Consider the following 56,988-nt stretch of genomic DNA (forward strand, 5'->3'; position numbering starts at 1 on the left):
TTAGACTTTAGACATTGAACCTGAAACTTACAGATGAATGTCGTACGCCTTTAGTTTATTGTACAGCGTCTTGCGGTCAATATTTAGTACCTCCGCTGCTTTGGTTTTGTTATAGCCGGTTTTCTCCAGCACCTTCAGAATAGCAGCCCGCTCGGCGCTTTCCGATACAGATTTCAGATTACCACCCTGCGTAGGCTGCTGCATGACGGGCATAGACCCTGGTCGCACTGAATCCATCACAAACCCGGCGGTGTCGTCAGACGTGATGTAAGTAGGTGAGGTGATTTCGTGGGGTAGTACATCAACCTGCACGTAATCGCCTTGAGTAAGTAGTACAGCCCGTTTCACCACGTTTTGCAGTTCGCGGAGGTTACCGTACCAGTAGTATTCTTTAAACTTGTCGCGTACCTCCTCATCAAAACCCAGCACGTCTTTCTCTAGTTGCCGGTTGGCCAGTTCTAGAAAGTGGTCGGCGAAAAGCATGATATCAGCTTTGCGCTCGCGCAGGGGAGGCAGGTCAACAGTAAACTCGTTGAGGCGGTGAAAAATGTCTTCCCGGAAGCGGCCCTGCCGCACAGCCTCGCGCAGGTCTTCGTTGGTAGCACAGAGAATACGAACGTCAACGCTGATGTCTGTGTTGCCACCTACCCGTTTGATCTTACGTTCCTGCAATACCCGCAGCAGCTTGATCTGATTTTCGTAAGACAGGTTTCCGATCTCATCCAGAAATAACGTACCCCCGTTGGCATATTCGAAGCTACCCATCTTGTCGGACATAGCTCCGGTGAAAGCTCCTTTCACGTGACCAAAAAGTTCGCTGCCTGCCAACTCCTTCGACAGTGCTCCACAGTCGATGGCCACGAATGGCTTTTCGGCGCGTTTGCTGCTGAGGTGGATGGCGTTGGCCACAAACTCTTTGCCGGTGCCGGTTTCGCCCGTAATAATCACCGACATGTTGGTGGGGGCAATTAACTCAACATGCTTTTGGAGCTGTTCGGCGGCGCGGCTTTTCCCAAAAATAAATCGTTTGCCATCGGGTGCCAATGAAGGCCGGGCGGCTTTGCCTACTTTGGTATGGCCCGCCGACGAGTCCGTTGCGGTGACCGCAGGCAGGACAGTAGCATTTTTTTTGTCGAGTGCCCCCCTAATTGTGTACAGGATCTCGTCGGGCAGCAGGGGCTTGGTGACATAGTCGAAGGCACCATATTTCAGGGCCTGCACGGCAATGCGCACATCCGAATAGCCCGTAATGATAATAACGGCAGTGGCGGGACTGAGCACCTTAATGCGGCGCAACATATCCAGACCATCAGTGTCGGGTAATTTGAAATCACAGATAACCAGATCGTACGTTTCGCGGCGTAACAATGTAAGGCCGTCTTCGCCCCGCTGGGCCGAGGCTGTCTTATACTTTTGCTTACCCAAAAAACGCTCTAACAACACACAGATGTCGTTATTATCGTCAATAATCAATATTTTTTCCATAAGCAGAATGCCCATCTCAGGGACACTCGTTAAGGCGGTCAGTTGATGAATGGTGGGAACAAGCCGTTGGTATAACAGCCTGTAGTTGGCAACCCTAACTAGCAACAACAACCAGCCCGAGTCTGGTTTCGTATGTACCGGCAAACGGCGGCAAACCAGCCCTGCGGGCGTTGCCCGGCTAAATCTGAATTGATTCCAGCGCCTGCTCTACCGTTTTGCGGGTAAATGGCTTGCCCATAAAGTAGTCGGCACCCTGATCTGTAGCCCGTTTGCGTTCGGCAGCCCCATCAAAAGCACTGATCATGACCACTTTAGCCTTTTCCGGCGAACTGTCTTCGCGCTTAATCAACGGTAGCAAATCGAAGCCTAGGCCATCGGGCAGGTTAAGATCCAGAAATACGGCATCGAAATGTTGCCGACTCAGGCACTGGCGACCATCTTCCAAAAAATGAGCACAGGTAGGCTGATAACCTAACCGGCGCAGTAACCCAGATAATAATAGGCAAATATCAGCTTCGTCATCTACGATGAGTACGTGCTTCGTAGTCATATTCTTCTTAGTGTTCGGCACAAACGCGTGTCCGATTGCCGAACTAGGTACAATTACTCCAGTCATATTATGCGTTCGTTACGTTTTTCATTCACGCTGTCATATTATCTCTATAAAATATAATGCCTAACTTCTTGATTAGGTCTAACTTAAGCACTTATAACGCCTAAATGCCCCATTAAGAAGCAGTTATACCCAATCCTGACGAATGCTGAGCCAGCACATTTCATATAGCCTTTGTAGAGTGTGGGGAATTATGTAGAGCTATTTACAGTCCTGATTTCCCAATTTGGGGAAAATTTTCCCCAACCGCCTTCAGCTAATGTACCTCCGCTTTTTTTGGCACGAGCAAAAAAAAGGGCCTAAAGGCCTCATTTACACCCCAAATGGCACATTCGCCCTATAGTCAGGTGATACAGGTCATGCATCTGGCACAGAATTTTCTAAAGGGATATCAGAACACGAGACACTGATGTTCTGATTTACTCAACACAAAATAACGTTATGGGAAATTTGCTATACACTATTGCTGTGATCTTGGTGATCATCTGGGCGCTGGGCTTCTTAGGATTCAACAGCTTTGGAATGGGAAGTTTGATTCACGCACTACTCGTTATAGCAATCATAGCGGTCGTGTTCAGGCTGATTAGCGGACGTGGCGTTTGAGGCAAAAGCCAATCACGTAGTTCGCTAGTCGAATAGCCGACCAGGCAGATGAGCCAATTTTATTGCCCAAAGCCTGCAAAACATAGTCACTTCACGAAGTGGTACGTTTAGGTTTAGGTGGTTTCATTTTAGGTTAAGTACAAGTTACGGTGGGTACGGAATCCCTGCGCCAATTTGAGCGCAGGGATTTTTATTTGTAGTCATTGGTCATTCGCTTCGCTGTCATTCGTCGTATTCAGCTAAGAATGACGAATGACAGCGAAGCGAATGACCAATGACTATAAAGACAACATCTCTTTGAACCGGATCGCTTGGCGGCGGCTGATTTCTACTTTGTCATTACTGCCGCGCAGCGTGACCAGCAGGCCACCGCTAAACCAGGGTTCGATCTTCTCGATCCACTGCAAATTGATGATATGCTTGCGGTTGGCGCGGAAATACGTGGCCGGGTCGAGGCGGTCTTCCAATGCATTCAACGATTTGAGTACCAGGGGCTTCTGGTCGTCGAAATAGAGCCGGACGTAGTTACCCATCGACTCGAACAGGCGCACTTTGCCCAGCTTCACAAACCAGCATTTTTCGCCGTCTTTCACAAACACCTGGTCATTTTCGCCCAGCAGTTTCGAGCCGTCTTTAGGCACGTGGGGGCCTTCCGGAGCCTGACCGTGGTTGAGTTCTTCCTCTACCCGATGAATGGCCTCCGTAAGCCGCGCTAAGTCAACGGGCTTGAGGAGGTAGTCGAGGGCATTGAACTCGAATGCCTTAATAGCATATTCGTCGTAGGCGGTGGTGAAGACCACTTCCGGTGCCTTGCCTTCAATAGCCTGGAGCAGCTCGAAGCCATTTTTGCCAGGCATCTGAATATCCAGAAATAGCAGGTCGGGCTGGAGGTTTTCGATCATGGGCAGGGCCTCGTCGGCATTGGCGGCTTCGCCAACGATCTGCACCTTGGGCATGTTCTCCAGCAACCGCCGGAGTTCGTTGCGGGCCAGCCGCTCGTCGTCAATGATGATGGTTCGCATGGGGGTAAGCACAGGGCTGAGAGCATAGAGCCGAGAGTTTAGAGCCTGTCTCTCAGTTCTACGCCCTCACCTCCGCGCCCTTTAGTTTAAAAACAGTATCCGATTGTTGGGGAATATGGACGTCGGCGAGGACCACGCCGGGGGACTCCTGATGAATGGAAAAGTGGGCATCGGGGCCGTAGAGCAAGTCGAGGCGCTGATTGGTGTTTTTCAGCCCAAACCCACCCGACGCTTCTTTGTCGCCCAGCGTGCCGGTGTTCCGAATCAGGATGCGCAGTTCGTCGCGGCCCTGGGCGGTGGTTTCTACGTGGGCGTGTAGTTCTACAAAACCCCCGCTTACTTCTTTAGACACCCCGTGCTTAATGGCATTCTCGACCAGCGTTTGCAGCATCATGGGGGGCACCTGCCAGTACATAGCCCGCGCATCGACGTCGATCAGGCTTTGCAGGCGGTCTTCATAGCGCACTTTTTCCAGCGCCAGGTAGTCGTCTACGGTTTTGATCTCTTCGCGCAGGTCAACAGTTTTGCGGCGGTCGGCCAGGAGCGAGTTGCGGAGGATATTTGAGAGCTGGGTGATGCCCTGCTGCGCCTTTAGAGGATTTTCGTACACCAGCGCCCGGATGCTGTTGAGGGCGTTGAACATAAAATGCGGGTTCAACTGCGACCGAAGCACCTTAGCTTCCGTTTCGCGGATAGAGGTTTTGAGCAGAATTTTCTCGATCTCGGCGTCGCGGGTGCGCTCTACGTAATGGTAGGCCGTGTAGCTCAGAATCCAGGCCAGCATGGTCTTTACCCAGCTCGCCATGTTGGCCATAAACGCCGACAGATCGTGCAGTTGCGGGTTCACGATTAACTCCTGATCGAAGGGGAAATTGATGAGCGTCATGATGAGGGCCAGCACCAGCACCGACACCAGCACGCGGGGGGCCAGTTGGAAGAACGGCAGCCGCACCCAGTTCCACCGCTGAATCATGATCCGGTATACGTTGGTGAGGCTAATGCCCAGCACGATGTTGGCAATGGAGAGGTAAAACATGTTTACCTCAAAGCCCTCGTCGATCCAATAGATCACAAACTCCGTCAGGATGAGGAGCGTCCAGCCCACAATTTGGCAGAACCAATATATACGTTGTTTCGACATGCAGGCAACAGACACAGTGGGCCAAAGCCCAATGACGAAGCTACACAAACCGACGCGGCAATGCCTGCGTGTTTATACCAACCCCCTTTTCCGGGCTGATGAGGGGGTTTATAACCGTGATAAGTGGTAGGGGCGGCTAGTGGTAGCTGCTCACGGCCAGCAAATGCGACGTATCGTTGACTACGTCGAGCGTGAACTGCGTGGTGTCTTCGTCGTAGGTGAGCTTGTAGAGGCAGAGGTTACTGTGCTCGAAGGTATCCATCCGGGCCAGGGGTTTGCCCAGCAGCCACGACAGCAAAATGCGCATGGCCCGGCCGTGCATGGCAATCAGCACCGGCGATTCGCCCGTTTGGGCCAGGATATGAGCCATGGCAGGTCGCTGACGCGCTACCACCTGCTCAGGACTTTCGCCCTGTTCGGGGGGCATAGCCGTATTGCCCGCCGACCAGTTCTCAATTAGCGTACGGTAGTATTCGTCATCGAGGGTGTTGGGAATTTTGCCTTCCATAACGCCCCAGCTAATCTCATTCAGGCCCGCCAGCTTTTCGTATGGAATATCCAGTTCAACAAACGGCTCGACGGTTTGAAACGTACGAATGAGCGTGGAGGTGTATATTTTGGCAAAGGGCACATGCTGATAGGCCTGAAAGAAAGCTTCGGCCTGTGCCCGGCCCATTTCGTTGAGTGGTGCATCGACCCCACTACCCTGCACAATGCCCCGGCGGTTGTAGTCGGTTTCGCCGTGGCGAATAATATATAGATCTTTTCGTGCCAAAAGCCGTTGTGTTACGTAGAGCGTAACCTAATTTGGCCGCAAAATTACGGAAAAATCAAACATCATTTTTGGAGTCTTCGGTTTACTATCTTCTAAAGCCATTACCCATGAACGCCACGGTAGAGAGTTTGAATGAGATGAACAAGAACTCCATTGCAGGCCTGCTGGGCATCGAGATGGTGTCTATTGCCGATGACCTGCTGGTGGCGCGGATGCCGGTTGATGCCCGCACACAACAACCCTTCGGCATTCTGCACGGCGGGGCATCGGTGGTGCTGGCCGAGTCGCTGGGGAGTCTGGCCTCTACCATTCGCCTGCCTGATCCCGCCAGGCAACGGGCTGTGGGGCTGGAGATCAACGCCAACCACATTCGGTCGGTGCGTTCGGGCTGGGTAACTGGCCGCTGCACACCCATTCACGTAGGTCGCACCACCCACGTCTGGGACATCCGCATCACCGACGAGCAGGACCGCCTCGTGTGCATCAGCCGACTGACGGTTGCCGTTGTTTCAGTTTAGGGTCCGCTACTTCTCCCGAACCCGTCGCTGACTGGGTGGATTTGCCCGGCCAAACCGGTAGGCAATCATTCCGCTATTTAACCAGCCCGTTCCCTGTGTGATAATGGTAGCGGCATTCATCGCCGGATTGAGCGACGACTGGTAATTGACCCCAACAACGGTAGTGGGGGTAAAGCCCATCATGCGCCCCAACTGATAGCGCAGGTGAACGCGGTTACCCAGCATAAAATGGGCGTTTAGGCCCGCTTCGGCTATCCACGCTTCGGCTTGGGGAAATGTAAGGGTAAACTGAGACGTAATGACTTCAGGCTCGTTGTTGGGGCCACCGCCCGGTGTAGTTGTTGGCGAAAACTCATAGACCTCAGGTCTGAACTGGGAAAGGCCGATACCCACATGCGGACCAACGGCAACGCTGACCCCTTTGAATGGCCTGGCAATGAGCGCGTTGTAATACTGGCGAACGTACCAATGCCTCTCTGTCTGTTCCAGATCAACACTCGCCGAAATGCGTTCGGGATTGGGAAAGGTGAAGTTAACGTCCTTCGCATTGAAGATAGACCGCTGAAAACCCACCTCGGTTGTCCACCGCTCAGAAGCGTACCAACGGGCACTAATACCGATAGACTCCCGTAGCTGAGTTGGTTCGTTGAGCAACCGCCCGCCCGGATCGGCATAGGTGAATTGATACGCCCGGCTCCCCCCGTCGAGGCCAATAGAGAACCGATGATTCTTTGGCGGCGAAGCAACCCTATCCGAAAATGAACCGCCAGATACGTTGTCGAGCGCACGGCGACCAAATAAATAAGCCACAGAAATGCCGCCCGACCAGCCGGAGCCGTTGGACGTTATAACGGCCCGGTTGGTGACGCCCGGCGCAAATGACGAAACATACTCGACATTGGTACGTATGGTCGTGCCAAAGCCCTGATGCCACCCGCCCTGATACCGAATTTGCCAACGCTCGCCCAGCATACCATTTAGGTGAAAGCCTATTTCGGTGGAAAATGTGGTGCGGTTGGGGTATGTAGAGGTAGCTACACTGCTAATTGTCTCGGTTTGGCCACGCACTAAATCAGGCGCAAATGCACTAAAATCACGAATAGACCCACCACTCGAATTTGTTTTGTGCGTGCTAAAAGCCCCACCAGCATACAGGCCAGCGGCCACGCCAAGAGACCGATTAATTCGGAAATTGATAGGTGTGTAGTACTGCCTGACTGTATATTGAGGCCGCCGTCCGGGTCGGTCGAGAAAAAGTATTCTACTTCCTGCTACAGGAAAACTGTAATTAATGGTTGGCTGAGGTGTTTGGATAAAATCAATGCCCACCTCACTGCTCCAACGGGCAGAAGGCGACCAGCGGGCAACTATTGACCGACGTATATGACTACCATCAATGCTGGTCATCAGGCGTTGGGTTGGGTCATTGACAGTATATAAGTCCTGCTTGGCCACAAGACCTAATGCAATTGAAAAAGGCTTTTGTTGAGCGTGTGCCAACCACGGCAGGAGAGTGAACGAGAGCAAAAAGCGATGACGGTTCATAACAGTGGTGGATAGGCCGCTCAGACGGGCTGGGGCCTGTTTTTTGTAAACGACACGTTACCACTAGTGTTTTGGTGTAGTGTATGTATCTGCCATAAAATAGTTGCTTCTAATGCTAGTCTAATGACTGTCACATAGACCGGTTCAAAACCACTCACTAACTATTCGACACGTTTACGCAATAGTCAGTTAATCAACTCATTGCAACTACTAATCTCGCGTATCTGCTTTCCTTCCCGGCAGGTATGTAAGACCATGAAACGATTATTGCGTGTACTGGGCGGCTTGTTAGCCCTGCTGATTGTATTGGCCATTGCCGGACTGACTTACGTAAAATTAGCCCTGCCCAACGTGGGTCCGCCACCCACGCTCACCATCCGTACCGACTCGGCGCAACTGGCGCGGGGGCATTACCTGGCCAACCACGTGGCCGTGTGCGTAGACTGCCACTCTACCCGCGACTGGACCAAGCTCAACGGGCCAATTATAGCGGGTACCGAAGGCAAAGGCGGCGAAACGTTTGCCCGCGAGATGGGCTTCCCCGGCAACTTTTATTCCGCCAATATCACCCCGGCCAGCCTCAGTAGCTGGAGCGACGGCGAGATCTACCGCGCCATTACCACCGGCGTTAGCCGCGACGGCCATGCCCTGTTTCCGGTAATGCCCTACAAGAGCTTCGCCCAGGCCGACCCTGCTGATATTCAGGCTATTGTAGCCTACGTACGGTCGCTGAAACCGATTGAGAACAAGAGTATTCCGGCGGCAGAACCCGATTTCCCGATGAATTTTATCCTGAACACCATGCCTGCCAAAGCCACACCCGGCCACCTCCCCAACCCGGCCAACACCGTGGCGTATGGCCGTTACCTGATCACGATGGCCTCGTGCGGCGACTGCCATACGCCCGTCGACGGGCAGGGGCAACCCCTGCCGGGTATGACCATGGCTGGCGGACGAGTTTTTCCGCTACCCACGGGCACGGTGCGTTCGGCCAATATCACCCCTGGCGAAACCGGTATTGGCGCCTACACCCGCGAGGCATTCATTGCTAAGTTTAAGGCCTATGCCAACACCGACGTGGCCGCGCCCGCCGTGGGCGAAGATGGCTTTAATTCGGTCATGCCCTGGGCTATGTATTCGGGCATGACCGAGCAGGATCTGGGCGCAATCTATGACTACCTGCGCACGGTGAAACCCGTGACGAACAAGGTGGAGCGCTTTACGCCAAAAGCTAAACTGGTAGCCAGCCGATAGGCTTTGTTGCGTTTGGGGTTAAACCTTTGGTCGGGCAAGGTCTCTAACCGGCAGTTTTAACCCCAAACGCAACGACCATGAACCGCATTCAGTTGCTTTCTGCCGCCTACTTGCTGCTGAGCCACATGAGCCTGGCCCAGCCTGTTAACCAGGGAGCCTACAACCAGCCTGCCTATCCGCGCAACTACGGTGCCAATGGCGGCTATGACCGCCGTAGCGATATCTTCCGCATTGAACGCCTGGACCGGATCGTTGACCTGAACGGCTACCAGAAGCGCGACCTCTTTCGCCTGGAACAATACTACGACCGCCAGTTTTCAACGGCCCCACCAGCTCCCGGTGCTTATCAGCAGTTGATGTGGCAAAAAAGCCAGGACGTGCTATCTATCCTGACGCCCATCCAGCGCGACCGCCTGCTTGCCTTCGAGCAATACCGGGCTTATAACGGCAACGGCTATGGTGGTAATGGCTATGGCAACGGATACGGCAGCAACTATGGCCGTGGCAACGGCAAAGCCTGGGGTCGTCGGTGGTAAAAACGTAGTCGGTAGCTTTCCGTTTCCAGTTCATTCACTCCATGAAAAAGCCTGCCTTCATAATCGGAGGCAGGCTTTGTTTTTTTGGGGAGTTAGAGCAGGGGGTTATCACCAACCAACCATCATTTCGCCTCCGTGGCCAAGGTGCGTTCGTAGGTACGGTTGGCGTCTTCCAGGAATTTGCCCGTCACCCAGCCAATGTCCGAATCGCGGATGAAAACGAAGCGTTTGGGCACGGTTGTGTTGTCGTAGGCCCGCACTACGGCGTCGAGCCAGAGTGCACCGGCAATGATTTGTTTCTCGTTGAATTGCGTTTGTACGCTGGCAAGGTCTTTTTCGGCTTTCTGCCGAATGGCCGAATCCGTCAGGTCGGTCAGGTCGGGGTGAGTCAGCGCCTGGTAGTTGGTAAGGGCCAGCCGCTTAAACCGTTCCACATCCGACATGGTTAGCGGCACAGCCGTGAGACCCGCCTTTTCGGGGTGGAGGTAAGCTACCATTGCCCAGGCGATACCCCCGCCAAAGCCCACCGTGCGGCGTTGTTGCAGACCCACGCGCCCAGTGGCAAAGGATACGTTCAGCGAACTGTCGGCGATGGATTTCACCACGCGTTGCGCCGCCTCGCGGTAGGCAGGTATGTCCAGCGTGTTGCCTTTGTCGATCAGGCTCACCAACGATTTAGTGCCGTAGGGAAAGCTCAGCGCGTGAAAAGTCCGGTCAGCATCGTAATAGCCCCCTTTGGTGTTGCCGCTGCCAATGTCCATGCACGAGGTGGTAGGCCACAGTTTGCGCGGAATGGCCCCCACCGTAAAGAGTTCTGCCTCACGGGCGGCGGTCAGGCTGGTGTCGCAGAGTGCGCCCTTGGGCAGTTCAGCCGCCAGGAGATCATAGAGTTGTTTGCGACGGCCCGGCGTTTTGCCAAAGCCTTCGTTGATACCACTGCTGAAAGCCACGTAAACCCGGTCGTTGGGAATACCATACCGCCGGATGGAGTCGACGTAGGCCCGGAGCACGTCGCGGCCGTTTTCAAAGGCCTGGTCGGTACCCGAAATAAGCGTCACGTTGGGCGGCAGCGGTTTGGCCCGGATAGTCTTGGTGTAGAACCCGTCTTCGAGTTTGGTGCTGAAAATGGCCAGCTTAATTCCCGACGAGCCGATGTCGATGCCCGCATACAGCTTTTTGTCCGTGGCCTCGTCGATCAGCTCATTCATAGCCGTTTCGCTGGCCTTGTATTTCAGGAGTTTGTAGAGCAACTGCGCCTTCTGAAAATAGCGCACGGCATCGGTGGTGTTTTCCTGGTCTCGGTAGGCCAACCCCAGATTTTCGTAGGCAACGGCTTCCCAGTAAAGGTCTTTTCGCCCCACGGCGGGCAACGCACGTAACAGCATCTCGATGGCCTGCTGTGGCTTGTCGACCTCGCGAAGGGTGTTACCGAGCTTAATAAACCGGATGGCTTCAGGTATGGTGGGGGCTTTCTGCGCCAGACCCGGCACCAGACCCAGCAAGACCAATCCGCTCAGCAGCAGGCCTAAACAGCATCTATTTTTCATGAACGTTGTGTAACAGAGGGGCACCTGATAACAGGTCCGAAGGTAGAAAAAAGTAGCTCGGCGTTGGCCTCTTTAGCCAGAAAACGCCTGTATGGCCCCGCCCGTGGGGTTGCTTTTACGTGTGGCAGTGCCGTTCTTGAGGGTATCATTGCCCTACCAGATAGCACACTGATACCCCTCCTACTCCATACGTTATGATGTTACAGATGCTAGGTACTGCCTGTCTGCTGGCTACCCCGCTTGCCTACGGCCAGCCATCGGTTTCGCCCGTTACGGTGCCTGTTGAACTGCTGAAAAAGCATGTGTACTTCCTGGCTTCCGACAGCCTGAAGGGGCGCGAAACGGGTACGCAGGGGCAGCGCGACGCCGCTATTTATTGTTCACGGACCTTCAGGCAAAATCGGTTATCGCCCTTTTTCATGGTCGATTCAGGCAGTGCCTCCTTTCGCAGCACCTACCCATTTGTCAGCACCGACGTAGCCATGTTTGGGCAACGTATGCCGGGGCAGGCCGGGAGCCGGTCGGCATTGCCCACCACCATCACCCGCTTTGAACTCACAGACCCGCCCCGCAACCACCGCGATAGTATGCGGGTGTTGTATGGGCAAAACGTAGGTGGCCTCCTCCTGGGTACTGACCTGAAACAGCAGGTGGTCATCATCTCGGCGCATTACGACCATTTGGGTCGAAAAGGTGGGCAGATTTTCCCTGGCGCCGACGACAACGGATCGGGAACAGCCTCGGTATTGAGCATTGCCGCCACCTTCGACAGCCTGGCCCAGCAGGGTATCAGGCCCCGGCGCAGTGTGCTGTTTCTCCTGTTTTCGGGCGAAGAGGGTGGTCTGATCGGCTCAGCCTATTTCACCACTCATTGCCCCCTGCTGACCGACCAGATTGTCTGCGACCTAAACGTAGACATGGTGGGTAGGGTAGATGACGCGCATCGTAAAAAGCCCGCCTACTGCTACCTTATTTCAGGTGAACGAGACGGCGGGCTTCGGAAGGTGGTAGACAGAGCCAATAAACAGTCGGTGAACCTGGAACTGAACTTCGACTACGACACCCCCACCGACCCAAACCAGTTTTATTACCGATCTGACCACTACAATTTCGCCAAATACGGCATCCCCATTCTCTTCTTCATGGACGGCCTCCACCCCGACTACCACCGCCCCACCGACACCGCCGACCGCATCAACTACGAAGTCCTTCAACAACGCGCCACCCTGGTCTTCCAAACCGCCTGGCTTATGGCGAATGAGTAAGGGATGTTCAACGTCTAAAGTTTAAGGTCTAACGTTGCTTCGCCGGTCCGCCGGTGTGGCTCTGCTCTTCTGCACCTTGGCCCGTGTCTCCACGGGCCTACTCCGCCGGAGGTACGCCTTTGCTGACCGGTCCGCCGGTGCGGCCAGCTTAGGCCCGTGGAGACATGGGCCAGGGTGCAAAACGCGAAGCAACTTTGGACGTTAGACCTTGGACCTTGAACACTCTTAAGGTACAAACTCCACGATGACGCGTTTGTAGCGGGTTAGGGCCGGGCTGCCTTTGTCGGTCACTTTCAGGATAAAATGGGCCGTTTGGGGGCTGTCTACTTTTGGGGCTACCAGCGTGTGCATATTGTACAGATTCGGCGAAAACGGAGTGAACGGCACCTTGCCCCGGTACGTGCCCGCTTCGGGATACTGGAACCAGTAATAACTCATCGAATCGCCGTCGGGGTCGTAGGTGCCGTCGGCGTCGAGTTTGAAGAGCGCACCTGATTTGACGGTCAGCCGGTCAGGGTGATTCAGTTTGGGAACGGGCGGATGGTTGGCCCCTTTGTAGGGTTTGGTAGTCCAGTCGATGCGCGCGGCGAAGTCGTTCTGGCATTCGGTCCGCCAGCGCCAGACCGTGGCCTGCGCCGAGGTGTAGATCACGGTGTCGGGCACGAGGGGCCGTCCCCAGGCGCGGGGCAACAGGGGTGCATAGATGTCGTCGGCGTTGGTCCAGATGGGGCGGGTTTCGGGGGCGGGCGTGGCCAGTTCGTAGCGACCACCCCAACCGCCGTAGTTCGGGTGTTCGGCATTGTGCAACCCGTTGGGAATCAGGTTTAAATACGCAGGCGTGTCGCCCTCCATGCCATAGGCCACGTCGGGGTAAGCAGCACCCAGCGGCCCGTGCCCCTGCTGAATGTGGCGGGCAATCCAGTCGTTGCTGTTCGCCTCATTGTCGGCCCCGGCGTTGTTGCGCGTGATGCCGCCCCAGGTAGCCCCCGTGAAACTGGGACTAACGATATAGAACACGTCGGGAAACGTTTTCCGAATCCAGACGCCCGAATCGTCCTGATCGGAGATAGCGTAGACCCGCAGCTTTTTGTAGAGCCGGGCGGCCTGCTCCGGGCTGCGGGTGTGCTGAATAGTCCAGAGTGCCTGCCCCAGGCAGTTCGGCCCACCCCATACCGATACCCACAGCGGGCGGGCATCCGGTTTCTCCAGCGCCGCAATAATCCAGGCTGACCCTTCCGAATCGTTGCCCGCGCCCACGCCCTCCATGCCATACAAGGCCACACCCTGTTTAACTCGTGCGTTCAGCACCACCGCCGTGGGGTAGCCTTTGGCGTGAAGCAACAAATTGGGCTGCACTTTCCCGTAGATGTTGACTAGCCGGTGAATAGTTTCAGGAGCCACGCGCCTTTTCTGGAACATCGATGTAGTAGCAATCAGCCCCTCAATATCCACCTCGTTGGCATAGGTCAGCAGCCGAATCAGCGACTGCGCATCGTCGGGGTCGGCCTCTATGTCGGTCAGAACAATCAGCCGGTTGGCAGGTTTGTGCTGCGCTAGTAGATCGGCTTGGAACAGTAAGATTATGGAGGCAAACGCATAGATTAGCAGGTACATGTTCATCATCGGGCGGGTTACAGTGGAAAAGATTCAGGTAATAGAGTACGTCACCGATAGAATTTAATATAAAGCGGTTTCGGAGCAGAATGTATTGACGTTACTATTCGCAATTTTAATATGTGTATTTTCATCAACAAATTTTTATTCGTGAATAACCAACAAATAGACTATAGTTTAAAAAAACCTTATAGGTTTTTTTAAACTATAGGTTTAATTTTCAATGTATTAAAAAAATGGAAGTGCCGTAATGACTAATTAATCTTTGTAAATGTTTCGGTGCGGCCAAGTATAGAAAGGCCAATGTATCCCCTGACTTTCAGGTTACCCTTGTCGAGCCACATTTTGCAGCTGTAGGTTTTTCCATTTTCGGGATCATAAATTTCGCCGTTACTGTATTCGCCGTCTTTGTAGGTAAAGTTTGTCAAGAAAACCATACCCAGCAGATCTCTTGTTCGTAAGGCAGGATTCGGGTTGTTCACATCTTTTCGAGGATTATTTCCTGAAACAACTTTTCCAAAATACGTTTCGCCCACTTTATATACCTCAATCTTACCATCTTTTTTAGGACTTAGATACTGACCCAAAATTTTATCAGCCGCAGCCTGTGCTACAGCTAGTTGGCTGCTTACACAAAGCAGAATAACTAGTAGAAAATGGAAGCGTGTCATGGTCAGGCTTGGTTTAGTCAATTGGTTTTAGTTGAAAATAATAGAAAAGCTTGGATCCAGCCAAAGAGCCACGCAGATCAACACAATCATGAGCACCGCCGGTATATCGCGCTCTCTGAAGTTGTGCCGGAGAACGATATGCGCAGCAAGGCCGCCAATGGAGAAGGGCATCAGGCAAAGCAGGGCTAATGGGCGAGTGGCTGGTAGCCAAATGCCAATGACGCCCACTATTTCGGCAATACCAATCAGCAGCCTAACCACGCCGCCCTGATTCATTTCGGCCATGCGTGATTTCATGGGTTCCCGGCCGCTGATTTTCTGAAAACCAGCAGCTAGATAAACAAAACTGATGACCAGCAATGCCAAATAGAAAATAACCAGTGTAGTGTTCATATCTTATTCAGAAATACGTTTAATGACCAGCCATATTTTTCCGTATCCGGCTTAACGATTGCGGCGTAACACCAATGTACGAGGCCAGGTATGACAGCGGAATCCGGTTGGCCAACTTGGGGTATTTGGTCAGAAATGCCCGGTATTTAGTGTCGGCATCCTGATTGACGAGCGGGCTAAGCCGGTCTATTTTCTCCAGCAACGCCTGCGTAATGATGTTCCGCTCTGTTTCGGCCCAACCTACAATGGTGTGGCTCAGCATTTGCCAGTCCTGTTCAGAGAAAACTAGCGCCTGCACCTCCGTTACGGCCTGCACATATTCCGTAGAGGGGAGTTTATACTGGTAGCTTTGAAGGTCGACTACAAAGTGGTTATCGTCGATGAAGTATTTCGTGATCTCATTGCCCGCATTGTCGAAGTAACAGACGCGGAAGACACCGCTGATGATAAAACCAATTTCACGCGCTATCCGCCCCGCTTCGGAGAAGTAAGCCCCTGCCGGATAGGTTCGTTCAACAGCCTTACTATTAATCAGTTGCAACTGTTGTGGCGTAAAATGGCTGACCTGCAACAAGAAATTTTCCAGGGGTGTATGGCTCATTGCAGCGTTGGCTTGGCCGTGGGTACGTGCGGCATCGTGTTCAGTTCTATCAGCTTCTGACTTTCCGCCCATAAATCGGCCCACAGTTCGGGGCGTCGCGACAACACCGACGAGGGTACCACGGTTGTTCCTTCTACATACTGTCCGCTCACCCCCGACACGGCCGGGTTTGTTGCCAACCGGGCCAGGTTACGCCCCGACGTGTCGACGGCATTTACGCCATCGAAAAGCCGTAAAATGGGCAGCACGTAGTTCCAGGCCCAGCGCTCAACAGGCGAATTAGAACGGGCCAGCCCAGTGCCGGGCATGAGGCCAGGGTCGAACGCCGTGACGGTGATGGACGAACCGGCAGCCCGCAGCCAACGGTTTAACTCGTACACAAACAGCACGTTACAAAGTTTGGACGTAGTGTACCGAAACCGATTGGCTTTATTGCTGGCCGGGTCCATACCGGCTGGCACTGCCCCCCGCGCCAGTGCTGCTGCGCCTAAATATTGGGGAGCAGGCATGCCAAACAGGGTACTTTGCCAGATACGGGGGGCGTCGAAATGGGTACCGCTGCTGACTACCACTACCCGGCCGGTAGGTAACAGATGGGGAAGTAACAGGTTGACCAGCAGAAAATGGGCGAGGTGATTCACGCTAAACGTTTCTTCGATACCCTCGGTGGTTTGGTGCTGCCCACCCGCAAACTGAACGCCCGCATTACAAACCACAGCACCCAGCGGCGGCAGCGTTCCGGCCTCAATCAGCGTAGTGACTGAGGCAACAAATGGCTGGACGTCAGCGAGTTTTGCCAGGTCGAGGGGTAATACCGTGATGCGGTCGGGGGCCAGATCCAACGCCGTTTGCCTGGCCACGTCTACCGACCGGCTAGCCCAGACAAGCTGTACATTGGTGGTATTGGTAAGGATATGGCGGCTAGTGGCCAAACCCAGACCGGTATGGCCGCCGGTAATGATAATGGTACGGGCGTCTGCTGTTCTGCTCATGATGCTTTCGATGAACACCTTGTTAGCACAAAGGTCTTAACGCGCTGACGACCAGTACTTATCATATGGTAAAAAGCGCCACAGAGCACCGGCGGGACCGCCACGGTAGTTCTATATTATGCCGAAAGCTGACTCATCTTCTGAACCGCTAGTGAGATAAACCGGGGGTTAGCAAAAAGTGTCTTTTTACGATCACTCCATGCCTCCAGATGTTTAGTTACTTCATCAGCCGTCCGAATCTTATACATATTCATTAAATAATCTACCGACGAGAGTAATTCCAATGCGAAAGGTGAATAAAAACCCGACAAAAATGCTTTAGTATCTTCTACAATAACTCTGTTCAGTTCGTTTTCAGCTTTATTCAAAAAGATATCAATGTCATCTTTAGCATCACGCACAATACTCAACTCATCAAATGGCTTCTTGTCTTTGGCACTATAGCCCGATAAATAGCTCCCGTTGAGTTGATACAATACATGGCGTACTTGCCCAGAATAAGGTCCGTAGAAATTAGGCTGAAAATCAAGTTTGTTAAATTCTGTTGCACCAAAACGTTTCAGAAAATACACGATCTTTTCGGCTGCAAACTCAGACACAAATTCACCATTATTTACTACTTCAAACAGCACAGCAAGCAGCATAGCACGAGCCGGTGTGAGTTTAATACGCTCAGCTTTCAGTACCTCCTGAACCACAAAATTAGGCTCGTACACATAAATAGAGCAGTTAAGATCAGATAGGTGAGTTTCGATCAGCGTTTTGACACGACTCCACACCAAGCCACCATTGCCAGCCCCAAGAGGTGGTAATGCTATCGAGGTAAGTGCCTGCTCTTGAATAAGTTGAGCTAAGGCTACCAGCCCTGCCTCGATATACGTGTACTCAGCCGGTTTTCGCCAATCTGTCTTCGTGGGGAAGTTGATAATTAGTTTCGGTCCGTTGACCGCCAGTTCTTCCCACACAAACAGTTTACCAATACCGATCTCACCTGCTTTACAAGCGTTCCGATAGGCTTTGTAATTTTCAGGAAACTGATTCTTGAATTGCAACGCGATTCCCTTACCCATCACACCTACAGTATTGACCGTATTGATGAGCGCCTGTGCGGGGCTTTCGAGGAGGTTTCCTTCACGATATTCAATCATGGCTCAAAAATAGTATTCAGGCTTTACAATCACTTTTTCCGGAGCAATGCCTAATTCAACAAGTGTCGTAGCCGCCGCAAGATTGTAAACAACATACCCTCTAATAGCTGATGCGGGCAGATCACCCATCAGCAAAAATTCAGCTTCCATTCGGCGTTTCAGATCAAGATCATTTTCATCTTGCCAATATTTGCTACGAATGGCTTTCCAGTCAATCAGTTGATTAACCTCATTGATTCGGTCAGCCGTAAAGCAACTGCTTAACCCGTTAAACGCATGCCCATCTGTAAATAGAAATGACACTGATTCACAAGCTGTTACATCGCCTACACTGCTAATACAATATACGATTTTTTCTGGAGAAACAGCAGTTACGCCACTGAAACCGTGCTGAATCACATAAAGCATAGGCATCCGCGGGCCAAAATAAAACGGGGTATAATCGCCCAAACGTGTCTGATCAGACAGAAGATAATCGGCTCGTTTACCAATCAATTGACCATCACCAATTGGTATAAAGACGGGGTTTCGGTGTGTGGAATTTCGGTGTGTAAGGCCATGCACGAAAACATGAGCAATGTTCTCGATGTGCATCATCCGGTAAAGAAACACTTTGTGTAGATCCATCAGAGGTGGGTGGCAAGATAGCGCAATCTTATGCCATTTCCAGTTCTGCCACGGCCTTCATTTCCACTTGTGGGGGTAGCAGCTTGTAGAGTACCGGCGTGACAATGCGAGAGAGTAAGGTGCTGGAAATCAGGCCCCCGATGAGGACCCACGCCAGCGGACTGTAGAGCGGGTTGTTCTCGATGGCCAGCGGAATGAGGCCCCCGATGGCGGTGAGGGAGGTGAGCACGATGGGCACAAACCGTACCTCGCCCGCCTCGCGGATTGCGGCATCCAGCGGCATCCCCTCAGCGCGGAGTTGGTTGGTGAAATCAACTAACAGGATTGAGTTTTTGACTTCAATACCAATCAGCGCGATCAAACCGATGATGGCCACAAACGAGAACGGATTACCCGTGACAAGCAGCGCGGCAATAGCCCCCACCACGCCCAGCGGAATCACCGATAGCACAATGAGCGAGCTTTTAAAGGTGCCAAACTCCAGTACGAGCACCGCCAGAAACCCAAAGGCAGTGATGAGAATGATGGTCCCCAGCCCACCGAATGACTTCTCGCGGCTTTCCAGTTCGCCCGCAGCTTTATAGGTAAACCCTTTTGGAAAGGTCATGCTGCCGAGTTTATTGAGTACGCTGGTAAACAGGTTATCAACCAGATAGCCAGTTTTTACAAAGGCCGTAATGCTCACGTAGCGGTCTTTATCGTAATGCCTAATCTGGGTCGTACCCGTCTCAAATTGCAGATCGGCAATCTGGCGTAGGGGCACCGTACCACCAGTTAACGTATTGATATACAAATTGCTGAGCGCCGCCTGCGATACCGCGCCGTTAGGCAGCCGGGTGCCGTTGGCGGTGACGTTAATTGTGTAATCGTCGGATGTTTCGGGATCTTTGAAAGTGCCAATGTTGAGACCCGCCACAGCCAGCCGGATCGTGCGGTTCACGTCGGCGATGGAAAGGCCCAGCAGTCCGGCTTTCTCTTTGTTAATCCGTACGCGGAGGTCAGTTTTACGGGTAGCCAGGGGGTTGCTGACATAAATCAGGCCCGGCGTCTGGCGGAAAACGGCTTCCACCCTCGCCGCCTGCGCCCGGAGCGTGTCGAGGTTATCACCAAACATCCGAATGGCTACGGGGGCTTCCTGCGATGGCCCCTGTTCAAAGTCTTTGACCTCGATTTTAGCATTGGGGTACTGCGCCAGTTTGTCGCGGAGACGGTCTATTACCACTCGTTTGCTGGCGGGGCCATTTTCGGGGTGCAACTGCACAAACACCTGCGCAAAATTGGCCGCTTCGCTGCGTTGGGCAATGTTGTAGTAAATGCGCGGATTGCCTTTGCCCACGTTGCTGGTGAAGTATTGCACCGACTTTTCGCCCTTCAGCACGCCCTCTACGTAGCGCGCCACGGCGTTGGTTTCGGTTAGGCTGCTGCCATCGCCGGTTTCGATGTTGATAAAAAACTGGGGCTTTTCCGACGGGGGAAACAGGGCAAAGCCCACGCGTTTAAACAGCATCAACGATCCGCCAAATAAGGCCCCTGCCAGCAGCAATGTGATGACCGGATACCGCAGCCCCGCATTGAGCAACGGCCGGTACGATACGCTGATACCCCGTTTCAAACCCCGCAGAAACCAGTTGCCTTCGGGGTTGTGACCCGGCTTCAGTATGCGGCTGCTCAAAAACGGCACAATCGTAAGCGACACCGCCAATGAGGCTACCACCGTAGTTACCACCGCTGTGGGCAGCGACCGAATGAAATCGCCGGAGCCTTCGGGCAAAAACAGCAGGGGCAAAAACGCCAAAACGAGCGTAGTGGTACAGCCAATAACGGCCAACGTGATCTGATTAGTGGCTTTGATGGCCGCCTCTTTTTTGGAGTAGCCTTCGCGCAAATACCGCTCAATGTTTTCGACCACCACAATGCTATCGTCTACCAGAATACCCAGCGCCACAATAAAACCCACGATACTTAACTGGTTGATACTGAAGCCAAACACGCCTAACAGAGCCAACCCGATAGCCAGCGACAGCGGAATGGAGATCATCACCACCGACGCCGCCCGGAACCCCAGCGGCAACAGCGTGAGCGATACCAGCAGGATGGCAATGCCAAAATCTTTGGCGAAGCGCGACAGGCGTTTGCTCACGCTCGTGGCCTGATCGAAGTTCTTGGTCAGCACAATATGCGGTGGCAGCGTTTTCGCAAAATCGTCAATGACGGGACGTAGTTTGCTCCCCACTTTTTCAATGTTTTCGCCCGCCTTTTGCGCCGCCGTCACCAGCACCGCCCGGTGGCCGTTGAGGCGCGTGAGGTAGGTCTGATCCTCGTAGCTCAGGTTTACGTCGGCTACGTCGCGGAGATAGATGATCTTTTGGCCGTTAGTCGATACGATGGTGTTCCGAATGTCATCAAGGGATTGGTAGTCGCCGGTGGTTTTGACGTTGAATTTCCGCGCACCGGCCTGCAAACTCCCCGCCGGAATAATCAGGTTTTCGGCCTGCATGGCTCCAATTACGCGGTTGACAGCAATGCCCAGCTGCGCCATCTTCTCTACGTTGAGCGACACCCGGACGGTTGTTTTGGGAAAACCCCAGTCGGCCACTTCTTTCAGGCTTTTCACCTTTTCCAGTTGCTCCTTCAGCCGCTCGGCCTGTTCGCCCAGTTCCTTATCCGACGCCACCTCCGACTGCAACGCCACCTGCACAATGCTGACGTCGGTAGGTGAAAATTTGCGGATGTCGATGCGAAAAATATCGGCCGGTAGTTCCGAGCGCAGGGCGTTTACCTCGCGTACGATCTCCTGGTATTTTTCGTCGGGGTCTTCGCTGTACTGGTACTCCACCCGCGCCACCACTAGGCCATCTTCAATGGTGGTGATGACGTGGTCGATGTTGTCGAGGGCGTTGAACCGGGCCTCTACGGGGTCGGCCACGAGCTGCTCCATATCCTCGGCGTCGGCACCGGGATAGACGAAGATGACGACGAAGTTGGGGGCCGTAAATTCGGGGTCTTCGCCCCGGGGCATGTTCAGCAACGCGTTGATACCCAGCGCCACCACGGCGATGAACAGCACCAACATGAATTGCCAGTTTTTGACGGAAAATTGTGCTAAATTCATCTTATAAATACAAAAAATAAACGATGGAAGCAGTACTGATTACAGTTCGCAACGAAGCAGATCGCCACCGAGTTGAAGAAATTTTGCGTGACGTTGAAGGTGTTACGGGCATACGTGTCATTGATGAGGTGACTAAACTGGCTGAGCCTTCATTAGCTATTGAATGGAACAGTGAGGCCGACCAACGTTGGGATAGCCTGCTATGACATCTACCTACCAGCAAGGCGATATTGTCAGCGTCCATTTTCCGTTTACCGACATTTCGCAGACTAAAAAACGGCCTGCCTTGATTTTGTCAAACGCCGTTGTCAATCAAACCGGCGACTACTTAATGGTGCAGATTACCAGCCAATTTCATTCGGACGGTTTGTCATTACCCATCACTGCTGCTGATTTTGCAGGACCTGCCCTCCCACTTACCAGCTACATTCGTGTTCATAAAGTTTTCCTGTTGAACGAGTCGCTGATTGATCGGCGGTTTAGTGCTATTCAGCCTGGATTCCGGCAAACTATCATCAACAAATTGTTGACATTGATTAGTTGACAGCCACCACCGACGCTTCCGTTAAGTAAGCCGATCCTGACGTAATCACCTGATTAACAGCCGTTAATCCACCCGTTAGCAACACGTTGGCCCCGCTAATGTAGCCGATCTGGACCGGCTGCTTGCGTACGTGCTTACGGTCGGCTTCCAGCACGTAGACGAAGCCGTCTTTGCCGTTGCCTTCCACAATGGCCTCGATGGGCACCATCACATACGAACGCCGTTGGGCGGGGGTGAGCGTGGCTTTGGCAAACAGACCGGGGGCCAGTTTCACACCGTTGGGGTCTAGTTTGATCTCGATTTCATAGAGCTTATTCACCGGATCTGCGGCCTGCGCGAGTTCCTGCACCATGCCGGAGAAAGCACGGTCGGGGTAGGCGTCGAGGCGAATACTAGCGCGGTCACCGAGTTTTAGCCTTGCCCAGTCTTTGTCGGAAATGCCCACCCGCACTACCCAATCGGACCGGCGATTACCCGACAGGAGGTAGACAGGAGAACCGGGGCCAACAAACTCACCCTCGTTGGTCAGCTTCCTCGTCACGGTACCGTCTACCGAGGCCCTGATTTGGGCGTACCCCCGGTTGAACTGCGCGATGGTCAGGTTCTGTTTGGCCACATTGCTGCCTGTAGTGGCGTTCTGGAGCTGTTCGAGCGTGGCGGCAGTGTCGGCAAAGAGCTTCTTCACCCGACCCAGGTCGCGCTCCGATTTCTCCTGCGCCAGCTGCGCCGAAGCCACCTGCGCGTCGATTTCGGTCAGGTTCAGCGTGGCGAGCAACTGCCCCTTCCGCACCGACTGTCCTTCATCAATATACAGTTTGTTGATGATGCCGCCGATCTTGAACGACAGCCGCGCCTCTTCCGCCGACGACACCAGCCCCGATGCCACAATGGGTTCGGCTCGCTCCACGGATTCGACCGCGGCCAGCCGTACCGGCACTACCGAGGCATCAGTTTGGCCCGTAGCTGTGCTATCGGCACCCGCTGTTTCAGATTTTTCCGACTTATTTCCACACCCCCAGAGTGTGGCGGTCAGCAGGAACGCAAGAGTTAATTGAGTGTAGTTCATGTGTGTTGGTTGGTTTATCCCACCGCTGTCCAAAACGCGTTGATGCTGATCACTAAACAGAGGGGTACATAATAGGCGGTGTCCATTTTGGCGAAAGCGGTGTCAGTGACGTGCTTGAAAAAGCCAACGTACCGGAAGTCGCCGATGACGCGGAGAAAAAAGATGCCGCCCACCGCCAGCAGACCGTAGCGCAACCATTTTTCTGATAATGGCAAGGGCAACCAACCGAGTTTGGCGAGGTGTAGCACGGCGAAAAGAGCCAGCCCAGCCGCCACCACCAGCGTGATCAATGGTCCTGGTGTGAAGGCTTTCTCACCGGACTTCTGTGGCAGTTCGGGCGTGGCTACTGCCATCCCCCATTTCCCACCAACTGCCCAGTAGACATGTAATCCGCTGATAGCGAGAAGAATGACTGTATTGATAAGTGCCGTTGTAGCGAGCATAATGTCAAGGAGCAGCCACAACCCGGTCAAGGGCGGCGCGTTTAACGAGGACGTCTTCGCGGGCGAGTGACTGCTGAAGCTGAGCGGTGAGGCGGTCGTTTTGCACGCGCAAAAACTCAATCAGCAGGGCTTGCCCGTTGCGGTACTTACTATCCACAATCCGAAACGTTTGCTCGGCGTTGGCCACGCCCGACTGCGTGGCCACCAGGCTTTCGTTGGCCGCGTCGAGGTCGTAATAAGCTTGCAGCACCTGTAGCTGAATCTGCCGTTCCAACTCGGTGAGGCGGGTTTGAAGCAGGCCCGTCTGAATTTTTGCCTGCTGAATTTTCGAGCGTTTTTCGTAACCCCGAAACAGATCCCATTGTAAACCCAACTGCGCTACGGCGTAGGCCTGATTCCGAAACGTGTAGCCGAACCCCTGAAAGCCCGCGTTGCCCCCCACATATAGATTCGGGATCATGGCGTTGGCCTCGTTGAGCTTTACCGCCGTTTGCGTTGCCGCCAGCGAATGGCCTAGCTGACTCACCTCCTGCCGGTTACGCACCGCCGCCTGTTGCAAATCGGGCAAGCCGTTCTCAGCAACGGGCGCTTTCACCGCCGCCAGCGTCGAGTCGATCTGAATAGCGGCGGTAAGGTCACGGTTGAGCAGGAAATTGAAGTAAGCACGGGCGGTTTCACGGTTTTTTTCGGCTATAGCCACCTGCTGATCCAGCTTACTCAGTTCATACCGTGCCTGCGACACGATCTCTTTCGTAGCCACATTGTTGGCTACCAGTTTTTCGTTCAGCCGGGTCAATTCGCGCAGGGTGCTGCGGGCGTTGTCGTAGATGCGCAGGCCCTCCAGCGTTTGCAGGTACTGGTAATAGGCCGTCTGTATCCCGTACCGAATCTCATTCTCGACCACTCGCTTGCGTGCTTCCTGCCCCGACAGCAATTGCTTCTGAATCAAGTAGTTGTATTGAATGTCAGTATTATAGATCGCATACTGCACTGTGATTTTCGTATCGTGAAAATCGTTTGGTGCCAATAGCTGATTTACGTTCTGGATGTTGGTCGGAAATCGCTCCTGCCCCGTCAGTTTGTTGAGCGTGGCATAGGCCGGGTTGAGGAGATCACCCACCGGAAACTCCAGCCGACGGCCACCCGCTGCCAGCGAATACGTCGGATTGAACGCCACGCGGGGGTAGAACAGCGCCTTCGCCTGCGTTAGTGATTCAGCCACGCGCCTGATCTCGTAGCCCTCCTGCTTCAGCGCCAGGTTGTTTTGCAGCCCTTCCTGTACGTAGCCTTCCAGCAGCGTACCCTTTGGCGGCGGTTGCGCCCGGCCCAGAAAAGGGCTGAGAGAGATGAGTAATAAAACATATAATCGCTGTTTCATAATCAAGTCTTATTTACTGAACAACGTTTAGTGAATGGTCAAAAAAAGTTAGAGTCCCTTTTTTAGGGTATTACAGAAAAGATCAAAAGCTTGGTGCATAAGGTCGGCGCGGTGCTGATCGGAAAACATATTCATGCGTTTACGGATGAATAGAGCCGTGTAGCCGTGAATGGTACTCCAGATCATCATGGCCGCCACCTCCGGGTCTTGCGGCTGAAAGATACCCGCGTCTATACATTCCCGCACCACCTGTACCAACATGGTGAAAGCAATACGCCCCTCAGACCAGATCTCTTCACGGCATTCAAGCGTCTCCATAGGGGCCGTAATAATAAACATAACATCAAACAACTCAGGGTTTTCCACGGCAAACTGCGTGTATTTGCGGCCCATGGCAATGAGCTTTTCGAACGGGTCGTTCAAGCTCACGATGGGTTGGAATTCCTGCATCATCTTGCCAAATGCCTGCTGATGAATGGCGTACATAACCTCGTTTTTATCCTTGAAATACAGGTAGATTGTGGCCGCGCTGTATTCAATTTCTTCGGCGATGGCTCGGATGCTCAGCTTCTCGAACCCATTCAACACGTACAAATGCCTCGCTGCATCAACAATGCGCCGCCGCATGTCTTCCTTCTCCCGCTCTTTCCGTTCTACGATTCCCATAGCTATTGCTTAACGTATCAAACTTACTGAACAGCGTTCAGTAAGAGCAAAAGTATTGAGTAAACGGTCATGTAGGGGCGGGCCGGCCCATCGTGGCCGCCCCTACAGATTAATCTTTTCCCGTTATTCGCTGTCTAACTGTCGTGAATAACAACATCATGAAACAATTCCTGCTGGCTGCCCTGCTGGGAATCGTTACCCTCCCCGCCCTGGCCCAACGTTCGGCCACGGGCTACACCCTCGGCGACGTCGTGGCGCCGTTCTCCCTCAAAAACGTAGACGAACGTATTATCCCGCTCACTGAGTACAAGACTCAGAAAGGCATTATCGTAGTCTTTACCAGCAACCACTGTCCGTTTTCTAAGGCTTACGAAGACCGTATTCTGGCGCTCGACCGCAAGTTTGGCCCGCAGGGGTATCCAGTCCTGGCCATTATGTCGAGCGATGCCAGTGTGTATGAGGAAGACTCATTCGAGCAAATGCAAACGCGTGCCAAGACCAAAAACTACACCTTTCCTTACCTCACCGACGACACTCAGACAGTGGCGAAAGCCTTCGGTGCTACCCGTAGCCCGCAGGTATACGTGCTGAAACGAACCGGCGACCGCTTCACCGTGGAATACATCGGTGGTATTGACGACAGCCCACAAAGTGCCGCCGGTGTCCAACGCGCCTATGTTGATGAAGCCGCCACCAGCCTGCTGGCTGGTAAACCCGTGGTAACGCCCCTAACCAAAGCCATCGGCTGCGCGATTAAGATGAAGTGAGGAGAGTGGCACGGTCGTTGTCCGTTAAATTGGCGTTAAACCAAAATTCACAACGATTATGAAAAAGCATACACGCTCATTCGCCTCACTACTATGCATTGGCCTGTTGGCCACTTCCATGACGATTCTGCAAGGCTGCGGATCAGACGGGAAGAAAGAATCACGCACCGAAGACGCCATGGAGCGTACTGGCGATGCCGTTGCTGCCGATACCAAAGACGCCACCGCAGAAGCCCGCGCTGACATGGACGAGGCGGGCGACAAAGCTAAAGCATCTGGTAATGAGGCTGCTAGCGATTTTAAACGAGAGCGCGATGAAGCCGTGGCGGGTATGAAACGTCAGCAAGCCAAGCTGGATAATGATATTGACGAGTTGAAAGCCGATATCAAACGGCAGGGTGCCAAGGCAAAAGCCGAATCGAAAGATCAACTGGCTGAGTTAGAGCAGAAACGCAAAGACCTTGGCAACGATATAGATAAGGCCCAAAACGCCACTGAAGCTGCCTGGAAGGATATTAAAGCCGGTTTCAAACAAGCAGGCCGGTCTATCGGCAACGCGTTCGACAAAGCTGAAGACAAAGTTGACCCAGACGGCAAAGACGACTAGATAGCCTAAGGTTCAAGGTTTAAAGTCTAAGGCTTAAAGTTGCTTCGCGCTCTTACTCACTGCTCACGGAGCAACTTTAAGCTTTAGACTTTAAACCTTGAACTCTTTTCCCCTTTTCGTAGAAAAATTCCTACATCGGCACGATGGTTAACACCTCGCCTGCTTTGCAGTCGCGAACTAATTTGGTGCCCTCTTGAGGCTGACCATTAATGTTGTATTTTCCAATGAAGGGCAGCATCAGCGTTAGCTTACCACCCGCCAGACTTTTCACCCGCACCTCCGTCACGGCCCCTTCTTTCACGGTGGCCCCCAATTGAAACGCCCCCTCGGCGCGCACGTCGTCGAACTTCAGGTTTTGCCAGGTACGGGGGCGGTTGGGCAGTACGTAGATGGCCTCGTCGCGGCTTTGTACCAGCAGTTCCAGTACCGCATTGAGCGCCCCAAAACCAGCGTCGAGCTGCATAATCTCGCGGTTTTGCTTTTCCGTTTCCCAATCCGGCGACCCCAGTAGGCTAGTACCATTGGTGTTGGCGTTATGAAGCGTGCCCCGGCCCTCATTCACGTAGTTCTCTTTCCAATAGTGCAGCCACTTAATAGCCGCGTCGGTTTGGCCGGTCCGCATCAGCAGCGTAGCCGCCCAGGGCAATGACCAGCCCGACCAGCCACCTGCCCCCTTGAATCGCCAGGCCTGCAAAGTGTTATCCACGATTTTGCGCTCGGCAGGGTTGTTCAGGTCAATGGTGGCAAACGGGTATACCCCGCCCAGGTGCGAATGGTGGCGGTGGCTTTCGATCAGGTCCATCCCTTCCCAAAGCGCAATCCGCTTGTTGCTCAGGCTCCATTCGTCCATGTATTTTCCTTCGAAGGTTGAATACGCAGGCAGCCGCTTGTCGACGTCGGCCCAACGGGGGTCAACAGGTTTACCCAGGGCAGCGGCGGCTTGCGGCAAAATCCGGCAGATTCGGTGCAGCGCCGCTAGTTGAAACGACGCATCGCGACCCCACGCATTCATCTCCGCCCCCCGGTATTCGGGGCTAACCGACACCGGCAGGCTAAACCGTTTGCCCCCGTCGCCGGTCGAGACTTCTTCCAGCATGGCGAAATAGCCTTCAAACGCGCCCGTCAGCAACGGCCAGGCCGTTTGGCTCAGTACCTGCGGCGCGTCGGGCTGATCGAGGCCGTAGCGGTAGTTCTGCCAGGCCATCATGGCCATCCAGGCGGTGCAGGCATGGTCTATGGTGCCGGTCCAGAACGTGCCCACCACCCGGCAGCGGTCATCTACGGCGTGGGGCAGCATGAGCGCACCAGGCCGACCGAAAAAGGCTTCGCCGTTTCTCTTCAGTTGCGGCATCCAGCCGTTGATCATCCGCCAGAGGGGCTTAAAATTCGCCAGTCGGTTGGTAGCCAGGGCGGGCGTATAGATCATCTGGACGTTGATGTTGAAATGGTAGTCGTTGCTCCAGGGTGGCAGTTGGTAATCTTCCATAAACGGCCCCTGAAGGGTACAGGCCAGTCCGTTTGGCGAGGTCGAGATGGCTTGTTTGTAGAGGCCGTAGTCAATGATTTCCTGCAAGAGCGGGTCGGGCAGGGCAATGCGCGGCACCACTTTGTAGTAGCTGGTCCAGAAGGTGTCGGCGGTGGCAATGGCCGAGGGTGCCCGGTCGAGCAGGGCCTGCATGGCGGGGTAGTCGAACCGGCGGGTCTTGCGGTTGTAATAGAGGTTGCTGGTCTGGATATACAGGTGCTGGTCGTTTACCTGATCGTAGCCCACCAGCAGCGGGTCGTCATCGGGCAGGGGCTGGATAAACGCGCCTTTTCCGCCGTAATCTTTCACCACCCACTGCGGCTCTTCAATTCCTGCCGACCGCAATTGTTCGGTCACGAAACTGTAGTGCGGGATGAGTTTGTAGGTTAGTTTGCCACGCAGGTCTTTCGGAATTTCCAGTTCCGTCACCTCCAGACTAGCCGCCTGTTTGATGTTCAAAACGTGGCTTACCTGCTGCGGATCACGCACCACAATTTGTAATAACCCCCTGTCGGTAAACAGGTTACCGTATAAAATCAACCACCCATCGGGTAGGTTCACGTCGAGCCGACCGCCGCCAAGTTGCTGCGGGTGCCCCAGCGACTGCGCCCCGGAGCGCGGCACGGCAAAGGCGGCAGTGATGCCCGCTTTATCGCCCGCCTGAAGCTTGGTTTTCAGGTCGGCATAGGTGGTTTTTGCCGAAAACTCGTTGCCCCCCCGGTGGTCCCAAAACCCCGACCGGCTGATGGTGATGTGCAGCGTATGGCCCCCGCCCCACACCATGATGCCCTGGGTACCATTGCCCAGCAACACACCCGTATGGGGTCGGGGCAGCGGAAATTGCCACGTCAGTGTGCGCGGCGGCGTTTGGGCGTGGGCAGCAGAAGCCGTGAAAATCAGCAAAAGTAGTAGCCGCCAGCAGCGCGTGGGTAGGTAGAGTGAATGCATAGGTCAAAAGTAGCATTCGGCGCGGCGTTGAAACAAGATGCACCGATTTACGATTTACGAAGTACGATGCTCGTAACGCTTACTATCCTGAAATTTGCTCCCGGCGACCGCTACCGGGCTTTTGCCAACATGGGCCGGTGGCTGATGAAGCCGTTCGATGTGGCGGGGCTGGGCTTCCAGAAAATGATGGGTACGGGCAAAAATTTTGGCTTCATCCCCGACTTTTCGCAGTACGTTTTCCTGGGTGTCTGGACCGGCGAAGCGGCAGCAAATGCGTTCTTTTCGTCGGCAGCCTGGCAACCGTTTTTGCCGAAAAATCCGCTCGGTATCAGCACCGTATACCTCCGCCCGTTCAAATCGCACGGGCTTTGGGACGGCGTCAATCCCTTCACGCCCGACAAGGCCCTCCCCCCACCCGACCCCGCCGCGCCCGTGGCCGTGCTTACCCGCGCCAACATCCGCCCCGGTGCCCTGCTTGATTTCTACCGCAACATCCCGCAGGCCCGCCAACGCATTGCCGAGCAGGGCGATAACCTCTTGTTGGCCATGGGCGTAGGCGAAAAACCACTGGTGCAACAATGCACGATTAGCATCTGGAAGAACGCCGCCCTGGTGGACCAATTCGCCTACCGGCAAAGCGGCCACCGCGAGATCGTGAAGAAAACCCGCGACCGCCAATGGTACTCCGAAGAGCTATTCGCCCGGTTCGCGGTGCTGCGGATGGAGGGGTTTTGACTAAACTTATAAGGTCTGAAAAGAGACCTTATGGGTTTGTTGCCCATCCTGTTATCTTTGGTAGAACCTATGGCAAAAGACTTTTTTCATCAAGCTGTACGAACCGCACTCGAAAAAGACGGCTGGACAATTACGCATGACCCCTATCCGTTGCGCCTAATGGGCATCGGCGGTGAAATTGACCTCGGCGCGGAACGCATTCTGGCTGCCGAAAAAGACACTGCATCCGGCAGTGTTCAGAAAATAGCCGTTGAGGTCAAGAGTTTTCTCAGCCCGTCCTTCATGTACGATTTCCATGTTGCTATTGGGCAATACACGAACTACCGGGTCTGGCTGGAACGCAAAGAGGCAGACAGAACCCTTTATCTGGCTGTTCCGGCAGGCGTTTATGAAACTCATTTTCAGGTTCAGGGCATCGAATTTGTTTGCCAATCCGTGAATGTGCAAATCGTTGTGTTTAACGAAACAGAACACTTAATCGAATCATGGAAAAGTTAACATTCTACCGGCAGTGCATTCAGAGTATGTTCAATGACTATGTACACGTAAAGCCAGCCAATCTACAAGATGTGGAAAATCAATTGATAATGGATACCGAACGGAATCATTATCAATTTGTCAGTATCGGCTGGGATAAGACAGCATTCAGTTACGCTGTTATTTACCACTTTGATATCAAGCCCGACGGCAAAATCTGGATACAGGCTAATAACACCGACCGCGACGTGGCCGAGGAACTGGAACAGATGGGTGTACCCAAATCCGATATCGTCATTGGCTTCCAGCCCCCGCAGTACCGGCCCTACACGGGGTACGCGGTGGCATGAGGGGAGCGGAAAATTATTCAGAAACTTAACCTGCACTCGTCCGGTTTTTTCGTAATTAATGCTGGTTCGTAACAAAAAACGACAGCGGTTTAATTATGACAACGAAGTCTCAACACCCTCTAAGCAACCTCCAACTTGAGTTACTGAAAACGTTTAGCCGGAACGTGCCCGATGAAGACCTGCTAGCCATTCGGAAGATGCTAACGCAGTATTTCGCGCAGAAGGCGGCGGCTGTGGCTGATGAAGTTTGGGAGTCGGAGGGGTTTTCTAAAGAAACCGTTACAGCGTGGCGCAAGGCGCACCTCCGCACACCCTATAAACACACAACATCAGGTTCTGCCGAATGAAAGTTGTTCTGGACACAAACCTATTGCTTGCGTGCATATCGCCGAGATCTATCGACCCATTGGCTCTACGACAGGCTATTTGACGGATCGTTTACGCTTTGCGTAACCTCCGAAATTTTAGGCACTGCTTCATACGTGCCTGTGACGTAACGCGGCGTAAAAACAACCATTGAGTACGTACCTGCACGGTTGATGCGTCCACCCATAGAGCAGGTATTGTTGGCTCCAGCAACCAACTGCCCTGTCTCAGAATACATCCTGACAACAGCGTCCATTGATGCTTTTATTGAAACCGTAAACGCTGCGTTGTCCTGCGTTACCTCGAATGTAAAATGGTCGTTACGAGGTGAGTTTTCAAAGGCGGTGGTACCCCCTGCGCCTACGCCTGTCCTACTACCCTGAATGACCTTTCGATCAAGTGGGGAGGCATTTCCGGACAATAAGCCAAGCATTAACAGGACGATCCAGCCGATTACTGTTTTCATTTTTAATAAAATTTCAAGTCAAGTATACTGGTCAAGATCAGGCAAAGTTGAAGTCAATCAGTCAAGGCTTGAATTCCCACCAATCATTGTACAAGATTTCATCTTTCAATTCTGATGTGTAAGGCGGTCTTGAGAGGCCTAAACCAACGAACGCTCTGTCTGATGTGGCAACGCCAACTCCGTACAAACGTCCTGGCCCTGGTCCAGTAAACGGTTTACCGATTTCCCACGTGTCTTTTATGGGATCGTACACATAGAATGTATTGGGATAGGACGTGTCTGAACCGTTAATTTTGACGTAATCCAATGTAGCTCCCAACCCACAATATAATTTGCTATTTAAGACAAAACTCACGTAAAAACCTGTCTTTAGAGCATCGACAAACGAAGCCTTTTTCGTCCACGTATTTGTCTTAAGATTGAATGCATAAATAATCTTTTCGCCATTTTTCTGTGGCACGCCTCCACCGTTAATCAAGATGTACAAATTATCACCAATAACACCATACGCGTTAATGATAGCCTGAATATCAAAAGGCAATTCCGTTTTTTTAGTCCAGCTATCAGTCTGATTATCATACTCGTACAGGATTCTTCCCTGTAACCACGTAGTACCAGCATACGAATTGAAACCCATATATCCCTTCCCATTGTAGCTGAACCCGACTGCATAGGCAAAGTCATTATTGGCTGGAAAATTGTTTTTACGTTGCCACGTGTCCTTAACAGCATCATATTCAAACAAAGCATATTGATCAGAAGCATTCACAGTTGACTGGTTGTACAAACTGGCGTAGGCTTTCTGCCCAATCGTGAAAATACCTCTGTCATTGTAGCATACATAGCCTTTTGGAAGATCTGCCCGTTTCGCCCAGCCATTAGTGACTGGGTCATACATCCACATAGACATGAAGGCAGTTGATGCAGTTGGCGTGATCGCTTCGCCTCCTACCACGTACACCTTATCATTAATGACAAACGAAGCGGCTCGGCTTCTTTTTGTATCAGGAAAAGTGGCTCGTTCAGTCCACTGACCGGACGTATTGACGATTGCAGAAGGATCAACTACGATAAAATTGCTTAATACATTGCTTGACAGTCCTACATAAGCTTGTGTTATTAAATCAGGTACGGCTGCATAACTCATCCAGATATACCCGTTATTACCCCATCCTTTTCCCCATGAATTCATCAACTTGAAGGCTTGCCGGGTTTCGTCAAAGCCAACAACAACCATTGCATGGTAATTTCTGAATACTGGATTATCAGTTTTATTTATAATAAACTCACCACTACTCTTCTGAACAGGCACTAACAATTCACTGGTCGCTTTTACGCCAACTATAATTGGAAGTTTCAGCGAAAGAGCTTCTTGAAAATAATCTGTTTTAATAACTGTTCTACCCCAGCTTGCTAATTTATAATTAGTTGCTTTTTGTTTTTGCTCGGTGGTTGGCTGGATCAAATAGTCTCTGTTACCCGCTTTGTAAGGCATATCTTTTATTGTACAGACCCCTTGAGCAACAATCGTGTTTAACGCATCTGTAATCTTTGATCCTTCATCTTTCCCCCCATTTATTTGATTATAAATAAATGACGGACTAAATAGTGTCTCCTCGCTATATGTTTGCTTTTTTTCGGAAAAATTGAGATAACTACGCAACGCATAAGCTGTTGCCCACGCAGTGCATGAACCTTGCGATCCTTGATCACCAACAGTTGGCATATCTGTACTGAGATCGACATTGGTTATCCTGGCAGCTCGTCCCCCTTTCTTTGTTACGGGGATATACAGAGGAATTTTATCATACTCTGCCTGTGCAACAAGCTGATTACCCGTTTTCTCCTTTGCTACGTCGGTGAGCGGTTCCACTTGCGTGGGCGTAGGCACCGGAGTTGGTGTGACTGGCGTATCGTCTGCTTTTTTGCATTGAACCAGAAAGGCACTGATACAAACAGACCAGAAGAAAAGCCAAAGAGTGGAACGTACCTGTGTATTCATGAGACGATGAGGAAATAAGCCGGAAAGCCGTGCGCCCTGTGGTGGGCAACGAGACAAAACTATGGGCCGACAACGGACGCGCTTTCCCGTTGTTTTTCGGTTTCGTTTCGTTTATTTTTCGGTCCATTCTGAACACTTCCGGCTTTCTTTCCGGATGTCTACGTTTGTCCACACATCTTCTGAAACATCATGAAAAATCTACGCGAGGGTATCCGCGCCCGGTACCGCACGTACCAGCAACGCGATCCTGATCGCTACCCTAATTTCGAGTTTAATACCAACCGGGCCAACTACGAACCCCTGCGCGAATCGTTCGAGGAAGAGTTTTACCGCGTCAGGGGCTACGACGCTAAAACACCCACCATCGCCATTCCCAGCACCAGTACACTGGCCCAACTGTTCACCGACGATAGCTATGTACCCAGCCGGAAAATCCTAAATACCTGCGAGTCGTATGCCGAGGGGCCTGTACAAGCTGACAATATCGTTGAAGCAGTTCATCAGGCCGGACCGCTACCATCGAATCCAAAGCCTGCGATCAACCAATGGCTTTTGGCTGCAATAGGTACGGTTGCCCTCGTTTCGCTGTGCATCATGGGGTGGCGCGCAGTATACCCCAAGCCAAGCGGGTTAGTTATAACCCGCCCAATTCATCGGAGTATCATCCCACGAGAAAATGTCATTGAAGGACGAGTTTTCAATGCAAAAACAGTTCGAATCGTACTACTTTCGGTCTCTTTTGATAGGTACTGGATCACTGAACCAATTCAAGTTAACGACAACGGGGTGTGGCAAATAGAAGAGATTATTGGCAGTCATCTCAAAACAGATATTGGTCAGACTTATCAACTTCGTGCTTTTGTAAATCTCAAAGAAGAATTTCCGCCAGGTGAAGTATATCCCTCATGGTCCGGGACATGGCCCGAAGCTGAACTGGCATCCAATGTGATTGATATAGTAAGGGGACCTGCCGTTAGGCAGTATTGATTTATCGTTGCCATTCTATGCAACCGACAGATAAACCTATTACCAAAGTTGACATAAATGTGCTGCGGGAGGGTATCAAAAGCCAGTATGCCTGTTATCACGCACTCAACCGGGATAAATACCCAGCTTTTGTTTTCAATTCCAATCGAGCGAACTACGGGCCACTCAGAGTCTCATTTGAAGAAGAGTTCTTTGAGAAGCGACAAATAGACCGGAGAAACAATTACTTGCATATCCCCAGTGTAAACACCTTCGCCCAACTCTTCTCTAATGATAAGTATATACCCAGTAGAAAAATCTCCAATACGTGCCGCTTATATTTTCAAACAGCCCCAGAATTAATTATAAACGGGGCCGCACCAACGGCAAAGAGGCTATGTCATAAACAGGCTCAACTCAAACCGATTACGGTCGGTATTATAACTTTTATCTGCCTGCTGATTGCTTACTGGCTGTTAAAGTCAATTGCATACGCAAGTGATCTTGTAGTACTTAGCCCTATTAGTGGACAAGTAGTACCCCGGCTTCCTCTTATTGAAGGCAGGGCAACCAATACCAATGTTGTTTTTGTTGTTGTACACCGCGTTGGCGAAGGTGAATTGTTTTATGTCCAAGACCCTGCTGCCGTACAGACTAACGGAACTTGGCAAACAACTGCTTACGTGGGGGTAGCTGATCACCGCAGCGATGGTGCCGCTTTTGAAATTCGTGCCTTTGTGCGGCCCGGCGGGTCTTACAAAGAATTGTACAATGAAAAGCAGCGGTATGTTTACGATTCATGGCCTGAAACAGCCGAAGCGGCAACTGAGCCGATCATTGTGGTTCGGGGGCCGAAGCAGAGATAGGTGGAACTTAGCTGGGTTTGGTGTATACTGTTCAATGTTTAAAGTTGCCTTATTTCGACATAGCGCGAAGCAACTTTGAACGTTGGACATTAGCCGTTAAACCCCTCCATTTTTGGCCCCATTCTTGTATCCCAACGGGAAAGATTGTTATTTTGCGGGCTAAATTCGTGTAGAACCGAGATGTCATTAATTAACAAAATCCGTGAACGCTCGGGGTTAGCCGTCGGCGTAATTGCCGTCAGTTTGATCCTGTTTATCGTAGGTAGCGACTTGTTGGGAGGTCGGAGAGCACTCTTCGGCGGCAACAGTCAGGAGGTGGGAGAGATTGATGGGAAAACCATTGATAATCAGGATTTTCAGGCCAAAGTAGACCAGGCCCGGCAGCAGTATCAGCAGCAGGCTGGCCGCGCTCCCAGCGAGCAGGAGATGGGTCAGATTCGCGATCAGGCCTGGAATGAATTCATCTACGAAATCGCTTACCAGAAAGAATTCGACAAACTCGGCCTGACCGTTTCGAACGACGAACTGGTCGACATGGTGCAGGGCGAAAATATCAGCCCGGAGGTGCGCCGCAGCTTTACCAACGCCGCCGGTGTGTTCGATAAAGCGCAGATTCTGACGTTTTTGAAGGGCCTCAACAGCCGCCCCGTGGAAGAAAAAGTGCAGTGGGCCAATTTCGAGCAGGGCCTGAGCACCAGCCGCCTCCGCGAGAAATACGCCAACTTGATCCGGCTGTCGTCATTCGTGACCACCGCCGAAGCCCAGCGCGAGTACACGGCGCAGAACACCAAGGCCGACGTGAAGTTCCTGTACGTGCCGTTCCAGTCGGTGAACGACACGACCGTGAAAGTGACGGATTCGGAACTGGAGAGCTACCTCAGCAGCCACAAAGACGAATACCCCGGTGCCGACAGCCGCACTATTCAGTACGTGACGTTTGCCGTGAACCCCTCGAAAGAAGACAGCGCGTCGTTATATAACGAGATCAAGACGCTGGCCCGTGGGCTAGGTGCCGCAAAGAACGATTCGACGTTTGCCCGGCAGAACTCCGACGAGCAGGTGCCCCTCTACCAAACGGCCGGTCAGATGCCGGAGCAACTCCGCGCGGCCATCCCCACGTTCTCGCCGGGTGGTGTGTATGGCCCTTTCCGCGAAAAGAACACCTACTTCATCTACAAATACGGCGGTACCAAGCGCGACACGAGCTTCACGGCCCGCGCCAGCCACATCCTGATCAACGCGCCCAAAACGGCATCTGATTCGGTGAAAGCACAGGCCCGCCGCCGCGCCGAAGGTATCTTGAAGCAAATTCAGGGTGGCGCGTCATTTGAGGCACTGGCACAGACCAACAGCGACGACGGTTCGCGCGATTTGGGTGGTGATTTGGGTTACTTCAGGAATGACCACCGCATGGTGAAGCCGTTTGAAGAAGCTGTGTTTGGTCAAAGCAACGCCGGGCTGATTCCACGGTTGATTGAAACAGACTATGGTTATCACATTATCAAGGTGACCGAACCAAAGACGAACTTGCTCTACCGCGTGGCGGGCATTGGCAAAACCATTACCCCCAGCGAAGCCACCACTAACGAAGCCTACCAGAAGGCAAGTCAGTTTGCCGCCAACAGTCGCAGCAAAGAAGCGTTTGACGATAACGCCAAGAAAGACCGCCTTGTAGTAGCCAACGCCGAGCGGATTCCGGAAACGGCCAGTAGCGTTAACGCTCTCACCGATGCCCGCCAGATTGTGCGTTGGGCGTTCGATAGCAAGACGGACCTGAACGCCGTATCGGAACCGTATCAGGTGGGTGAACAATATGTAGTGGCTGTGCTAACGGGTAAAACGAATAAAGACAAGGTAAGCGTTGAAGACTACCGCCCCGAACTAACCGCCAAAGTGCGCAACCAGAAAAAGGCCGATCAGATTCTGGCTAAACTGGGCAACGCAAGCGGTACGCTGGAAGCCATTGCCCAGAAATACGGTGCCGGTGCCATTGTTGAAACCGCCGACGACATCAATCTGTCAACGGGCTTCCTGCGTAGCGCCGGGGTTGACCCAGTGGCCCTGGGCAAAACGTTTGGCTTGAAGCCCGGCAAACGCTCAAAACCATTTGCTGGTGAAAGCGGTGTGCTGATGGTAGAGCCTACCCGCATTACGCCCGCGCCAAACGTGGCCGACTACGCCATGTACCGCAACATGATTGAGCAGAATAGCTTCCAGCGCTCACAGTTCTACGCCAACGAAGCCATCCGCGACGCAGCCAAGATTGAAGACAACCGCGCCAAGTTTTACTAGTTGTCTTTGCTTAACTGATTACACAAAAAGGCCCTGCTGAGATCAGCAGGGCCTTTTTTTTAAACCTATAAGGTTCTGAAAGCCTTGTAGGTTTAATTCTCCGCCAGATACTTATGGACAAAGCTAACGGCCATGGCACCTTCGCCCACAGCCGAGGCGACGCGGGCCATGGCACCGGAGCGGACATCGCCCGCTGCGAAGATGCCAGGACTGCACGTTTCGAGCGAAAACGGCTCACGCGACTGCTTCCAGATGTCGCGGTAGTGCGCGTTGTTAATGAGGTCGCGGCCGGTTTGGATGAATCCCTTGCCGTCGCGGATGATGTCCATCTCGATCCAGTCGGTGAGGGGTTTGGCTCCGATGAAGATAAATACGCCCCCGGCTTCGGCCTCGCGGCGCTCGTGGGTGTTCAGGTCTTCGAGCACAACGGCGGTCAGCTTATCGTCGCCTTTGCCTTCCACAATTTCGGTGCAGGGCAGCAGGTGAATGTTGGGGGTCTTGTCGATCTGGTCGATCAGGTATTGCGACATGGTGTCGGACAGGCTCTGACGGCGGATGCAGATGAAGACGTCGGAGGCGGTGCGCGAGAGGTACATGGCCCCCTGCCCCGCCGAATTGCCCCCACCCACAATGTAGACCGGCTGCCCTTTGAAGGCGTAGGCCTCAGTAGTGGCCGCGCCATAGTAAACGCCCGCGCCGGTAAACTTGTCGAGGCTTTCGTTCTCCAGTTGCCGGTACGACACCCCCGTACTGAGCAGAATGGCCCGCGTTAACACCTCGCTACCGTCGGCCATTTTAATGCGCTTATACTGTCCCTCCGACCTTATTTCGGCCACTTCCTGCGGCACCAGAAACTCCACGTTAAATCGTTTCGCCTGCGAAATAGCCCGTTGCGTCAGTTCAGCACCGCTGAGGCCGTTGGGAAAACCAAGGTAGTTTTCGATCCGCGAACTCGTACCCGCCTGCCCACCCGGCCCCCGCTTATCGATCAAAATAGTACGCAACCCCTCCGACCCGCCATAGACCGCCGCCGCCAGACCGGCAGGGCCCGCCCCAATGATGGCCAGATCATACAGAGCACCTTCGGCTCTGGAACTGAGGCCCAGTTTTTCACCCAGTTCCTGAATGCTGGGGTGCGCCAGAGCGGTGCCATCGGCCAGCAGCGCAACGGGCAGGTCGGTGGTGGTGAGGCCGTGGGTATCAAGCAGTGATTTGGCGCGGTCGTCGGTCTCAACGTTGAGCCATCGGTAAGGAAACAGATTGCCCGCCAGGAAGTCTTTCAATTCGTGCGAATCGCGGGAGAACTGGTAGCCAATGAGTGTTAAACCTTCGTAATCAGGCTCGTAGTGTTGTTTCCAGTCCTCAAGCAGGCCGTCTAGGGCGGGGAATAATTTTTCGGCAGGTGGGTCCCAGGGCTTGCTGATATAGTAGTCGAGTTGCACTTCGTTGATGGCCCGTACCGCCGCATCGGTATCTGAGTAGGCCGTGAGCAGGGCTTTTTTAGCACCCGGAAACACCTTGCGGGCTTCTTTCAGAAACTCGACACCCAGCATATCGGGCATCCGCTGATCGGACAAAAACAGGGCGACAGTCTCCCCCTTTTTCTTCAAATCAGTTAGCGACCCCAGCGCCTCGTTGGCCGACGACGTGGTCAGGATTCGGTAGTCTTTACGGTACTGCGACCGCAGATCACGACGCAGCGCCTCCAGCACCTGCTCGTCGTCGTCAATGGCTAAAATGATGGGTAGCTTCATGATTGAATTGTGAATGAGCTTACCTAATTAGTGAATGAGTGATTGAACGAATTAGGTACGCTCAATCACTCATTCACTAATTGGTACGCAGATCGTGAACGTGGTTTCGCCGGGTTTGGAGGCTAGTTTGATGCTGCCGTTGTGATGGCGGACAACACCCTGCACAATATCGAGGCCCAGGCCAGAACCCTTGCCGATGCCTTTGGTGGTGAAAAACGGCTCGAAAATCTTTTTCTGAATGTCGTCGGGAATGCCCGCACCGTTGTCGGTGAAGGTGGTATAGACGAACTGATCGCGCTCTACGTAACTACGAATGGTGAGGGTACCCCCCGAGTCGGGAGCTGCGTCGATGGCGTTGTCGATGAGGTTGGTCCAAACCTGATTCAACTCACCCGGCCAGCCCTGGATGGTGGGTAAATCGTCTGGGATGTCTACGGTAACAGTCACGTTTTTCGACCGAATCTTGTGCCCCAGTAACGTAACCGTGCTGCGTATGCCGTCGGCTAGGGCTACCGCTTCGCGACCACCACCCCGGTCCATATGGGTGTATGATTTGATAGACGACACCAGCGTGGCCATCCGGCCAGAGGCCTCGCCAATGTCGACAACCAACTTTTCGGTCACCAGGTTGTTGTTTACCCAACCCAGCACCCCCGCTATGTTTTCGGGGCCTACCTGTTCAAGAATAAAGTCCAGATCGGCATCCGTAAAGCGAAACTCGGCCAGCGAATTGGCCAAATCAGGGCCATCTGGCACACGTTGGTCATCGAGCCAGTCGGTCAGATCGTCTTCCAGGCCGCTGCGTTCCAGCATAGTGAGGGGCGCGGTCTTGTTGTCGAGTTTTTCAAACAGCCATTCGTTCACCACGTCGGTTTGTTCGTCGGTCAGGTTCATGTGCATGATAGCCTTGAACCGTTCGGGCGTGGCCCGCATGTGGGTACGCAGGGCATCGGCATTACGCACAATGGCCGAAACGGGGTTGTTCAGTTCATGCGCCAACCCCGCCGACAGCCGCCCCAACGACGCCAGTTTTTCTTCCTGCTGCGCCTGTTGGGTGAAGTTGCGTACGCGGTCGGTCATTTGCTGCACCAGGGTTGCAGTGAGTTCATAGCAGGTAGTGGCCATTTCGCGGAGGTGGTCGCGGTGCAACTCCAGCATCCGTGCGTCGGTGTCAACCGTGACTACCTGTACGCCTTCGGTAAGCCGTGAAAAAGGCAGCACTCCCGTAATGGCCGGGGCGGTGTAATGTAGCAGTTCGTCTGGCTCCGCGCCAATGGTCATCTCACCCGCCAGCAACAGCCGCAGGTGATCAATGGAATCGCCTGGTCTGTGCAGCACATACCCAGCGGCGTACTGTTGCTCGTCGGCATGGTCCAATAGCCACCGCAATTGCTCGTCGGGGACAAGCTCAAAACCAGGAAAAGCCTTTAGATCGGTTACGTTGGCCATAGTAGTCTGGATACTGATATCGAAAAAACAGCGGGGTGTGGTAATGCCACTTACTGCCTAACACGTTAAAACCAGCCGTGGTTAGCAACGTGCGTCTAAATTATGGCTAACAAACCAGTTTGGACGCCTATTTGCTGCAACTGACGCAAGGGAAGCATTTAGGGAACGGCAACAGAATAGCGGTAACTACCTATGGAGCTAGCCGTCTGGTCCTTACCTTTGTTATGCAGCCTTTCTTTGTCCACTAGACTGAGCTGCGGCTCTGCGCTTGCGCTATGCCTTTTTTAGATCCATATACGCCGGTGCTCGACACCCGCGCGGCGGCCCATTTACTGCGTCGGGCCACCATTGGGCCAACCAAGGCCGAGATCACATCGTTTACGGGGCTGACCGCCGCCCAGGCCGTCCAAAACCTGCTCAACAACGCCGTTGCCACGCCCCCACCGCCCGTAGAGCTGGATGAAACAGCCCCCAACCCCGGGCAAACGTTTCTGGACAAGCCTTTCAATGGCGACCGTAACTTTCAGTTTGGCCAGTTCGTCAAATACTGGTGGATGGGCATCATGACCGCACAAACCGCCCCCCCTGCGCTGCTTGATAAGCTCACGCTCTTCTGGCAGAATCATTTCGTTACGGCCCGCGAAGTGGTGGACGACTACCGGTTTGTGGACCGCTACCTGCGGCTGCTGCGGGCCAATGCACTGGGCAATTTCCGCACGCTGGTGACGGCCGTTACCAAAGACCCGGCCATGCTCCGGTACCTCAACGGCAACGAAAATGAAGCCACCAAACCCAATGAAAACTATGCCCGCGAACTCCAGGAGCTATTTACCTGCGGCGCGTTCGACCCGGCGGGCAACAAAAACTACACCGAAGACGACGTGAAAACCGCCGCCCGCGTGCTCACCGGCTGGCAGTATACCAACTACTGGACCGTGGGGTCTACTTCATTTCAGACCATCTTCGTACCGGCCAACCACGACAGCACCGCCAAGACGTTTTCGGCCAAATACAACAACACTGTCATTGCGGGCCGCACGGGTGCCACGGCGGGCGACCTGGAACTGGCCGACTTGGTGACCATGCTACTGAACCACCCCCAGACCGCCAAATTCATCTGCCGGAAGCTCTACCGCTGGTATGTGAATCCCAACGTGACGCCTACCATCGAGACCAACATCATTGAACCACTGGCCGTGTTCTTTGCCTCGCCGGGTAACAACTGGGCCATTCAGCCGGTAGTGGTGAAGCTGCTCAACAGCCAGGCGTTTTTCGACGAAGCCAACCGGGGGGCCATTGTAAAGTCGCCTGCCGAACTGCTGCTGGGGTCGGTCCGCTTTTTCAATCAGCCCGTGCCCAACATGACCACCGACTATGTGGCGTTTCGGCGGTTGTTCGAGTTTTTGCTGTGGCGGATGCAGAACCTGCAAATGAACATCCTCGACCAGCCAACGGTCTTTGGCTACGAGCCGTATTTCCAGACGGGCTACACCAAAAACTGGATGAACACCACCACCGTAGCTATGCGCAACGACTTCACCGACGCGCTTATCTGGCGGTGGTATGAGGTAAAGCCCGGCTATAACCTGGGCATCGACGTACTGGCCTGGGCCACGTCGCTGCAACCCGATTTCGCCAACGTGAAATCGGCCACTAACCCCACTGGCACCGACCCTATTTCGTGCGTGCAGGTGCTGGACGCTTTCCTGCTTAACCTGTTCGCTACCAGCCTGTTCCAGTCGCAAAAAGACTTCCTCATTGACAAAATCATGATGGAAGAAATACCCCGCACGTCGTGGAATTTCGAGTGGAACGCCTACCGCTCTGACCCCACCAACTCATACCGCCGCAACGTACCTACCTGGCGGCTCCAAAACCTAATGCGCTACCTCCTCCGCATGGCGGAGTATCATGTGTTCTGATTTGCGATGTACGAGCGGTCCGCCGCCGCGGTTACGAATTACGATTTGAACTGATGCCAGCGTATTGATGACGCGTCAACCCAGATCGTAGATCAGTAAGCGTCAGCGTAAATCGTACATCGTAATTCGTAAATCGTAAATACTGTGAATCGCAGAAACTTCCTGGCCGCTGCGTCGGCCTATACCTTGCCGGTGATGCTCAATGGGTTTGAGCTGAAGGCCATGACCAGTCAGTCGGCGCTGGTGCAATCGCTGATGGCAAGCGGTGCCATGCAGGACAGTCTGGTGTCTGACCGGGTGCTGGTGATCGTGTACCTCAACGGGGGCAACGACGGGCTGAATACCGTCATTCCCGTAGACCAATATGCTACCTATCAGTCACTTAGAAGCAACATTGCCCTGCCGCAGAATACGCTGCTGACGCTGGATGGCACAACCACCATGGGGTTTCACCCAGCCATGACCGGTATGCGCGACCTCTATAATTCCGGGCGGCTCACGGTGCTCAACTCGGTCTCCTACCCCAACCCTGATCAGTCGCACTTCCGGTCGACGGATATCTGGATGACTGCCGCCGACGCCAACGTGAACCTAACCACGGGCTGGTCGGGACGGTACCTCGAAGACCGGTTTCCGGGCTACCCGGTGGGCTATCCCAACGCGCAGATGGAAGACCCCCTGGCCATTCAGATTGGCTATAACGTCTCTACGGCCTTGCTGGGCAGTCAGCAGTCGATGGGTATTGCCATCAACGACCCGCAGAACTTTTATGAACTGGTGGGTGCGGGTGGCAACGTATCGCCCGCCGACGTGCCGGGGGGCGAGGCGGGCAACCTCATCACGTTCATCCGGCGGCAACAGGCCCTGGCCGTAGGCTATGCCGGCGAGATCAAAACGGCTTTTGATGCGGGGCAGAACCTGAGCACCTACCCCGCCGAGTCGGTGCACAACGACCTGTCTGACCAGCTTAAGATTGTGGCGCGGCTGATTCACGGCGGCCTGAAAACCAAGATCTACTTCGTGTCGCTGGGCGGGTTCGATACCCATTCGGGACAGATTCTGTACAACGACCCCCGCATTGGCCCCCACGCCGATTTGCTGGGCAAGCTATCGGCAGCACTGTGGTCGTTCCAGGAGGATCTACGGTTGCAGGGCACACAAGACCGCGTAGTAGGCATGACCTTCTCCGACTTTGGGCGGCGGGCCAACTCCAACGCCTCGCAAGGTACGGACCACGGCGTGGCGGCCCCGCAGTTTATGTTTGGCACGGCCATGAAACACCGCACCCTGGGCCAGAATGCCAACCTCTCGGACCTGATTGTAAGCTACGGTAACAACAAAGACATCAAGATGCAGATTGATTTCCGCCGCATCTACGCCGACATTCTGAAGGACTGGTTCGGCGCGGGGCAACCCAAAACCGATTCGCTGCTACTCCACAATTTCCCCACCCTCTCTATTTTCTCCGATGTCTGCGAGACAGTTTCGTCTGGCGCCTGGACCAACCCGGCCACCTGGACCGTGGGCCGTGTACCCACCGCTGCCGAGAACATCCGCGTCAACGCGGGCCACGTAGTCACCCTCGCGCAAAACACCACCGTCCGCTCGGTGAAGCTCTACGGCAAAATCACCTACGCGCCGGGGGTACGGCTGCGCATTACGGGGTAGGGGGCTGTACATCCTGGGGACCTCTGATAACTTCGATGATGCCAGACGAGAGTTCGGCTTCGGGCCAGGCATGGAGCACCTGCTCTTCTATTAGTGGCTTGGTAGGGTTAACAAAAGCACGTACCTGAAACCGGACACCGATGTTGCCCTTTTCACGACTTCCCGTATAGATTAACCCTTCCCACGCACCGTCAGCACCGACTTTAATGGGCACTTGAACATAATAGTCAGGAAATTCAGGGTTGTGAATAACCATCCAGACAGTTTTGGCGTGGGCTACTTTCCCTTGGGCAATCATGATCCGGGGAACGGTCATGTCCTTGGTCGGGCTAATGATAACTAAGCCACTCGGAGGCAGCGTTGAGCGGTAATAACCAATCGCTACATAGGCAACGAGGCCTGCACCAATTAGCAATGCTGCAAAAAGTAAAACACGCCTGTTGGCCTGGCCAATGAGCGGTGTCTTAAGGGATGTTACTACCGGTTTGGATACGTCTGGCAGAACAGCCGAAGAGGCTTCTTCACTGGCTACAGGTCTCGGCTTGCCCCATGCATACAGGTAGCAGGCGTTCAGGACGTTTTCATCTTTAATGATGTATCCTTCATGGAAGATCTTGGCAAATGTTTTTGTGCTTGGAATAGCCGCCAGGGCTTCCTGCATATCGGCTTGCCCATAGCCAGTTAGCTCTTCTTTAAACGAGTTGCGCAGGTGTTCATAAGGGGCTGGATAGCTGTTGAATTTGAGCACCGGGTACTTTCCTGGCTTTGCTAACCGATAGGCCTCATACTTTTTTCGAACACCCTCTTTCAGGGTAAGCATCTCATTATCAGTCATGTAAATTCAGCTCCGGGTGTAGAGAACAAAGAAGGAATAAACGAGAGAACAAAATAGGAATAAGCTATACATACCTGTCGGTAATCGGGCAAATAGATTTGCCAGGATGCCCATGGTTATCAACCGCCACAACAAATCAGTTCGCTTAGCTTTCCGCCTCTATCACACCTGTAAAGTCTATGAAACAACAGTACGTTCTTGAACTGCTGTCTGACAGCATTTTCCCGCTAGTCAGCGTCGTCCCGTAGGGACATAATAGCGTAGCGTCGGTAGACAGAAAGGGCCGCTAGCTATCACCTGCGTGCCGTAGGTACGCTACCGCATTGCAGCGTTGTGGCGTACCTACGGCACGCAGGTGATAGCTAGCGGCCCTTTCTGTCTACCGACGCTACGCTGTTAAATCCCTACGGGATAGCGAGGGGAGCTTATTTCACAAATTTGACACACATCTCTTTGATGTTGCCTCCGTTGCCTCACACTCGCTTGCCAAACAACCCTTTCCGCTTTTTCTTTTCTGGTTTTGCCGGGGTGGGTTTGGCTTCCTGAACGCGGGTGAGGGTGGCGAGTTGACGGCTTTTGATGGCGTAGGTTAGCACGGGAGTCATGCCCTGCCCGCCGGTTTTGCCGGGGCGCACATCGGAGAAATACAGCGCGAAGCCAATGCGGTCGGGGTTGGTCAGGAAGGTGTAGATGGTGGTGATCAGGTTGTTTTCTACCGAAAACTGGGTCGTCAGCTGGTCACCTATCTTGCTGGCTTCCAGTACAATACCATCCTTTTCGTCGATCTGGTATTTCCCGGCAGCGGCATCGACGGCTACCAGTTCATAGAGCCGGGCAGCCTGTTGGCCATATTGAATCGTAAACGTAAATCGGTTTTGTACCCCTCGCAGCGAGTCGAGAATAATGCGCATGGGCACCTGCTGCGTGTTTGGACTACCCACGGGCGTGATCTGAAGCGTACCCTGCCACACGCCTAGGTGGCTTTTCGGAAATGACGACTGGGCATGGGCCGTGCCTGCAATGAACAGGAGGCAAAGGATAAGGTAGCGCATAACGTGTGGGTAAGTTCGGCGAAAGGCCGGATTTGTTTGTAAATTTGGTAAGTAAACCGAATTACTTACATCCCGTTTATGAAAAAACAGTTTCTCCTGGCTGCCGGACTCTTTTCAGTAGCCACCAGCCTTGCCACGCCGCCTAAATCGCCGGTGCGCAAGCCGCAACGCGCCGCTGCTTCAGTTGCCCCCGTCCGCAAATACATCGACCCGGCCAACATGGACAGGCAGGTGAAGCCGGGCGACGATTTCTATGAATACGCTAACGGCAACTGGCTCAAAACCAGCAAAATTCCCGACTCAAAAACGTCGTGGGGCAGCTTCACCGAACTCCGCGAACGCAGCGTAGAAGCCATGCGCACCTTGCTGGACGAGGCGGCAAAGAACCCGCAAAAAGGCCGTTTGCAGCAAATGGTGGGTGATTTCTACGCCAGCGGCATGGACAGCGTTACGATTGAAAAGCGCGGCTGGGAACCCCTCAAAGGTGACTTTGCCCGCGTCGACAAGCTCAACTCGCTACCCGCCGTGCTCGATGAACTGGCCCTGCAACGGCGGCAGAGCAACGGCATGTTATTTGGCTTTTTTGTGGCACAAGACCGCAAGAACGTCAACAAGTATTTGCCCCAATTCGGGCAGGGCGGCACTACCCTCCCCGACCGCGATTATTACCTGAAAAACGATGCCCGGAGTACCAAAATCCGCGCCGCCTACCGTGATCATTTGACCAAGATGTTTGGCCTTGTCGATGATGCACAGGCTGCACAAAGCGCCGACAAGATCATTCAGCTCGAAACGGCGCTCGCCCGCGCCCAGATGGCCCGCGTAGACATGCGCGACCCGTACAAAACGTATAATAAACTGACCATCAGTGGATTCAATGCGCTTACGCCACACATCAACTGGACCGACCACATGGCCAAGCTGGGTGCCACGGGGCAGGACACGGTGCTGGTGAGCAACCTGAACTTCTTCAAGGCCGTAGACAGCCTGCTGGTGGCCACGCCCCTGAACGACATCAAAACGTACATGCGCTGGAACCTGCTGAAGGGGGCTGCACCATATTTGAGTTCGGCGTTTGTGAAGCAGAATTTTGTGTTTACCAAAGAGCTGACCGGGCAAAAAGAACAGACACCCCGCTGGCAGCGAATGAGCAGCCTGATCGACGGCACACTGGGCGATTTGCTGGGGCAACTCTACGTGCAGAATAATTTCAAGCCCGAAGCCAAGAAGCGGATGCTGACGCTGGTCGATAACCTCGAAGCGTCGTTTAAAGACCATATCTCCGGCCTGGAGTGGATGAGTGCCGACACCAAAAAGAAGGCCCTGAACAAACTCGTGTCGTTCAAGCGCAAGATCGGCTACCCCGACAAGTGGAAAACCTACGACGGCGTCACGATTCGGCGCGGTGATTTCTATGGTAATGTAGAAGCGGCCGGGCAGTGGTCCTATCAGTACATGGTTAACCGGCTGGGCAAGCCCATTGACCGCACTGAATGGGGCATGACACCGCCCACGGTGAATGCTTACTACAACCCTGTCAACAACGAAATCGCGTTTCCGGCGGCCATTTTGCAGTTTCCGTTCTTCGACGCCGACGCCGACGATGCGATCAACTACGGCGGCATTGGCGCAGTAATCGGCCATGAGATGACCCACGGGTTTGATGATTCTGGTCGCCAATACGACGCCGACGGCACCCTCCGCGACTGGTGGACGGCCGACGACGCCACGAAGTTCAAGCAACGCGCCGGGCAGGTCGAGGCGCAGTTTTTTGGCTATAAAGTGCTCGACACCCTGGCCGTAAACGGCAAACTGACCCTGGGCGAAAACCTCGCCGACCTCGGCGGACTGGCCATTGCCTATGATGCGTTCAAGAAAACAACCCAGGGTAAAGGCAACACCGCCATCGACGGGTTCACGCCCGATCAGCGGTTTTTCCTGTCGTGGGCACAAATCTGGCGCATCAAAGTACGTCCCGAAACGCAGGCGCAGTTGATCCTCACCGACCCTCACGCGCCCGGCCAATACCGGTGTAACGGCCCGATCACCAACCTCGATGCGTGGTATCAGGCGTTTAACGTGCAGCCCGGTAATAAGCTCTACAAAGCCCCAGATCAGCGGATTCGGGTGTGGTAGTAATAGATGCTGGACATTGGATTTTGGAAATTGGCTTTGTCCAGTATCTAGTGTCCAGCATCTATTATCGTTTAGTTTTGTGCCCTACCACCGTATTGAATGGCGCAGAATCATACCCACGATCACTTCTTCAAAATTGCCTTTTCCCGTACCAATGTCGTCGCCGACTTTATACAGGCCTTTTTGCCCCCAGATTTTTCCCAACAGCTTGATCTAGAGACACTTGCTAGATTGGGAGATTCATTCGTGGATGAACAATTAGCTCAACATTATGCGGATTTGCTGTATTCGGTCAACTTCGGCGATACACCTATTACCATTGCGCTGTTGTTTGAGCACAAGAGCTATACCGAAGAGTATCCGCATTTTCAGCTTGCTCGCTACATGCTCAACCTATGGCAGGAGCAACTGACCAATAAAGAACCACTAACGCGGGTAGTGCCAATACTACTCTATCATGGACTGGGTAGGTGGAAACAGCAGTCCATGACCGATTATTTTGGTCCCGCTAATTCGGTCCTCAATTCGTTTGTACCTGATTTTCAGTATCTGCTGATCAACCTTCGCAAGGCACCGGACAGTCAATTTTCGTTGTTGACCGATGATTACGCCAAGATCACGGCAGGTCTGCTTCGAACTATCCGGGAACGGCGTCAGTTAACCCGAATGTTTGAAGAACTAGCGGCTACGTTCGACAGCCTGGTTGGCAGTTCAGAAGGCGAACAGTTCGTTAAAACAGCCTTCCTGTATGTCCACTGGTCGTCGAAGTTGACCTCAGCGGAAATGGTTGCTATCTTTAATCGTATTTCACCAAAATCAGCACAAGTCGTGATATCAGCCGCAGAACTCTTACTCCAGGAAGGATTAGAGAATGGCCTTAAAAAAGGCTTTCAGATTGGCGTTGAAGAGGGCATGAAACAAGGCGTTGAGCAGGGCTTGAAACAGGGCGTTGAGCAGGGCTTGAAACAGGGCGTCGAGCAAGGCGACCACAAAGCCACTGTGCAACATGTGAAAGGCCTTCTGGAAATGGGCCTGGACACCGAATTGATTGCTAGAGCGTTTGGCCTTACAACCCGTCAACTGCACGCTATCATTTGCGAAATCAAAGGCGAGTAAGTCAAGCTAGCTGCTAACGCAGAAGAAGCCACTGCCCAATCGACAGTGGTTTTTTATTTCCTACTAACACCTAAACTCTCGTATAACAATACGTTATGAAATTACTGGCCGGTTGCTCACTGCATTTTGAGGTACAGGATGAATCACCACTGGTGCTCATGTTGCGGCCCCGGTCAGGTGCCGGACAGTGGATCATTTCTGAAACATATGATCTGGTGCCGCCTGTACCAGTGGTAGAATACACTGATCTATATGGCAACCTTTGCCAGCGCATGACTGCCCTGCCTGGTCCTTTCGAGATTCACACCGAAGCCATCGTGCAAACCGCCGAGACCATCGACGTGTCGCCAGGCGCGCCGCTCACCCTGGTGCAGGACCTGCCCGACGAAGCGCTCTTGTTTGTCATACCCAGCCGGTATTGCCCTTCCGATCAGCCCGCTATCAGCAAAAAAGCCCTGGATATTGTGGCCAATGCTCTTCCCGGTTACGATCAGGCTGAAGCCATTCGGCGGTGGATCAACATCAACATTCAGTATCAATATGGCGTGAGCGATGCCACCACGTCGGCGCTGGATACGCTGCAACATGGCAAGGGTGTTTGCCGCGACTTCACCCACCTGGGTATTTCGTTTTGTCGTAGTCTGAGCATTCCGGCCCGGATGGTGGTGGGCTATCTGTACGACCTGAAACCCATGGACCTCCATGCCTGGTTTGAGGCTTACGTAGATGACCGCTGGTATGCTTTTGATGCCACCCAGACCCAACCAAAGGGCAACCGCATTACCGTGGCTTATGGTCGCGATGCCGCCGACGTGGCGTTTATGACCCAGTTTGGCCCCATGACCCTTACCCGCATGGATGTGTGGGTGCGTACCGATGAGTCAGCCGACAATTAGCATTATTGGCCTGGGCTGGCTGGGTATGCCCCTGGCCGAAGCGCTCCTGACCGCAGGACATCGCGTGCTAGGCAGCACCACTACGCCCGACAAAGTGGCTCTGTTACGACTGAAAGGCATCGACGCCCAGCAGCTTTCCCTGAACCCGCAACCCGTGGGTGAACTAGCACCGCTATTGGCTGCCGACGTACTGGTGGTAAACGTACCCCCTAAGGCTGGACAACAAGGTGATGCATTTCACCCCGAACAAATGCGGTTGCTGGCGCAGGCCGTGGCCCAGTCGCGGGTGGGGCATGTGATTTATGTCAGTTCCACATCAGTCTATCCCGAACTGAACCGGGAAATGGTCGAGGCCGACGTGGTTACGCCCGAGCAGTCGGCAGCGTCCCGACTAGTTGAAGCCGAGCAGCATTGGTTGGCGCTTTCCGGGCAAAAACAAATTACGATTCTGCGGTGTGGTGGGTTAATGGGCGACACCCGGATTCCGGGCAAATACGTGGCCGGGCGAGTGGTCGATAGTGGCGCGGTGCTAGTCAACTATATTCATCAAACCGACGCTGTGGGCCTGCTTTTAGCAATTATTCGGCAAAATATCGTGGGTACGTTCAACGCCGTGGCTCCGCAGCACCCTACCCGTGAGGCCATTTACCGCAAAAGCTGCGCCGACTTCGGGTATGCACTACCCACCTTTGTTACACCCACTCAGCCCGTCTCCTTCAAACAAATCAACGGCGACAAACTCACCGCCGCCACACAGTATCAATTCATCTACCCCGACCCACTTTTATTCAGTTATCAGTGAGCAACCAACACTTTACAGCCAACAGTAGCTTCGAGGCTGATCTTACTGTTGGTTGGTCACGTTGGTTGTTCGTTGTTCGCTGAGGCCATGAAGGCGATGATGCCTACGCCTACTTTATTGATGACGTCGAACACAGAGAAGCTGAGGTGAATCCAGTTGTTGTCGACATTGGGCAGCACCGAAAGGACATAGCCAACAGGGTAGATGCCCCAGGTAGTGACCGACGTAAGGGCCATAAGCCGGAAAGCCCGCTGCTCTTCGGGCGTGGCCTGCTGCCGGTACCGTTGCCAGAACCGGTACAGTATAATGGGAATGACGAAGTAAAAAACGGTTGAAATAGCACCCCAGAAGAGCTTCTTATCTACCAAAACAGCACCGTCGGCCAGTACTTGCTGTTCACCAATGTAGCCCGTAATCACCATCAGCAGGTCGGCCAGTAGCAGAATGGCGATTGTTCCGGGTGCCTGCGTAAACCGGATTCGCAGCATCTGACCCGTTTTCAGCAGCAGCAACGGCGTAGTTACGGCCCAATCGATGTAGCGGAGCTGGTTGATAGCGGCAAAAGACCCTTCCTGCAACAGTGCCGCCGCCACGGGGTTGTCGGTAGCCGCCACCTGCGCCAACATATGCCGGTAAATGTCCTGAATGAAATAGTACGAAATGCCCGCCACGGCAGCAATAATAGCCGTTATAGTGTTCGAGTCGCGGTGAATAGAGGCCACGCCGTTGCGGGTAGCCAGTGCGAAAATAAAGTGGCCTACGAAGGCATAGAAGGCAACAAACATAAAAAACCAGGCCACTACAGGCAACATACCAACCTGGCCGGCAAGGGGTAAAAATTGGTGATCAAATTCCATAACGTTAGGAGAAAGCGGGTTATACTATGACATAATTGACCCTTTAACCCACTCCTGCGCAACGTGGCTGTGGTTTTTATACTATTTTAATCTATATAATTACTCTTCTATTGTACGGACAGACAGTGCGTCTCCAGACAATGCTGGTTCCGTAGTGCTCAACTTAGGCTATTGCCAACCAGTTGAGTCGCCGGGTCCATTAACCCGTTTAGTAGTCGCCCCCGGCACCGCCACCGCCGAAGCTGCCGCCGCCGAAACCGCCAAAACCACCGCCGCCGCTGTCGCCGCCACCGCCCCAACTGCCCGACGAGCTACCCCAACCTGAGAAGGTGGTATAGGGTAGAAACATACCGCCACCCCGGTAGCCACTACCTCCTCTGCCCCCACCCGACCGGCGCGAGATAAAGAAGATGACCATGGCAATGATGAACAGCCAGAACAAAATTTCGCCCATCGAGGTGTCGTCGCCGCTGTCGCGCGGATCAGCTTTGTATTCGCCGCTAAGGCGGCGAATCATCTCGGTAGTGGCCTCATCCAGGCCCTGATAATACTGCTGTTGCTTGAAATTGGGAGCCAGAATCTGACCGATAATGCGCTTGGCAATGGCATCGGGAATGGCTCCTTCCAGGCCATAGCCTGTGGCGATATAGAGCTTACGATTGCCCGTGGCCCACAGCAGTACCAAGCCGTTGTTCTTTCCCTTCTGCCCCACGCCCCACTTCCGGCCAATAGAAAACGCATAGTCAGCCGCCTCATATTGCCCCGTCGATTTTACCACCACAATGGTGATCTGAGTAGAGGTAGAGTCGTTGTATGTGTCGAGTTTGCGTTCCAGTTGCTGTACTTCGCTCGGCGACAGCATCCCCACCAGGTCGTTCACCAGCCGGGGCGGGTTAGGGCGGTTGGGCAGGCTATCGTCGGGCACGGTTTGGGCCAGCAAAGGTGCCGACAGCAACCACCCAATAACCCAGCCACCAAGGATAGCCAGCCGCAACAAACGAGAAAAAGAAGGGACGTAGATCACGGGAACGGAGGATGTAGGCATATCAAACGCCGATGGGTCAGCCAAGCGAGATGTCGTCCGAAAGCTCGTTCTGGTCATCATCCACGCTGGGGAAATACTGCTTCAATTGATGGCCCGCCTGTTCGATACCTTGGCTGAGACCTTCCACGTACTCATTTTTGGCGAAATGCTGCCGCATGAGGTCTTTGGTGCTATCCCAAAAACCGGCGGGCACCTTAGCATCGATGCCCGAATCGCCCAGCACGGCAAACTTCCGGTCGTCGTGGGCGAGGTAAAAGAGTACGCCATTCTGCTGCCGCGTCTGGTGCATGCCCAGGTGCTTGAACACCTCGATGGCCCGCCTCATAGGGTCGCCGTCGGGGCAGTTGGCCTCCAGATGCACCCGGATCTCGCCCGACGTTTCCTGTTCGGCCTGCCGGATGGCGGCAATCAATTGCTGTTGCTGTTCGGGGGTGAGGAGCATCTTGGAGGAAATTAAGAATTAAGAATTAAGAATGGGTCAACACAAACTGATAGCTGCGAATCCATTCTTAATTCTTAATTCCTCATTCTTAATTAGCCCTACTTCGTATCGAAATTCACACTCGGCGCATTCTGTGCGGCGGCACTGGCCTGGAAGAAGCCTTTGCGCTGGAAGCCGAAGATACCCGCGAAAATGCTGGCCGGGAAGGTTCGCACGGCCACGTTATAGTTGCCTACTACGCCGTTGAAGTCATTGCGCGACACAGCAATGCGGTTTTCAGTACCTTCCAATTGGGCTTGCAATTCTTTGAAGCCTTCGGTGGCGCGTAGCTGCGGATAGTTCTCCGACACGGCCAGTAACCGAGACAGTGAGCCTCCTAACTGATCTTGGGCGGCCTGATATTTCTGAAGATTTTCGGGTGTTAAGTCCTTAGCGTCCAACTTTATGCTTGTGGCATTGGCCCGGGCTTCGATCACACCCTGGAGGGTACTTTTCTCGAAATTGGCTGCTCCCTGCACGGTTTTCACCAGGTTTGGAATCAGGTCGGCACGGCGTTGATACTGCGTTTGTACGCCGGCCCACGATTGCTCAACGGCAGTGTCTTTTTGCACAAGCCCATTGTATGAACTACAGCCTGCCACGCCTAAGATGACGGCTATTACAATGAAAATGATTAGTCCTCTTGACATGATTTTTACGATTTGATCGAAACTGGTTTGTGGTTCAGTAAACGCCTCAAAGCTAACAACAGTTATCAATTTTCTGTGTGCAACGGTGTTGGGTGGTCATTTGCAGTGTGTTATTGGTTGCCAGACTACGTGGTCATTCGCTGCGCTGTCATTGGTCATTGGTCCGGGGCGCGTACCTGTCAAAACGCTTCCCCAATAGTCAGGTACACACCGCTGGAACCAACGCCGGTGTAGGGAAGGCCGCGACCGTAGTCGAGGCGCAGGTTAACGAGGTCGCGGTTGACCCGGATGCGCAGGCCTGCGCCGTAGGCTGCTTTGGGTTGGTTCAGGCGCAGGAAATCGGCCCGGCTGCCCAACGCGCCTACGGAACCGAAGCCTACCACGCCCAGCCGACCCCACACGTTCAGGCGCAGTTCGGCCTGTAACAGGGCCAGGTTGTCGTCGCGGTAACGGCCTTCGTAATAGCCCCGGCCGCGTTTGGTGCCGCCCAGCAGCGAGAGCGCGTTGAACGGAGCCTGCCCGCCGGTGGTCACGCTGAGCACATAGTTCAGGGCCAAGGTGAGGCGGCGGGTGAGCGGGTGATACGTAGCCACATCGGCCACCCAGCGGTCGTACCGTACCTGGCTGCCCACCGCGCTACCCTGGCTCAGCAACGAAAAATCGGCCACCATGCCGCGACTGGGGTAAAACACGTTGTTGCGCGAATCGTAGAACACGCCCGTCCCTACGCCCGAAAGCACACTTCCCGAACCACCCGGCACGGTGCCCGAAGCCAGCAGGCCGTCGGGTACGGTGCTGGTGATGACGTAGTGTTCATACTGGTAGCGCAGGCCTACATACAGCCCCCGCGCTGAGGGTGTTTGCCCCGCCGAAACCGTCCGGCTTCCTCCAGGCTGACCAATCCGCCGAAACACATTAACCCGAATTCTGGGGAAGTTTACGCCGTAGAGTTCGTTTGGCACCTCGCGCTCACCAAGGCCAAAAAAGAAGTAGTTGTACTTGTAATAGCCCAGCTCACCGTTGGCAAAATACCCGTTGTTCTTATAGAAAATCTGGAACGGCAGGTACAGCAGCAACTGCTTATTCTGAGTATAGACCGCTCCCAGCGTCACCTGTGAGGGCCTCACCTGCTGGCCTGTGTCGCCCCGAAACCGGAACGTAGCCGTGGGCGCAAACCCATAGCCAAAGCGTGTTTCGGGCGTATAATACACCACCGGCAGGGGCAACAAGCTAAACCGCTTCGGCAGCACCGAATCAGCAGGGACAGCCAGTAAAGTAGTGAACAGTAGTGTGTTGAGCATAGCGCTCTAAACTTCCTTTAAGCTTCGCTTTTTAGCGTTTGCATGTCGATCACAAACCGGAAGCGGACGTCTTCTTTCTCCATCCGTTCAAAGGCCTGATTGACAGCCTGAATGGGAATCAACTCGATCTCTGGAGCCAGGTTATGTTCGGCGCAGAAATCGAGCACCTCCTGCGTTTCCTGGATACTGCCAATCAACGACCCCGCCACCGACCGACGGTGCAGCGCTACCTCCATGTTGTTGGTGGCTTTTGAGAACGGTGCCAGCACGCCCACCACCACCAGCGAGCCGTCGCGCTTGAGGAGCTTGATATACTCGTTGATATCGTAGGGGTCGGGGATGGTGCTCAGGATAAAATCGAGGGAAAGCTCGGCGGCGTTCATCGCTTTGATATCGCTCGACAGGATCACTTGGTGGGCACCCAACGCCTCGGCAGCACCCGTTTTGGCTTCGGTGCTGGTGATCACCGTCACCTCGGCCCCCATGGCTTTGGCGAGTTGCACGGCCATGTGGCCCAGCCCGCCCAGGCCCACCACGCCTACCTTATCGCCCGCTTTCACGCCCCAGTGCTTCATGGGCGAATAGGTCGTGACGCCCGCGCAGAGGATGGGGGCAGCAGCTTTAATGTCGAGCTTATCGGGGATGCGCAACACAAACGACTCTTTCACCACAATGGATGTGGAGAAACCGCCAAATGTATTTTTCTTGTTGAATTCCAGCGGGTTAGGGTGCTGATAGCCGTTGTACGTAGCCAAAAAGCTCGACGGTCCTTCGCAATATTGCTCAACGCCTTCCTGACACGACGCGCACTTGCCGCACGAATCGATCATGCAGCCCACGCCTACGGTATCGCCCACGTTGTACTTGGTCACGCCCAGCCCCACGGCGCTCACCTTACCCACAATCTCGTGGCCGGGTACGCAGGGATAAAGTGTGTTACCCCAGTCGTTTTTGATCTGGTGCAGATCGGAGTGGCACACGCCGCAGTAGAGAATGTCGATTTCTACTTCGTCGGCTTTAGGTTTCTCGCGCTCGATGTTCATGCGCGACACCATATTGAACGAATTAATCAGCGAGCGACTAGCCCCGTAGGCTTTT

Annotated in this window: 54 protein-coding genes (1 of these 54 only partly in view); 22 read left to right on the plus strand and 32 right to left on the minus strand. The window is 53.6% G+C overall.

The window, feature by feature from the left end; translation table 11 throughout:
• Positions 1–27 precede the first annotated feature (27 nt).
• The gene (locus J2I48_RS25105) at positions 28–1,485 is read right to left on the minus strand and encodes a sigma-54-dependent transcriptional regulator (protein ID WP_207338347.1); all 1,458 of its coding nucleotides are present in this window, start codon (positions 1,483–1,485) and stop codon (positions 28–30) included.
• Positions 1,486–1,663: 178 nt separating this feature from the next.
• Positions 1,664–2,035 carry a response regulator gene (locus J2I48_RS25110; protein ID WP_207338277.1) on the minus strand — a complete coding sequence of 124 codons (372 nt, stop codon included), beginning with the start codon at positions 2,033–2,035 and terminating at the stop codon, positions 1,664–1,666.
• 504 nt (positions 2,036–2,539) lie between these two features.
• On the opposite strand from J2I48_RS25110, the gene J2I48_RS25115 reads away from it, so the two are divergent.
• A complete protein-coding gene (locus J2I48_RS25115; protein ID WP_207338278.1) occupies positions 2,540–2,701 on the plus strand; it encodes a lmo0937 family membrane protein in 162 nt (53 codons plus the stop codon).
• Positions 2,702–2,979: 278 nt separating this feature from the next.
• Here J2I48_RS25115 and J2I48_RS25120 read toward each other — a convergent pair whose 3' ends face one another.
• The 3 genes from J2I48_RS25120 to J2I48_RS25130 all read right to left on the minus strand — a co-directional run bounded on the left by J2I48_RS25120 (position 2,980) and on the right by J2I48_RS25130 (position 5,639).
• The gene (locus tag J2I48_RS25120; RefSeq protein WP_207338279.1) at positions 2,980–3,723 is read right to left on the minus strand and encodes a LytR/AlgR family response regulator transcription factor; all 744 of its coding nucleotides are present in this window, start codon (positions 3,721–3,723) and stop codon (positions 2,980–2,982) included.
• 58 nt (positions 3,724–3,781) lie between these two features.
• Positions 3,782–4,864, minus strand: a complete 1,083-nt coding sequence (locus J2I48_RS25125; RefSeq protein WP_207338280.1) for a sensor histidine kinase — start codon at positions 4,862–4,864, stop codon at positions 3,782–3,784.
• 136 nt (positions 4,865–5,000) lie between these two features.
• Complete coding sequence (locus J2I48_RS25130; protein WP_207338281.1) at positions 5,001–5,639, minus strand: histidine phosphatase family protein; 639 nt, start codon at positions 5,637–5,639, stop codon at positions 5,001–5,003.
• A 107-nt stretch (positions 5,640–5,746) separates the two neighbouring features.
• Between J2I48_RS25130 and J2I48_RS25135 the strand changes: the two genes are divergently transcribed.
• A complete protein-coding gene (locus J2I48_RS25135; protein ID WP_207338282.1) occupies positions 5,747–6,157 on the plus strand; it encodes a hotdog fold thioesterase in 411 nt (136 codons plus the stop codon).
• A 6-nt stretch (positions 6,158–6,163) separates the two neighbouring features.
• Here the strand turns inward: J2I48_RS25135 and J2I48_RS25140 are convergent, their stop codons facing one another.
• A complete protein-coding gene (locus J2I48_RS25140) occupies positions 6,164–7,564 on the minus strand; it encodes a hypothetical protein (RefSeq protein ID WP_207338283.1) in 1,401 nt (466 codons plus the stop codon).
• Positions 7,565–7,957: 393 nt separating this feature from the next.
• Between J2I48_RS25140 and J2I48_RS25145 the strand changes: the two genes are divergently transcribed.
• Complete coding sequence (locus tag J2I48_RS25145; RefSeq protein ID WP_207338284.1) at positions 7,958–8,956, plus strand: c-type cytochrome; 999 nt, start codon at positions 7,958–7,960, stop codon at positions 8,954–8,956.
• Between the two features lie 77 nt (positions 8,957–9,033).
• Positions 9,034–9,492, plus strand: coding sequence for a hypothetical protein (locus J2I48_RS25150; protein WP_207338285.1), 459 nt, complete (start codon positions 9,034–9,036; stop codon positions 9,490–9,492).
• Between the two features lie 122 nt (positions 9,493–9,614).
• Here J2I48_RS25150 and J2I48_RS25155 read toward each other — a convergent pair whose 3' ends face one another.
• The gene (locus tag J2I48_RS25155; protein ID WP_207338286.1) at positions 9,615–11,039 is read right to left on the minus strand and encodes a tetratricopeptide repeat protein; all 1,425 of its coding nucleotides are present in this window, start codon (positions 11,037–11,039) and stop codon (positions 9,615–9,617) included.
• Positions 11,040–11,233: 194 nt separating this feature from the next.
• On the opposite strand from J2I48_RS25155, the gene J2I48_RS25160 reads away from it, so the two are divergent.
• Positions 11,234–12,304, plus strand: a complete 1,071-nt coding sequence (locus J2I48_RS25160) for a M28 family peptidase (RefSeq protein ID WP_207338287.1) — start codon at positions 11,234–11,236, stop codon at positions 12,302–12,304.
• A gap of 225 nt (positions 12,305–12,529) precedes the next feature.
• Here J2I48_RS25160 and J2I48_RS25165 read toward each other — a convergent pair whose 3' ends face one another.
• From J2I48_RS25165 to J2I48_RS25200, 8 genes are all read right to left on the minus strand, one after another.
• Positions 12,530–13,927 (minus strand): DUF1593 domain-containing protein, encoded by a 1,398-nt coding sequence (locus tag J2I48_RS25165; protein ID WP_207338288.1) that lies wholly within the window; start codon positions 13,925–13,927, stop codon positions 12,530–12,532.
• A 245-nt stretch (positions 13,928–14,172) separates the two neighbouring features.
• Positions 14,173–14,589, minus strand: coding sequence for a DUF2147 domain-containing protein (locus J2I48_RS25170; protein WP_207338289.1), 417 nt, complete (start codon positions 14,587–14,589; stop codon positions 14,173–14,175).
• Between the two features lie 27 nt (positions 14,590–14,616).
• Positions 14,617–14,982: a DoxX family protein gene (locus tag J2I48_RS25175; RefSeq protein ID WP_207338290.1), complete on the minus strand. Its 366-nt coding sequence runs from the start codon at positions 14,980–14,982 to the stop codon at positions 14,617–14,619.
• A 19-nt stretch (positions 14,983–15,001) separates the two neighbouring features.
• On the minus strand, positions 15,002–15,583 hold the full coding sequence (locus tag J2I48_RS25180; RefSeq protein WP_207338291.1) for a Crp/Fnr family transcriptional regulator: 582 nt from the start codon (positions 15,581–15,583) through the stop codon (positions 15,002–15,004).
• Positions 15,580–16,575, minus strand: coding sequence for an SDR family NAD(P)-dependent oxidoreductase (locus tag J2I48_RS25185; RefSeq protein ID WP_207338292.1), 996 nt, complete (start codon positions 16,573–16,575; stop codon positions 15,580–15,582). Before J2I48_RS25185 ends, J2I48_RS25180 begins: the two co-directional genes overlap by 4 nt.
• A gap of 116 nt (positions 16,576–16,691) precedes the next feature.
• The gene (gene darG / locus J2I48_RS25190; protein WP_207338293.1) at positions 16,692–17,723 is read right to left on the minus strand and encodes a type II toxin-antitoxin system antitoxin DNA ADP-ribosyl glycohydrolase DarG; all 1,032 of its coding nucleotides are present in this window, start codon (positions 17,721–17,723) and stop codon (positions 16,692–16,694) included.
• Between the two features lie 3 nt (positions 17,724–17,726).
• On the minus strand, positions 17,727–18,350 hold the full coding sequence (gene darT, locus J2I48_RS25195) for a type II toxin-antitoxin system toxin DNA ADP-ribosyl transferase DarT (protein WP_207338294.1): 624 nt from the start codon (positions 18,348–18,350) through the stop codon (positions 17,727–17,729).
• A gap of 28 nt (positions 18,351–18,378) precedes the next feature.
• Positions 18,379–21,462, minus strand: a complete 3,084-nt coding sequence (locus J2I48_RS25200) for an efflux RND transporter permease subunit (protein WP_207338295.1) — start codon at positions 21,460–21,462, stop codon at positions 18,379–18,381.
• A 23-nt stretch (positions 21,463–21,485) separates the two neighbouring features.
• Here J2I48_RS25200 and J2I48_RS25205 point away from each other — a divergent pair, with 23 nt between their 5' ends.
• Both J2I48_RS25205 and J2I48_RS25210 read left to right on the plus strand, forming a co-directional pair.
• Positions 21,486–21,668 carry a hypothetical protein gene (locus J2I48_RS25205; RefSeq protein WP_207338296.1) on the plus strand — a complete coding sequence of 61 codons (183 nt, stop codon included), beginning with the start codon at positions 21,486–21,488 and terminating at the stop codon, positions 21,666–21,668.
• On the plus strand, positions 21,665–22,006 hold the full coding sequence (locus J2I48_RS25210; RefSeq protein WP_207338297.1) for a type II toxin-antitoxin system PemK/MazF family toxin: 342 nt from the start codon (positions 21,665–21,667) through the stop codon (positions 22,004–22,006). Before J2I48_RS25205 ends, J2I48_RS25210 begins: the two co-directional genes overlap by 4 nt.
• Here J2I48_RS25210 and J2I48_RS25215 read toward each other — a convergent pair.
• The 4 genes from J2I48_RS25215 to J2I48_RS25230 are packed head-to-tail and all read right to left on the minus strand — an operon-like array spanning position 21,999 to position 25,559.
• Complete coding sequence (locus J2I48_RS25215; protein ID WP_207338298.1) at positions 21,999–23,072, minus strand: efflux RND transporter periplasmic adaptor subunit; 1,074 nt, start codon at positions 23,070–23,072, stop codon at positions 21,999–22,001. The genes J2I48_RS25210 and J2I48_RS25215 overlap by 8 nt on opposite strands.
• Before the next feature lie 14 nt (positions 23,073–23,086).
• On the minus strand, positions 23,087–23,515 hold the full coding sequence (locus tag J2I48_RS25220; protein WP_207338299.1) for a DUF3995 domain-containing protein: 429 nt from the start codon (positions 23,513–23,515) through the stop codon (positions 23,087–23,089).
• A gap of 4 nt (positions 23,516–23,519) precedes the next feature.
• Positions 23,520–24,893, minus strand: coding sequence for a TolC family protein (locus J2I48_RS25225; RefSeq protein WP_207338300.1), 1,374 nt, complete (start codon positions 24,891–24,893; stop codon positions 23,520–23,522).
• 48 nt (positions 24,894–24,941) lie between these two features.
• Complete coding sequence (locus J2I48_RS25230) at positions 24,942–25,559, minus strand: TetR/AcrR family transcriptional regulator (protein ID WP_207338301.1); 618 nt, start codon at positions 25,557–25,559, stop codon at positions 24,942–24,944.
• Between the two features lie 158 nt (positions 25,560–25,717).
• Here J2I48_RS25230 and J2I48_RS25235 point away from each other — a divergent pair, with 158 nt between their 5' ends.
• Together J2I48_RS25235 and J2I48_RS25240 are read left to right on the plus strand one after the other, a co-directional pair.
• A complete protein-coding gene (locus J2I48_RS25235; RefSeq protein WP_207338302.1) occupies positions 25,718–26,326 on the plus strand; it encodes a thioredoxin family protein in 609 nt (202 codons plus the stop codon).
• A gap of 58 nt (positions 26,327–26,384) precedes the next feature.
• The gene (locus J2I48_RS25240) at positions 26,385–26,933 is read left to right on the plus strand and encodes a sll1863 family stress response protein (RefSeq protein WP_207338303.1); all 549 of its coding nucleotides are present in this window, start codon (positions 26,385–26,387) and stop codon (positions 26,931–26,933) included.
• Between the two features lie 130 nt (positions 26,934–27,063).
• Here the strand turns inward: J2I48_RS25240 and J2I48_RS25245 are convergent, their stop codons facing one another.
• Entirely contained in the window at positions 27,064–29,406 is a 2,343-nt protein-coding gene (locus J2I48_RS25245; RefSeq protein WP_207338304.1) for a glycosyl hydrolase family 95 catalytic domain-containing protein, read from the minus strand.
• Positions 29,407–29,472: 66 nt separating this feature from the next.
• Here J2I48_RS25245 and J2I48_RS25250 point away from each other — a divergent pair, with 66 nt between their 5' ends.
• From J2I48_RS25250 to J2I48_RS25265, 4 genes are all read left to right on the plus strand, one after another.
• Positions 29,473–30,141, plus strand: coding sequence for a DUF3291 domain-containing protein (locus J2I48_RS25250; RefSeq protein ID WP_229376783.1), 669 nt, complete (start codon positions 29,473–29,475; stop codon positions 30,139–30,141).
• 69 nt (positions 30,142–30,210) lie between these two features.
• Entirely contained in the window at positions 30,211–30,639 is a 429-nt protein-coding gene (locus tag J2I48_RS25255) for a XisH family protein (protein ID WP_207338306.1), read from the plus strand.
• The gene (locus J2I48_RS25260) at positions 30,627–30,968 is read left to right on the plus strand and encodes a XisI protein (protein ID WP_229376784.1); all 342 of its coding nucleotides are present in this window, start codon (positions 30,627–30,629) and stop codon (positions 30,966–30,968) included. The genes J2I48_RS25255 and J2I48_RS25260 overlap by 13 nt, the downstream gene beginning before the upstream one ends.
• Before the next feature lie 95 nt (positions 30,969–31,063).
• Positions 31,064–31,315, plus strand: coding sequence for a DUF8507 family protein (locus tag J2I48_RS25265; RefSeq protein WP_207338307.1), 252 nt, complete (start codon positions 31,064–31,066; stop codon positions 31,313–31,315).
• Positions 31,316–31,380: 65 nt separating this feature from the next.
• Here J2I48_RS25265 and J2I48_RS25270 read toward each other — a convergent pair whose 3' ends face one another.
• Both J2I48_RS25270 and J2I48_RS25275 read right to left on the minus strand, forming a co-directional pair.
• Entirely contained in the window at positions 31,381–31,800 is a 420-nt protein-coding gene (locus J2I48_RS25270) for a hypothetical protein (protein ID WP_207338308.1), read from the minus strand.
• 61 nt (positions 31,801–31,861) lie between these two features.
• Entirely contained in the window at positions 31,862–33,802 is a 1,941-nt protein-coding gene (locus tag J2I48_RS25275) for a C1 family peptidase (RefSeq protein WP_207338309.1), read from the minus strand.
• Positions 33,803–33,991: 189 nt separating this feature from the next.
• Here J2I48_RS25275 and J2I48_RS25280 point away from each other — a divergent pair, with 189 nt between their 5' ends.
• The 3 genes from J2I48_RS25280 (at position 33,992) to J2I48_RS25290 (ending at position 37,926) form a co-directional block, all read left to right on the plus strand.
• On the plus strand, positions 33,992–34,789 hold the full coding sequence (locus J2I48_RS25280; RefSeq protein WP_207338310.1) for a hypothetical protein: 798 nt from the start codon (positions 33,992–33,994) through the stop codon (positions 34,787–34,789).
• Positions 34,790–34,806: 17 nt separating this feature from the next.
• Positions 34,807–35,634 carry a hypothetical protein gene (locus J2I48_RS25285; protein WP_207338311.1) on the plus strand — a complete coding sequence of 276 codons (828 nt, stop codon included), beginning with the start codon at positions 34,807–34,809 and terminating at the stop codon, positions 35,632–35,634.
• 180 nt (positions 35,635–35,814) lie between these two features.
• A complete protein-coding gene (locus tag J2I48_RS25290; protein ID WP_207338312.1) occupies positions 35,815–37,926 on the plus strand; it encodes a peptidylprolyl isomerase in 2,112 nt (703 codons plus the stop codon).
• A 92-nt stretch (positions 37,927–38,018) separates the two neighbouring features.
• Here J2I48_RS25290 and J2I48_RS25295 read toward each other — a convergent pair whose 3' ends face one another.
• Both J2I48_RS25295 and J2I48_RS25300 read right to left on the minus strand, forming a co-directional pair.
• Positions 38,019–39,680, minus strand: coding sequence for an NAD(P)/FAD-dependent oxidoreductase (locus J2I48_RS25295; protein ID WP_207338313.1), 1,662 nt, complete (start codon positions 39,678–39,680; stop codon positions 38,019–38,021).
• A 69-nt stretch (positions 39,681–39,749) separates the two neighbouring features.
• Positions 39,750–41,129, minus strand: a complete 1,380-nt coding sequence (locus J2I48_RS25300; protein WP_207338314.1) for a sensor histidine kinase — start codon at positions 41,127–41,129, stop codon at positions 39,750–39,752.
• 275 nt (positions 41,130–41,404) lie between these two features.
• Here J2I48_RS25300 and J2I48_RS25305 point away from each other — a divergent pair, with 275 nt between their 5' ends.
• On the plus strand, positions 41,405–43,051 hold the full coding sequence (locus J2I48_RS25305; RefSeq protein WP_207338315.1) for a DUF1800 domain-containing protein: 1,647 nt from the start codon (positions 41,405–41,407) through the stop codon (positions 43,049–43,051).
• A gap of 195 nt (positions 43,052–43,246) precedes the next feature.
• On the plus strand, positions 43,247–44,719 hold the full coding sequence (locus J2I48_RS25310) for a DUF1501 domain-containing protein (RefSeq protein WP_207338349.1): 1,473 nt from the start codon (positions 43,247–43,249) through the stop codon (positions 44,717–44,719).
• On the opposite strand, the gene J2I48_RS25315 is transcribed toward J2I48_RS25310, so the two are convergent.
• Together J2I48_RS25315 and J2I48_RS25320 are read right to left on the minus strand one after the other, a co-directional pair.
• Entirely contained in the window at positions 44,709–45,539 is an 831-nt protein-coding gene (locus J2I48_RS25315) for a hypothetical protein (protein ID WP_207338316.1), read from the minus strand. The two genes, J2I48_RS25310 and J2I48_RS25315, sit on opposite strands and share 11 nt — an antisense overlap.
• Before the next feature lie 488 nt (positions 45,540–46,027).
• Positions 46,028–46,606, minus strand: a complete 579-nt coding sequence (locus tag J2I48_RS25320) for a hypothetical protein (protein ID WP_207338317.1) — start codon at positions 46,604–46,606, stop codon at positions 46,028–46,030.
• A 78-nt stretch (positions 46,607–46,684) separates the two neighbouring features.
• Between J2I48_RS25320 and J2I48_RS25325 the strand changes: the two genes are divergently transcribed.
• The 4 genes from J2I48_RS25325 (at position 46,685) to J2I48_RS25340 (ending at position 51,556) form a co-directional block, all read left to right on the plus strand.
• Positions 46,685–48,742: a M13 family metallopeptidase gene (locus J2I48_RS25325; protein WP_207338318.1), complete on the plus strand. Its 2,058-nt coding sequence runs from the start codon at positions 46,685–46,687 to the stop codon at positions 48,740–48,742.
• 99 nt (positions 48,743–48,841) lie between these two features.
• A complete protein-coding gene (locus tag J2I48_RS25330; protein WP_207338319.1) occupies positions 48,842–49,858 on the plus strand; it encodes an Rpn family recombination-promoting nuclease/putative transposase in 1,017 nt (338 codons plus the stop codon).
• Positions 49,859–49,953: 95 nt separating this feature from the next.
• Positions 49,954–50,754, plus strand: a complete 801-nt coding sequence (locus J2I48_RS25335; protein WP_207338320.1) for a transglutaminase family protein — start codon at positions 49,954–49,956, stop codon at positions 50,752–50,754.
• On the plus strand, positions 50,735–51,556 hold the full coding sequence (locus J2I48_RS25340) for an NAD(P)-binding domain-containing protein (RefSeq protein ID WP_207338321.1): 822 nt from the start codon (positions 50,735–50,737) through the stop codon (positions 51,554–51,556). The genes J2I48_RS25335 and J2I48_RS25340 overlap by 20 nt, the downstream gene beginning before the upstream one ends.
• 56 nt (positions 51,557–51,612) lie before the next feature.
• Here the strand turns inward: J2I48_RS25340 and J2I48_RS25345 are convergent, their stop codons facing one another.
• The 6 genes from J2I48_RS25345 to J2I48_RS25370 form a co-directional block, all read right to left on the minus strand.
• Positions 51,613–52,413, minus strand: a complete 801-nt coding sequence (locus J2I48_RS25345; protein WP_207338322.1) for a bacteriorhodopsin — start codon at positions 52,411–52,413, stop codon at positions 51,613–51,615.
• Between the two features lie 208 nt (positions 52,414–52,621).
• Positions 52,622–53,458: a TPM domain-containing protein gene (locus J2I48_RS25350; protein ID WP_207338323.1), complete on the minus strand. Its 837-nt coding sequence runs from the start codon at positions 53,456–53,458 to the stop codon at positions 52,622–52,624.
• Between the two features lie 16 nt (positions 53,459–53,474).
• Positions 53,475–53,900, minus strand: coding sequence for a TPM domain-containing protein (locus J2I48_RS25355; RefSeq protein ID WP_207338324.1), 426 nt, complete (start codon positions 53,898–53,900; stop codon positions 53,475–53,477).
• 98 nt (positions 53,901–53,998) lie between these two features.
• Entirely contained in the window at positions 53,999–54,589 is a 591-nt protein-coding gene (locus tag J2I48_RS25360) for a LemA family protein (RefSeq protein WP_207338325.1), read from the minus strand.
• A 179-nt stretch (positions 54,590–54,768) separates the two neighbouring features.
• On the minus strand, positions 54,769–55,890 hold the full coding sequence (locus J2I48_RS25365; protein ID WP_207338326.1) for a BamA/TamA family outer membrane protein: 1,122 nt from the start codon (positions 55,888–55,890) through the stop codon (positions 54,769–54,771).
• A gap of 17 nt (positions 55,891–55,907) precedes the next feature.
• Positions 55,908–56,988: the 3' portion of an NAD(P)-dependent alcohol dehydrogenase gene (locus J2I48_RS25370; RefSeq protein ID WP_207338327.1), read on the minus strand. The gene runs 17 nt beyond the window's last position; the window shows 1,081 of its 1,098 coding nt (coding positions 18–1,098); its start codon lies beyond the right edge, outside the window; it ends in the stop codon at positions 55,908–55,910.

This window comes from Fibrella aquatilis (assembly GCF_017353255.1).
Lineage (GTDB): Bacteria > Bacteroidota > Bacteroidia > Cytophagales > Spirosomataceae > Fibrella > Fibrella aquatilis.

Bases quoted from the DNA above. Each gene is read 5' to 3' on its own strand.
- J2I48_RS25105 (WP_207338347.1), bottom strand. From the start codon at position 1,485: ATGGAAAAAATATTGATTATTGACGATAATAACGACATCTGTGTGTTG.
- J2I48_RS25110 (WP_207338277.1), bottom strand. From the start codon at position 2,035: ATGACTACGAAGCACGTACTCATCGTAGATGACGAAGCTGATATTTGC.
- J2I48_RS25115 (WP_207338278.1), top strand. From the start codon at position 2,540: ATGGGAAATTTGCTATACACTATTGCTGTGATCTTGGTGATCATCTGG.
- J2I48_RS25120 (WP_207338279.1), bottom strand. From the start codon at position 3,723: ATGCGAACCATCATCATTGACGACGAGCGGCTGGCCCGCAACGAACTC.
- J2I48_RS25125 (WP_207338280.1), bottom strand. From the start codon at position 4,864: ATGTCGAAACAACGTATATATTGGTTCTGCCAAATTGTGGGCTGGACG.
- J2I48_RS25135 (WP_207338282.1), top strand. From the start codon at position 5,747: ATGAACGCCACGGTAGAGAGTTTGAATGAGATGAACAAGAACTCCATT.
- J2I48_RS25140 (WP_207338283.1), bottom strand. From the start codon at position 7,564: ATGACCAGCATTGATGGTAGTCATATACGTCGGTCAATAGTTGCCCGC.
- J2I48_RS25145 (WP_207338284.1), top strand. From the start codon at position 7,958: ATGAAACGATTATTGCGTGTACTGGGCGGCTTGTTAGCCCTGCTGATT.
- J2I48_RS25150 (WP_207338285.1), top strand. From the start codon at position 9,034: ATGAACCGCATTCAGTTGCTTTCTGCCGCCTACTTGCTGCTGAGCCAC.
- J2I48_RS25155 (WP_207338286.1), bottom strand. From the start codon at position 11,039: ATGAAAAATAGATGCTGTTTAGGCCTGCTGCTGAGCGGATTGGTCTTG.
- J2I48_RS25160 (WP_207338287.1), top strand. From the start codon at position 11,234: ATGATGTTACAGATGCTAGGTACTGCCTGTCTGCTGGCTACCCCGCTT.
- J2I48_RS25165 (WP_207338288.1), bottom strand. From the start codon at position 13,927: ATGATGAACATGTACCTGCTAATCTATGCGTTTGCCTCCATAATCTTA.
- J2I48_RS25170 (WP_207338289.1), bottom strand. From the start codon at position 14,589: ATGACACGCTTCCATTTTCTACTAGTTATTCTGCTTTGTGTAAGCAGC.
- J2I48_RS25175 (WP_207338290.1), bottom strand. From the start codon at position 14,982: ATGAACACTACACTGGTTATTTTCTATTTGGCATTGCTGGTCATCAGT.
- J2I48_RS25180 (WP_207338291.1), bottom strand. From the start codon at position 15,583: ATGAGCCATACACCCCTGGAAAATTTCTTGTTGCAGGTCAGCCATTTT.
- J2I48_RS25185 (WP_207338292.1), bottom strand. From the start codon at position 16,575: ATGAGCAGAACAGCAGACGCCCGTACCATTATCATTACCGGCGGCCAT.
- darG (WP_207338293.1), bottom strand. From the start codon at position 17,723: ATGATTGAATATCGTGAAGGAAACCTCCTCGAAAGCCCCGCACAGGCG.
- darT (WP_207338294.1), bottom strand. From the start codon at position 18,350: ATGGATCTACACAAAGTGTTTCTTTACCGGATGATGCACATCGAGAAC.
- J2I48_RS25200 (WP_207338295.1), bottom strand. From the start codon at position 21,462: ATGAATTTAGCACAATTTTCCGTCAAAAACTGGCAATTCATGTTGGTG.
- J2I48_RS25205 (WP_207338296.1), top strand. From the start codon at position 21,486: ATGGAAGCAGTACTGATTACAGTTCGCAACGAAGCAGATCGCCACCGA.
- J2I48_RS25210 (WP_207338297.1), top strand. From the start codon at position 21,665: ATGACATCTACCTACCAGCAAGGCGATATTGTCAGCGTCCATTTTCCG.
- J2I48_RS25215 (WP_207338298.1), bottom strand. From the start codon at position 23,072: ATGAACTACACTCAATTAACTCTTGCGTTCCTGCTGACCGCCACACTC.
- J2I48_RS25220 (WP_207338299.1), bottom strand. From the start codon at position 23,515: ATGCTCGCTACAACGGCACTTATCAATACAGTCATTCTTCTCGCTATC.
- J2I48_RS25225 (WP_207338300.1), bottom strand. From the start codon at position 24,893: ATGAAACAGCGATTATATGTTTTATTACTCATCTCTCTCAGCCCTTTT.
- J2I48_RS25230 (WP_207338301.1), bottom strand. From the start codon at position 25,559: ATGGGAATCGTAGAACGGAAAGAGCGGGAGAAGGAAGACATGCGGCGG.
- J2I48_RS25235 (WP_207338302.1), top strand. From the start codon at position 25,718: ATGAAACAATTCCTGCTGGCTGCCCTGCTGGGAATCGTTACCCTCCCC.
- J2I48_RS25240 (WP_207338303.1), top strand. From the start codon at position 26,385: ATGAAAAAGCATACACGCTCATTCGCCTCACTACTATGCATTGGCCTG.
- J2I48_RS25245 (WP_207338304.1), bottom strand. From the start codon at position 29,406: ATGCATTCACTCTACCTACCCACGCGCTGCTGGCGGCTACTACTTTTG.
- J2I48_RS25250 (WP_229376783.1), top strand. From the start codon at position 29,473: ATGCTCGTAACGCTTACTATCCTGAAATTTGCTCCCGGCGACCGCTAC.
- J2I48_RS25255 (WP_207338306.1), top strand. From the start codon at position 30,211: ATGGCAAAAGACTTTTTTCATCAAGCTGTACGAACCGCACTCGAAAAA.
- J2I48_RS25260 (WP_229376784.1), top strand. From the start codon at position 30,627: ATGGAAAAGTTAACATTCTACCGGCAGTGCATTCAGAGTATGTTCAAT.
- J2I48_RS25265 (WP_207338307.1), top strand. From the start codon at position 31,064: ATGACAACGAAGTCTCAACACCCTCTAAGCAACCTCCAACTTGAGTTA.
- J2I48_RS25270 (WP_207338308.1), bottom strand. From the start codon at position 31,800: ATGAAAACAGTAATCGGCTGGATCGTCCTGTTAATGCTTGGCTTATTG.
- J2I48_RS25275 (WP_207338309.1), bottom strand. From the start codon at position 33,802: ATGAATACACAGGTACGTTCCACTCTTTGGCTTTTCTTCTGGTCTGTT.
- J2I48_RS25280 (WP_207338310.1), top strand. From the start codon at position 33,992: ATGAAAAATCTACGCGAGGGTATCCGCGCCCGGTACCGCACGTACCAG.
- J2I48_RS25285 (WP_207338311.1), top strand. From the start codon at position 34,807: ATGCAACCGACAGATAAACCTATTACCAAAGTTGACATAAATGTGCTG.
- J2I48_RS25290 (WP_207338312.1), top strand. From the start codon at position 35,815: ATGTCATTAATTAACAAAATCCGTGAACGCTCGGGGTTAGCCGTCGGC.
- J2I48_RS25295 (WP_207338313.1), bottom strand. From the start codon at position 39,680: ATGAAGCTACCCATCATTTTAGCCATTGACGACGACGAGCAGGTGCTG.
- J2I48_RS25300 (WP_207338314.1), bottom strand. From the start codon at position 41,129: ATGGCCAACGTAACCGATCTAAAGGCTTTTCCTGGTTTTGAGCTTGTC.
- J2I48_RS25305 (WP_207338315.1), top strand. From the start codon at position 41,405: ATGCCTTTTTTAGATCCATATACGCCGGTGCTCGACACCCGCGCGGCG.
- J2I48_RS25310 (WP_207338349.1), top strand. From the start codon at position 43,247: ATGCTCAATGGGTTTGAGCTGAAGGCCATGACCAGTCAGTCGGCGCTG.
- J2I48_RS25315 (WP_207338316.1), bottom strand. From the start codon at position 45,539: ATGCTTACCCTGAAAGAGGGTGTTCGAAAAAAGTATGAGGCCTATCGG.
- J2I48_RS25320 (WP_207338317.1), bottom strand. From the start codon at position 46,606: ATGCGCTACCTTATCCTTTGCCTCCTGTTCATTGCAGGCACGGCCCAT.
- J2I48_RS25325 (WP_207338318.1), top strand. From the start codon at position 46,685: ATGAAAAAACAGTTTCTCCTGGCTGCCGGACTCTTTTCAGTAGCCACC.
- J2I48_RS25330 (WP_207338319.1), top strand. From the start codon at position 48,842: ATGGCGCAGAATCATACCCACGATCACTTCTTCAAAATTGCCTTTTCC.
- J2I48_RS25335 (WP_207338320.1), top strand. From the start codon at position 49,954: ATGAAATTACTGGCCGGTTGCTCACTGCATTTTGAGGTACAGGATGAA.
- J2I48_RS25340 (WP_207338321.1), top strand. From the start codon at position 50,735: ATGAGTCAGCCGACAATTAGCATTATTGGCCTGGGCTGGCTGGGTATG.
- J2I48_RS25345 (WP_207338322.1), bottom strand. From the start codon at position 52,413: ATGGAATTTGATCACCAATTTTTACCCCTTGCCGGCCAGGTTGGTATG.
- J2I48_RS25350 (WP_207338323.1), bottom strand. From the start codon at position 53,458: ATGCCTACATCCTCCGTTCCCGTGATCTACGTCCCTTCTTTTTCTCGT.
- J2I48_RS25355 (WP_207338324.1), bottom strand. From the start codon at position 53,900: ATGCTCCTCACCCCCGAACAGCAACAGCAATTGATTGCCGCCATCCGG.
- J2I48_RS25360 (WP_207338325.1), bottom strand. From the start codon at position 54,589: ATGTCAAGAGGACTAATCATTTTCATTGTAATAGCCGTCATCTTAGGC.
- J2I48_RS25365 (WP_207338326.1), bottom strand. From the start codon at position 55,890: ATGCTCAACACACTACTGTTCACTACTTTACTGGCTGTCCCTGCTGAT.